General features: G+C 50.8%; 45 protein-coding genes, 3 tRNA genes and 1 pseudogene (2 of these 49 cut by a window edge). 19 read left to right on the top strand and 30 right to left on the bottom strand.

What is annotated here, in order from left to right:
* On the bottom strand, positions 1 to 212 hold the 5' end (the start) of the coding sequence (locus BZG25_RS07990) for a DUF2989 domain-containing protein (protein WP_077638797.1). 655 nt of this gene lie to the left of the window's left edge; 212 of the gene's 867 nt are visible here — the first part of the coding sequence; the start codon lies at positions 210 to 212; its stop codon lies beyond the left edge, outside the window.
* Between the two features lie 153 nt (positions 213 to 365).
* On the opposite strand from BZG25_RS07990, the gene BZG25_RS07995 reads away from it, so the two are divergent.
* A complete protein-coding gene (locus BZG25_RS07995; RefSeq protein WP_046075290.1) occupies positions 366 to 662 on the top strand; it encodes a YeaC family protein in 297 nt (98 codons plus the stop codon).
* Positions 663 to 723: 61 nt separating this feature from the next.
* Here BZG25_RS07995 and BZG25_RS08000 read toward each other — a convergent pair whose 3' ends face one another.
* The 3 genes from BZG25_RS08000 to sppA all read right to left on the bottom strand — a co-directional run bounded on the left by BZG25_RS08000 (position 724) and on the right by sppA (position 4,543).
* A complete protein-coding gene (locus tag BZG25_RS08000) occupies positions 724 to 1,386 on the bottom strand; it encodes a glutathione S-transferase family protein (protein ID WP_077578062.1) in 663 nt (220 codons plus the stop codon).
* Between the two features lie 122 nt (positions 1,387 to 1,508).
* A complete protein-coding gene (gene ansA / locus BZG25_RS08005) occupies positions 1,509 to 2,522 on the bottom strand; it encodes an asparaginase (protein WP_046075464.1) in 1,014 nt (337 codons plus the stop codon).
* Between the two features lie 131 nt (positions 2,523 to 2,653).
* Positions 2,654 to 4,543, bottom strand: a complete 1,890-nt coding sequence (sppA, locus tag BZG25_RS08010) for a signal peptide peptidase SppA (RefSeq protein WP_077638798.1) — start codon at positions 4,541 to 4,543, stop codon at positions 2,654 to 2,656.
* A 215-nt stretch (positions 4,544 to 4,758) separates the two neighbouring features.
* Between sppA and BZG25_RS08015 the strand changes: the two genes are divergently transcribed.
* From BZG25_RS08015 to BZG25_RS08025, 3 genes are all read left to right on the top strand, one after another.
* Entirely contained in the window at positions 4,759 to 6,771 is a 2,013-nt protein-coding gene (locus BZG25_RS08015; protein WP_077638799.1) for an NADPH-dependent 2,4-dienoyl-CoA reductase, read from the top strand.
* Positions 6,772 to 6,866: 95 nt separating this feature from the next.
* On the top strand, positions 6,867 to 7,415 hold the full coding sequence (locus BZG25_RS08020; protein ID WP_046075294.1) for an NAD(P)H nitroreductase: 549 nt from the start codon (positions 6,867 to 6,869) through the stop codon (positions 7,413 to 7,415).
* 114 nt (positions 7,416 to 7,529) lie between these two features.
* The gene (locus BZG25_RS08025; protein ID WP_077638800.1) at positions 7,530 to 9,533 is read left to right on the top strand and encodes a DNA topoisomerase III; all 2,004 of its coding nucleotides are present in this window, start codon (positions 7,530 to 7,532) and stop codon (positions 9,531 to 9,533) included.
* Between the two features lie 80 nt (positions 9,534 to 9,613).
* Here the strand turns inward: BZG25_RS08025 and BZG25_RS08030 are convergent, their stop codons facing one another.
* Positions 9,614 to 10,372 (bottom strand): sulfite exporter TauE/SafE family protein, encoded by a 759-nt coding sequence (locus BZG25_RS08030; protein ID WP_077638801.1) that lies wholly within the window; start codon positions 10,370 to 10,372, stop codon positions 9,614 to 9,616.
* Between the two features lie 221 nt (positions 10,373 to 10,593).
* On the opposite strand from BZG25_RS08030, the gene BZG25_RS08035 reads away from it, so the two are divergent.
* Complete coding sequence (locus BZG25_RS08035; RefSeq protein ID WP_077638802.1) at positions 10,594 to 13,539, top strand: EAL domain-containing protein; 2,946 nt, start codon at positions 10,594 to 10,596, stop codon at positions 13,537 to 13,539.
* A 157-nt stretch (positions 13,540 to 13,696) separates the two neighbouring features.
* Positions 13,697 to 15,766, top strand: a complete 2,070-nt coding sequence (locus BZG25_RS08040) for an alpha-amylase (protein WP_077638803.1) — start codon at positions 13,697 to 13,699, stop codon at positions 15,764 to 15,766.
* Between the two features lie 78 nt (positions 15,767 to 15,844).
* On the opposite strand, the gene BZG25_RS08045 is transcribed toward BZG25_RS08040, so the two are convergent.
* From BZG25_RS08045 to BZG25_RS08055, 3 genes are all read right to left on the bottom strand, one after another.
* A tRNA-Pro gene (locus BZG25_RS08045) sits at positions 15,845 to 15,921 on the bottom strand.
* A 135-nt stretch (positions 15,922 to 16,056) separates the two neighbouring features.
* The gene (locus BZG25_RS08050) at positions 16,057 to 17,934 is read right to left on the bottom strand and encodes a DUF3413 domain-containing protein (protein WP_077638804.1); all 1,878 of its coding nucleotides are present in this window, start codon (positions 17,932 to 17,934) and stop codon (positions 16,057 to 16,059) included.
* Positions 17,935 to 17,976: 42 nt separating this feature from the next.
* Complete coding sequence (locus tag BZG25_RS08055) at positions 17,977 to 18,195, bottom strand: YejL family protein (RefSeq protein ID WP_046075299.1); 219 nt, start codon at positions 18,193 to 18,195, stop codon at positions 17,977 to 17,979.
* Between the two features lie 77 nt (positions 18,196 to 18,272).
* On the opposite strand from BZG25_RS08055, the gene yejK reads away from it, so the two are divergent.
* On the top strand, positions 18,273 to 19,292 hold the full coding sequence (gene yejK / locus BZG25_RS08060; RefSeq protein WP_077638805.1) for a nucleoid-associated protein YejK: 1,020 nt from the start codon (positions 18,273 to 18,275) through the stop codon (positions 19,290 to 19,292).
* A gap of 127 nt (positions 19,293 to 19,419) precedes the next feature.
* Here yejK and nhaC read toward each other — a convergent pair whose 3' ends face one another.
* Positions 19,420 to 20,859 carry a Na+/H+ antiporter NhaC gene (gene nhaC / locus BZG25_RS08065; RefSeq protein ID WP_077638806.1) on the bottom strand — a complete coding sequence of 480 codons (1,440 nt, stop codon included), beginning with the start codon at positions 20,857 to 20,859 and terminating at the stop codon, positions 19,420 to 19,422.
* 535 nt (positions 20,860 to 21,394) lie between these two features.
* Here nhaC and asd point away from each other — a divergent pair.
* Positions 21,395 to 22,516, top strand: coding sequence for an aspartate-semialdehyde dehydrogenase (gene asd, locus BZG25_RS08070; RefSeq protein WP_102505349.1), 1,122 nt, complete (start codon positions 21,395 to 21,397; stop codon positions 22,514 to 22,516).
* A gap of 150 nt (positions 22,517 to 22,666) precedes the next feature.
* On the opposite strand, the gene sodB is transcribed toward asd, so the two are convergent.
* Positions 22,667 to 23,251, bottom strand: a complete 585-nt coding sequence (sodB, locus tag BZG25_RS08075; RefSeq protein WP_046075303.1) for a superoxide dismutase [Fe] — start codon at positions 23,249 to 23,251, stop codon at positions 22,667 to 22,669.
* Positions 23,252 to 23,534: 283 nt separating this feature from the next.
* Here sodB and grxD point away from each other — a divergent pair, with 283 nt between their 5' ends.
* Positions 23,535 to 23,873 (top strand): Grx4 family monothiol glutaredoxin, encoded by a 339-nt coding sequence (gene grxD, locus BZG25_RS08080; protein ID WP_046075304.1) that lies wholly within the window; start codon positions 23,535 to 23,537, stop codon positions 23,871 to 23,873.
* 105 nt (positions 23,874 to 23,978) lie between these two features.
* Here grxD and BZG25_RS08085 read toward each other — a convergent pair whose 3' ends face one another.
* The 3 genes from BZG25_RS08085 to rnt form a co-directional block, all read right to left on the bottom strand.
* Positions 23,979 to 25,301, bottom strand: coding sequence for a Na+/H+ antiporter family protein (locus tag BZG25_RS08085; RefSeq protein ID WP_046075305.1), 1,323 nt, complete (start codon positions 25,299 to 25,301; stop codon positions 23,979 to 23,981).
* 360 nt (positions 25,302 to 25,661) lie between these two features.
* Entirely contained in the window at positions 25,662 to 26,993 is a 1,332-nt protein-coding gene (locus tag BZG25_RS08090; protein WP_046075306.1) for an outer membrane protein transport protein, read from the bottom strand.
* Between the two features lie 500 nt (positions 26,994 to 27,493).
* A complete protein-coding gene (rnt, locus tag BZG25_RS08095; protein WP_046075307.1) occupies positions 27,494 to 28,162 on the bottom strand; it encodes a ribonuclease T in 669 nt (222 codons plus the stop codon).
* A 233-nt stretch (positions 28,163 to 28,395) separates the two neighbouring features.
* Between rnt and motY the strand changes: the two genes are divergently transcribed.
* The gene (motY, locus tag BZG25_RS08100) at positions 28,396 to 29,277 is read left to right on the top strand and encodes a flagellar protein MotY (protein ID WP_046075466.1); all 882 of its coding nucleotides are present in this window, start codon (positions 28,396 to 28,398) and stop codon (positions 29,275 to 29,277) included.
* A 112-nt stretch (positions 29,278 to 29,389) separates the two neighbouring features.
* Here motY and gloA read toward each other — a convergent pair whose 3' ends face one another.
* The 10 genes from gloA to BZG25_RS08150 form a co-directional block, all read right to left on the bottom strand.
* Complete coding sequence (gene gloA / locus BZG25_RS08105) at positions 29,390 to 29,806, bottom strand: lactoylglutathione lyase (protein ID WP_046075308.1); 417 nt, start codon at positions 29,804 to 29,806, stop codon at positions 29,390 to 29,392.
* 44 nt (positions 29,807 to 29,850) lie between these two features.
* The gene (gene nth / locus BZG25_RS08110) at positions 29,851 to 30,492 is read right to left on the bottom strand and encodes an endonuclease III (RefSeq protein WP_077638807.1); all 642 of its coding nucleotides are present in this window, start codon (positions 30,490 to 30,492) and stop codon (positions 29,851 to 29,853) included.
* A 17-nt stretch (positions 30,493 to 30,509) separates the two neighbouring features.
* A complete protein-coding gene (locus BZG25_RS08115) occupies positions 30,510 to 31,208 on the bottom strand; it encodes an electron transport complex subunit E (RefSeq protein ID WP_046075310.1) in 699 nt (232 codons plus the stop codon).
* Entirely contained in the window at positions 31,205 to 31,843 is a 639-nt protein-coding gene (rsxG, locus tag BZG25_RS08120) for an electron transport complex subunit RsxG (RefSeq protein ID WP_077638808.1), read from the bottom strand. The genes BZG25_RS08115 and rsxG overlap by 4 nt, the downstream gene beginning before the upstream one ends.
* Positions 31,840 to 32,919, bottom strand: coding sequence for an electron transport complex subunit RsxD (gene rsxD, locus BZG25_RS08125; protein WP_077638809.1), 1,080 nt, complete (start codon positions 32,917 to 32,919; stop codon positions 31,840 to 31,842). The genes rsxG and rsxD overlap by 4 nt, the downstream gene beginning before the upstream one ends.
* 5 nt (positions 32,920 to 32,924) lie before the next feature.
* Positions 32,925 to 35,375, bottom strand: coding sequence for an electron transport complex subunit RsxC (rsxC, locus tag BZG25_RS08130; RefSeq protein ID WP_077638810.1), 2,451 nt, complete (start codon positions 35,373 to 35,375; stop codon positions 32,925 to 32,927).
* The gene (gene rsxB / locus BZG25_RS08135) at positions 35,375 to 35,950 is read right to left on the bottom strand and encodes an electron transport complex subunit RsxB (RefSeq protein WP_046075314.1); all 576 of its coding nucleotides are present in this window, start codon (positions 35,948 to 35,950) and stop codon (positions 35,375 to 35,377) included. The genes rsxC and rsxB overlap by 1 nt, the downstream gene beginning before the upstream one ends.
* Positions 35,947 to 36,531 (bottom strand): electron transport complex subunit RsxA, encoded by a 585-nt coding sequence (gene rsxA, locus BZG25_RS08140; RefSeq protein WP_046075315.1) that lies wholly within the window; start codon positions 36,529 to 36,531, stop codon positions 35,947 to 35,949. The genes rsxB and rsxA overlap by 4 nt, the downstream gene beginning before the upstream one ends.
* 233 nt (positions 36,532 to 36,764) lie before the next feature.
* Positions 36,765 to 36,840: transfer RNA gene (locus tag BZG25_RS08145), tRNA-Asn, on the bottom strand.
* 141 nt (positions 36,841 to 36,981) lie between these two features.
* A tRNA-Asn gene (locus tag BZG25_RS08150) sits at positions 36,982 to 37,057 on the bottom strand.
* An 809-nt stretch (positions 37,058 to 37,866) separates the two neighbouring features.
* Here BZG25_RS08150 and uvrB point away from each other — a divergent pair.
* From uvrB to BZG25_RS08165, 3 genes are all read left to right on the top strand, one after another.
* Positions 37,867 to 39,894, top strand: coding sequence for an excinuclease ABC subunit UvrB (gene uvrB, locus BZG25_RS08155; protein ID WP_046075316.1), 2,028 nt, complete (start codon positions 37,867 to 37,869; stop codon positions 39,892 to 39,894).
* A 306-nt stretch (positions 39,895 to 40,200) separates the two neighbouring features.
* The gene (gene luxO, locus BZG25_RS08160) at positions 40,201 to 41,649 is read left to right on the top strand and encodes a quorum-sensing sigma-54 dependent transcriptional regulator LuxO (protein ID WP_241828675.1); all 1,449 of its coding nucleotides are present in this window, start codon (positions 40,201 to 40,203) and stop codon (positions 41,647 to 41,649) included.
* Between the two features lie 13 nt (positions 41,650 to 41,662).
* Positions 41,663 to 42,022, top strand: a complete 360-nt coding sequence (locus BZG25_RS08165; RefSeq protein WP_046075318.1) for an Hpt domain-containing protein — start codon at positions 41,663 to 41,665, stop codon at positions 42,020 to 42,022.
* Here BZG25_RS08165 and yvcK read toward each other — a convergent pair.
* Positions 41,954 to 42,886, bottom strand: coding sequence for a uridine diphosphate-N-acetylglucosamine-binding protein YvcK (gene yvcK, locus BZG25_RS08170; protein ID WP_046075319.1), 933 nt, complete (start codon positions 42,884 to 42,886; stop codon positions 41,954 to 41,956). The two genes, BZG25_RS08165 and yvcK, sit on opposite strands and share 69 nt — an antisense overlap.
* 204 nt (positions 42,887 to 43,090) lie before the next feature.
* Positions 43,091 to 43,663, bottom strand: coding sequence for an LON peptidase substrate-binding domain-containing protein (locus BZG25_RS08175; protein ID WP_077578076.1), 573 nt, complete (start codon positions 43,661 to 43,663; stop codon positions 43,091 to 43,093).
* An 816-nt stretch (positions 43,664 to 44,479) separates the two neighbouring features.
* Between BZG25_RS08175 and BZG25_RS15965 the strand changes: the two genes are divergently transcribed.
* The 5 genes from BZG25_RS15965 to BZG25_RS08195 all read left to right on the top strand — a co-directional run bounded on the left by BZG25_RS15965 (position 44,480) and on the right by BZG25_RS08195 (position 51,228).
* Positions 44,480 to 44,644 carry a hypothetical protein gene (locus tag BZG25_RS15965; RefSeq protein WP_156146677.1) on the top strand — a complete coding sequence of 55 codons (165 nt, stop codon included), beginning with the start codon at positions 44,480 to 44,482 and terminating at the stop codon, positions 44,642 to 44,644.
* Positions 44,645 to 45,333: 689 nt separating this feature from the next.
* Positions 45,334 to 47,010 (top strand): ABC transporter substrate-binding protein, encoded by a 1,677-nt coding sequence (locus BZG25_RS08180; protein ID WP_077638812.1) that lies wholly within the window; start codon positions 45,334 to 45,336, stop codon positions 47,008 to 47,010.
* Positions 47,011 to 47,127: 117 nt separating this feature from the next.
* Entirely contained in the window at positions 47,128 to 48,048 is a 921-nt protein-coding gene (oppB, locus tag BZG25_RS08185; protein ID WP_046075322.1) for an oligopeptide ABC transporter permease OppB, read from the top strand.
* A gap of 10 nt (positions 48,049 to 48,058) precedes the next feature.
* Positions 48,059 to 48,970, top strand: coding sequence for an oligopeptide ABC transporter permease OppC (oppC, locus tag BZG25_RS08190; protein ID WP_046075323.1), 912 nt, complete (start codon positions 48,059 to 48,061; stop codon positions 48,968 to 48,970).
* A gap of 146 nt (positions 48,971 to 49,116) precedes the next feature.
* Positions 49,117 to 51,228, top strand: coding sequence for a methyl-accepting chemotaxis protein (locus BZG25_RS08195; protein ID WP_077638813.1), 2,112 nt, complete (start codon positions 49,117 to 49,119; stop codon positions 51,226 to 51,228).
* Positions 51,229 to 51,244: 16 nt separating this feature from the next.
* Here BZG25_RS08195 and BZG25_RS08200 read toward each other — a convergent pair whose 3' ends face one another.
* From BZG25_RS08200 to BZG25_RS08220, 5 genes and pseudogenes are all read right to left on the bottom strand, one after another.
* Complete coding sequence (locus tag BZG25_RS08200) at positions 51,245 to 52,393, bottom strand: cupin domain-containing protein (protein ID WP_077638814.1); 1,149 nt, start codon at positions 52,391 to 52,393, stop codon at positions 51,245 to 51,247.
* Positions 52,394 to 52,504: 111 nt separating this feature from the next.
* Positions 52,505 to 53,872 carry an adenylosuccinate lyase gene (purB, locus tag BZG25_RS08205; RefSeq protein WP_077638815.1) on the bottom strand — a complete coding sequence of 456 codons (1,368 nt, stop codon included), beginning with the start codon at positions 53,870 to 53,872 and terminating at the stop codon, positions 52,505 to 52,507.
* Positions 53,873 to 53,897: 25 nt separating this feature from the next.
* Positions 53,898 to 54,542 carry a high frequency lysogenization protein HflD gene (gene hflD / locus BZG25_RS08210; protein ID WP_046075327.1) on the bottom strand — a complete coding sequence of 215 codons (645 nt, stop codon included), beginning with the start codon at positions 54,540 to 54,542 and terminating at the stop codon, positions 53,898 to 53,900.
* Between the two features lie 13 nt (positions 54,543 to 54,555).
* A complete protein-coding gene (gene mnmA, locus BZG25_RS08215) occupies positions 54,556 to 55,665 on the bottom strand; it encodes a tRNA 2-thiouridine(34) synthase MnmA (RefSeq protein ID WP_069361249.1) in 1,110 nt (369 codons plus the stop codon).
* A gap of 352 nt (positions 55,666 to 56,017) precedes the next feature.
* Positions 56,018 to 56,656, bottom strand: a pseudogene (locus BZG25_RS08220) (pseudouridine synthase); the annotation flags it as partial.
* A gap of 139 nt (positions 56,657 to 56,795) precedes the next feature.
* On the opposite strand from BZG25_RS08220, the gene icd reads away from it, so the two are divergent.
* A protein-coding gene (icd, locus tag BZG25_RS08225) for an NADP-dependent isocitrate dehydrogenase (protein WP_077638817.1) crosses the window boundary here: on the top strand, positions 56,796 to 57,671 show its 5' portion. It continues 375 nt past the right edge of the window; the window shows 876 of its 1,251 coding nt (coding positions 1–876); it begins with the start codon at positions 56,796 to 56,798; its stop codon lies off the right edge, out of view.

The following is a 57,671-nucleotide window of genomic DNA, read 5'->3' on the forward strand; positions in this document are numbered from 1 at the left end:
GTGGGGTTTTGATAGACAGATAAGCGATCGAAAATCAAATCAGAGCGCTCAAATCGGCATTGCCCATCACCGGTGTTCAGTCCTGCACATAGCTCTGGGTGGGTTTCGCAGACTTGATTCGTGGTCGGTTCACCTTCACAGCCGGCGAGTAGCAGTAAACTCGCAATCAGACCCAATGGGTAAAAACAACGCGTGAGTAATCGTAAATCCATGGTTTATCGTATCCTGAGTCAGTTGCGATGAGTATACGTGATCTTTGAGTGTAGTTGATGGTCTAAAGCGTGATAAAGCGCACTGAACCAAGCATGCCGTCCACCCACCAAGTTCAGGCATAATAGTCTAATGAGGATCGCCAAGAGGTAATCATGGATATTGAACAAGTGTTAAAGGCAATGACGCCTGAAGTATATGATCGGTTGTGCTATGCCGTGGAGACGGGCAAATGGCCAGACGGTACCAGCTTAAACCAAGCGCAACGTGACCAAGCCTTGCAAGCCGTTATGTTGTATCAATCACGTCACAACAGCCAGCCCCAACACATGACCGTCGCGAAAGGGGGCAATGTGACGTGGAAATCGAAAGCGGAACTGAAGCGTGAATTCGCTCGTCCAGACGAAGCTCGGATTGAGGTTACGACTCAGGACAGTCACACAAAGCACTAGCGATCAGCGATCACGGCGATGGCCGCATCTATCATTGAATCGGCCATTAGCATGCTGATACCTAGATTGTCGCTAGGCTAATCGGGCTGGCGAAAAACGGCGTTAATTGATGATTTTCTTCCTGCGCATAGGCATCGAACAAAGGGTGTTGGTCGAGGGCTGAGAGGTAATCACTCAGTGCGGCGAATCGGTCGTCCAGCACCAATCCTGCCATTTTTGCGCAACGAAACAGACTCCACACACTGATACTCGCCATCGTCACTGTCTGGGTGGGCATTGCCTTTACCTGCTCACCTAAATATTGGCAGCATGCGGGTAATGTTTGCAGGGCTTGGTTCACCGCTTGGTGATCCACCGTTTTGTCTAAAATATGCCCGCGTACTACCCGCTGATAAAACAAGGTATCTGTGATTAAGGGATCAAGCTGATAGCGACAAAACCATTCAATCCAGCGAATCTCGGCGCGATGGGTGGGGTTACCGGGATAAAGCAGCGGATCAGGATAGGCATCATCTAGGTAGGCCGTAATCACTGTGTCTTGGTAAATGGTATGTGATGCTTCGGCGAGCGCGACCACCGTTTGCATCGGTGGGTGATGAATGACGCGTTCATGCGCCTCAAAGGGCGAGGTGGGCGCGAGTTGATAGGTGAGATGTTTCAATCTCAATGCGAGTGCGATCTTCCTTGTATGCGGCGACAATGAGTCACCATGTAATACCCTCATTTTGCGCTCCTTTGAGTGGCAACCAATATAAAATGATTGGCTCTGTCTATACGTTAGCAAATAAAAACGCCGGCAACCTTGCCGGCGTCACACACTGAGTGATTTGCTTGGATAGTAACGCATCAGTAATAGCTGAGTTCACCGCGGAGATCTTTTTGTACCAAGGTACGCAGGGTCTCAAACGGCAAGGACTGACTAAGCAGGAAATGAAGCTTAGCCAACGCCGCTTCTGGCGTCATGTCGTAGCCGCTCAATACGCCAGCGTCAGCCAATGCACAGCCTGTGGCATAACCGCCCATATTCACGCGTCCCGCCAAACACTGGGTCAAGTTAAGCACCAAGACGCCACGATCGGTGGCTTGTTTGAGCAAGTCCAGTAGTTCGGGCTGCTGGGGCGCATTGCCCACCCCAAAGGTTAACAAAATCATGGCATTGACCGGCTGCTTGAGTGCGTTTTTCACCACATCGGGAGAGATGCCGGGGTACATCATGATCACCGCAACCGGTTGATCATTGATGGTATGCACTTTAAAAGGGCCGACGGATGGCTGGTTAAGCTTATCTGCTTTTACCTCGATATGAATGCCGGCTTCAAGCAGCGCGGGTAGGTTGGGCGAGGTAAAGGCATTAAAGCCATCGGCATGGGACTTGGTACTGCGATTGCCACGTAATAACTGGTTATTGAAAAACAAGGTCACTTCATTGACCGGATAATTGGCCGCAATATGAAGTGCATTTAATAGATTGGCTTGCCCATCTGAGCGTAACTCTGCGATCGGAATTTGCGAGCCAGTCACGATCACTGGCTTTTCTAGGTTTTCAAGCATGAACGACAGGGCTGACGCGGTGTAAGCCATGGTGTCGGTACCATGTAAGATCACAAAGCCATCGTACTGATGATAATTCTCGCCAATATCGTCCGCAATCCGTTGCCAATCCGTTGGCGTCATATCCGATGAATCAATGAGTGGTTCGTACTCATGAATAGTAAAAAGCGGCATTTCTGGACGATGGAATTCGGGCATTTTCTCCAATTGTTGTTGAAGAAAACCTGACACAGGGACATACCCATGATCGGATTTTTGCATACCGATCGTGCCACCTGTGTAAGCGATATAAATGTGTTTACGTTCCATCATGTCAAATCTGCATTAAATGAGCGTGGGCACAGTATACATGTAACGATTACATCGATAACACCGAGCGGCACACAGAATAGAAGAAAAACAGGAAAAAGCCCTGACTGTATGGTCAGGGCTAGTCGATTTTATTGGTACTGACAGTTCAAGCAGAATAAGTAACGCCCTTGCGGGTCGTTAAATTTTTCCAACAAGGTCAATGACTGCCACTGTGGTGACGACGCCAGTTGTTGCGCTATCGATGGCATGTTCGCCTGGACCGTCTTACCAAGCGCACTCGCACTTTGTCCGAGCATGTCATTAATAAACTGCTCGAAGGGTGTGAGTGGCTGCTGCATCCAATCGAGCTGGTAGCTCTCAATGCCAGCGAGTTCGGCAGCGGTTGATACCGCATCGTCAAAGTCACCTAACTTATCCACTAGGCCGAGATTCAATGCGTCTTGTCCCGTCCAGACGCGGCCTTGCGCGACCTGATCGGCTTGTTCCATCGACATGTTACGGTGGTTACTGACAACGGAGAGGAAGCGGTGATAGCCGTGCTCGATGCCGAGTTGCATGATTTCTCCTACCTCATCAGGGAGCGCGCGAGTCAGCCCCACTCCGGCAAACGGGGTGGTGCCCACACCATCCGACTGGATACCCAAATCATCTAGCGTGTTCTCAAAGGTGGTGAATAGGCTAAAAATACCAATTGAACCAGTGATCGTCGTCGGTTGGGCAATGATTTGGTCGGCACTGGCCGATAACCAATATCCACCGGAAGCGGCGACGCTTGACATGGAAACCACCACGGGTTTGCCTGCCTCACGCAATGCATCCACCTCATTACGAATGACTTCAGAGGCGAAAGCGCTGCCTCCCGGACTATCAACACGTAGCACCACGGCTTTAACACTGTTGTCTAGGCGCGCATCGCGAAGCAAGGCTGCGGTGGTATCCCCCCCCACCGTACCCGGGCGTTGTTGCCCGTCCATGATGGGGCCGCTGGCGACGACGACGGCAATGTTATTGTTGCCTGGCAAGCTAAACCCATTTTGTATCTTCGGCAGGTAATCGTAATAACCTGTGTATTCAAAGCTGTCTTTGCCATCGCTCCCGAACGTCTCGGCGAGATAGCGACGGATTTGCTGGCGTGTCATTAACTTATCAACGATTCCCACGTCTTTAGATAACGCGGCGAAGTCACCTTCGAAACGGCGTAATCGCGTGAGGAGTTGCTCAGCGCTGGGAGACAGCATATCGGCTTTGATACCGCGGTTCTCCGCGACATCGCGCACATACGCATCCCACAGCTGAGATAGCCAGGCTTGATTCGCCTCGCGGGCGGGATCAGACATGTTGTTGCGCGTGTAAGGCTCAACAAACGATTTATACGTCCCTACACGGAACACATGGGTAGAGACATCCAATTTATCGAGTAAGTCCTTCCAGTAAAGGTTGTAGCTGCCATAGCCTTGCAGCATCACCATGCCATCAGGTGACATCAACACTTCATCGGCATAGCTGGCCAAATAGTACTGGCTTTGGCTATAGGTGCCGCCGATGGCAATCACGGGTTTGCCACTCTCTTTAAACGTATTGAGGGCTTTGGCGATATACCTCAGCTTGGTCAAGCTGGTGGACGGCATGTCGCCTAGGCTGAGTACAATCCCATTGATATGCTCGTCGGTGGCGGCATGGCGTATGGTGTCGACAATGTCAAACAACACATTTTCACTTTCAACCGGCTGGCCGAGCGCGTTGCGCGACAGCGTATCAATTGGGCTAAGCCGTTGACGCTGTTCAACAATCGGGCCATCAATATTCAGCAAAAGCGCGCGTGGCTCGGGATCAGACTGTGCCACCTTCACGGACTCTGCCTCTTTTTTGGGCGTTAGGGGTGTTTCTGAGGTGAGCGCAAAGTAGATGGCAACAATCACGCCTATGAAAAGGACGTTTAACAAAAGCTGCCGCGCGAAACTGAGCGCACGCCACAGCCATTTAAAAAGGGATGCAATAAAGCGGAACAGTTTTTTCATACTTGAGTCCATCGGTGCATGTCGCTGATATCCTAGCTGATCAGAGCCAAGAGCGATAGGTGCTAGCGATTGTCGATATACGCTAATACTGGGTGAAAGTCCTACCTAGATCATAAATCGCGACACCATGTTGCTAACTTGTAAACGAATGTTTGAAATCACGTATCTATCAGCGCTATAGTCTGGTCAGACCACAAACAATAAGTGAGCAAGCAATGGAACAGCACCCTTATCCCCACATGCTAGCCCCACTCGACCTTGGGTTTACCACCCTAAAAAATCGGGTCCTAATGGGCTCTATGCATACTGGGCTTGAAGAAGCAAACGATGGTTTTAAAAAGCTAGCGGCCTTCTACGCCGAGCGTGCGAAAGGCGATGTAGGGTTGATTGTCACAGGTGGCTTCTCGCCCAATTTTCGCGGTCGCTTGACCCCATTTAGCGCGCAATTTAGCTCCGGACGTGCGGCACGTGCACACCGTGCCATCACTGAAGCGGTCCATGCCAATGGGGGTAAAATTGCGCTTCAGCTTCTGCATGCGGGGCGTTATGCCTTTCATCCTTTCGCGCAAAGTGCGTCAGCCATTCGCGCGCCTATCAGTAAATTCACCCCGTTTGAAATGAGTGAGCGGGCGATTTGGCGCACGATTAAAGCCTTTGGTCGCAGTGCCGCGCTCGCCCGAGAAGCGGGCTATGATGGCGTCGAGATCATGGGATCGGAAGGATATCTCATTAACCAATTTTTCTGTCACCGCGCTAATCGTCGGTATGACCAGTGGGGCGGGGCGGTTGAAAATCGAATGCGCTTTGCCGTTGAAGTGATGCGTGCGGTCCGTCAGGCTGCTGGCGACGACTTTATCGTGATATTCCGCCTATCGATGCTGGACTTGGTCGAGCAAGGCAATACCTTCGAGGATGTGGTTGCCTTAGCCAAAGGCCTTGAACAAGCGGGCGTGACCATTATCAACACGGGGATCGGTTGGCATGAAGCGCGCGTGCCCACCATTGCCACCCAGGTACCACGTGGTGCGTTTAGCTGGGTGACCGAAAAACTTAAAGGTGAAGTGTCGGTGCCCTTGGTCACTTGTAACCGCATTAATACACCGGAGGTCGCCGAATCGATTTTGGCGAGCGGGCAGGCGGACATGGTATCGATGGCTCGGCCATTTTTGGCTGATGCGGAGTTTGTTGCCAAAGCTAAGGCGGGACAGCCGGATGACATCAATACGTGTATTGCTTGTAACCAAGCCTGTTTAGATCACGTGTTCAAAGGAAAACGGGCAAGCTGCCTGGTGAACCCGAAAGCCTGTTACGAGACGGAACTGGTGGCGACGCCTGTTCGGCAAGTGAAACGTGTGGCGGTGATTGGGGGTGGCATGGCAGGGATTAGCTGTGCCACCGAAGCGGCTGAGCGGGGTCATGACGTGACCCTATTCGAAAAGTCGGATCGTCTAGGCGGGCAATTTAATTTGGCGATGGCCATTCCAGGAAAAGAAGAGTTTAAAGAAACCATTCGCTATTACCTTCGAAGGCTAGAAAAAGCGGGGGTGACGGTGACACTCAATCAGTCTGTGGATGTGGACGCCTTACGCGAATTCGACGACATTGTTGTCGCAACAGGCGTCAAACCGCGCCGCCCCGCGATTGAAGGTATCGACCATCCAAAAGTGATTGATTACCAAACGTTTATTCGCGAGAAGCCAGCCCTTGGCAGCCATGTTGCCATCATTGGTGCGGGAGGCATTGGGGTCGATGTTGCCACCATGATCACCGAGCCCAGCGATCAAAGCTTGGATGATTGGCTTAAAGAGTGGGGCATTGATAAAACCATAAGCCACGAAGGCGGCTTGTATCCTGGCCATGATACCCATAGCGATAAGCAGGTGTGGGTGCTACAGCGCCGCGAGGGACGTGTTGGCAAAGGGCCGGGTAAAACCACTGGTTGGATCCACCGTAAAACCTTGCAAAAACGGGGTGTGAATCTTGTAGGAGGGGTGACCTATCACAAAATTGATGATGAGGGGCTGCACGTCAGTATCAAAGATGAGGCGCACTTGATTCCTGCCACTGAGATCATATTGTGTGCAGGGCAAGAGTCCGTTAACCAGCTCGCTGAGCAGTTGGATGAGGCGAAGGTGTCTTACCATTTGATTGGCGGCGCAGAGCATGCGGGCGAATTGGACGCGAAACGCGCGATTCGCCAAGGGATTGAAACGGCGTTGGCACTCTAAATCCATACTCTTTGCACGATTTTATCCGTTCAAGGCTGTGTTAATCTATTGTAACCGAGTTATACATGGCCGTTTAACGGCAAAAAGGATGAATCATGGACGCACTTGAAATGCTCTTACAGCGCCGCTCGATACCGCGTCTTGCCGCGCCTGCACCGAGCGGTGACGTGCTTGAAAACATCATTCAAGCAGGACTGCGCGCCCCTGACCACGGCGCGTTGACGCCATGGCAATTTGTGATCTGTGAAGGTGAGGGTCTCACCCGGCTTTCCACCATTCTTGCCGACGCCGCACAAACCAATGGCGCGGATGAGGCGGCGATTGAGAAAGCGCGTAACGCCCCGTTTCGAGCGCCTATGGTGGTCGCAGTGATTGCCCGTACGCGTCCGCACGATAAAGTTCCTACCATTGAGCAACATATCTCGGCGGGATGTGCCACGCAAGCGATGCAAATGGCCGCTGTCGCGCAGGGCTTTCAAGGGTTTTGGCGCACTGGCGCCTTTGCTTATCATCCTGCTGTGCGCGACGCGCTGTCGGTAGAAGGTGACGATCAGATTGTGGGCTTTTTATACTTAGGGACGCCTGATTGCGCCCCAGCCAATGCCCCAAAGCGCGATGCTAGCAAGTATGTCACTTATCTCTGAGTGAATACCCATCGCGCTCACCTCGAAAAACCTGTGCATATGTACAGGTTTTTTATTGCGCCCTGATCGGCCTTTGCATACCATGCGCTCAGCGACGGTTAAAAAGGCTTTGTCATGGCACGATTGTTTATAGCGGAAAAACCCAGTCTCGGACGCGCAATTGCGGCTGGATTACCCAAACCGCACAAAAATCACAAAGGTTACATCGAGACCGCTCAAGGCGACGTGGTGACCTGGTGTATCGGCCATTTACTGGAGCAGGTTGAGCCGGATGCGTATGACAGCCGCTATAAAAAGTGGGAGCTGGCTGATCTGCCTATTGTGCCTGAAAAATGGCAGCTCCGTCCTCGTCAAGCCGCCGCGGCGCAACTGGCTATTGTTAAAAAGCTGATCAAGCAGTTTGACCAACTGGTGCACGCGGGCGATCCCGATCGAGAAGGGCAGTTGTTGGTTGATGAAGTGATTGACTACGCCAAGGTCAGTGCCAACAAAAAAGCTAACATTAAGCGCCTTTTAATCAGTGACTTAAACCTTTCTGCGGTGAAGAAAGCCCTCGCGCAACTGCAAGACAACAAAGCCTACATGCCACTGTCCGTATCTGCCTTAGCGCGCTCACGAGCCGACTGGTTGTATGGGATGAATTTGTCTCGTGCGTATACCTTGTTAGGGAAACAGGCCGGCTACCAAGGCGTGTTATCAGTCGGACGTGTGCAAACGCCAGTGTTAGGGCTGGTGGTGCGCCGTGATCAGGCGATAGACAGCTTTGTGCCACACCCATTTTTTCAACTGGATGCGATCATTGCTCATCCAGAGGGAGAGATACGGGCACGTTGGCAGCCCAGTGAGGCATGTGCAAAGTGGCAAGATGAACAGGGACGCGTCCTGTCTCGTCCCTTGGCAGAAAATGTCGCACAACGCATCGCAGGACAAACCGCGACCGTCACTGAAGCGGAGCGTCAACAACGCAAACAGGCCGCGCCGTTGCCGTACAATTTGTCGGCATTACAAATTGACGCTTCAAAGCGGTTTGGTTTTAGTGCGCAAAAAGCACTGGATGTGTGCCAACAGCTTTACGAACGCCACAAACTGATCACTTATCCGCGCTCAGACTGTCGTTATTTGCCCAAAGGCCACTTCGCCGAGGCAAATAAGATACTCGGTGCCATTAAGCAAGGCTGTGAGGCGCTTAGCCAGGCATGTGATGAGGCTGATGCTCAGCGTAAAGGTAAGGCATGGAACGACAGTAAAGTAGGCGCTCATCATGCGATTATCCCCACGGCGAAAGTCGCGCCGACAAGCTTGTCAGCCGATGAAGCAAAGATTTATCAGCTCATCGCACGCCAATACGTGATGCAGTTTTACCCTGCTGCCGAATACGCGGAAGGCAAGCTCATATTTGATATCGCAGGCGGCTGTTTTATCGCCAAAGGGAAGGTGCTGACGTTAGCAGGCTGGCGTGCTTTGTTGCCGACTCGACAAACGGCTGACAGTGACGCCGCCCCCTTGCCGCTGATGAATAAAGGCGATCAAGAACGCTGTGAACGCGGTGAGATTAAAGATTGCATGACAGAGCCGCCTGCGGCGTTTACGGAATCGACCCTGCTGCAAGCGATGACAGGCATTGGTCGTTATGTACAAAACAAAGCCCTGAAAGAGATATTGCGTGAGACTGACGGCTTAGGCACCGAAGCAACCCGTGCGGGTATCATTGAGTTATTGGTGAAACGTGGGTTATTAACGCGGCAAGGAAAAACGTTACACGCCAGCGCCAGTGGTAAAGGGCTTATCGCCGCACTGCCAGAAAGTGCCACATATCCGGATATGACGGCGGATTGGGAGCGGCAACTGCAAGATATGGCGGATCGTCAGTGTGGATATCATCCTTTTATGCAAGGATTAACGGCACAAGTGACAGGCTTAATTGAAACCGTGAAAACATCGCCACCGCCGGCCTCGTTAAGCGACTTGCCTGCCGCCCCCTCTAAATCTTTCACGCGTAAAGGGCGGCGTACGTCCGGCTACCGAAAGCGAACAACGAAAGCAAAGCCGGCTGCTAATCAAAAGTCAACGGCGACATCAACGCGTGCCACAAAACGCACACGCAAAGCCACGAGATAGACTCATGCAGCGGTATATTGCGTAGCCGGTGAGCAAGTGTCGCGCCTGGTCATGCGGCCACCTGACACACAGGCCGGGCGTTAGAACGCATAGGCGGCGATGCAGCCGATCAAGGTCATCACAAATAAGAAGATTTTTAGCACCTTGGGGTTGGCGGAAATGGCAAAGCGTACCGCAACCCGTGCCCCTAGCATGGCGCCCAATGCCAATATTAATCCGGGAACCCAGCGTACCAGGTCATCGGCAATAAAAACCACTAAGGATAACGTCGTAAAAGCGAGCGTACAGGCCAGCTTGAGCGCATTGCCACGCACTAAGTCGTAGTGCAGTGTGCCGCACAGCGCTGCCAGTAGTACAAATCCTACCCCGGCTTGCACGAAGCCGCCATAGAAGCCAGCCAGTAAGAGACCCAACCAAGCCATGGGCGTATCTTTCACGCGTTTTGTCGGTGTTCCCTCTGGGAGGCCAAAGGTCGCGGGTTTAATCAGCATCACCAGCGTCATGGTCAGTAAGGTACCAAGCAACAAGGGTTTCACCCAGCTGGTCGGGAGCCAAGCGGCGGCTAATGCACCGCAAAGGCCACCGAGTAAATTGGGGATCAAAACGGGGATAATGTCTTGTGTCTCTAGCTTATTATGTTGACGAAAGCCTGACATGCCAGATACACACTGTAACCAAACCGCTACACGATTGGTGGCGTTAGCGACATCAGCCGGCATGCCCATCACCATCAACGCGGGTAAGGTTAAGTTCGAGCCGCCGCCCGCCAGCGTATTAATAATCCCTGCGATCAGTCCTAAGCTGACCAATAGTACGCCGTACTCGATGGTGATTGCCATGCACACTCCTTGTTTGCCATCGGCGTTGGTGTGGTTACGTTAAGTGAGAGGCGTAACCGCTTGATAGAAAAGCCCCATCAAGCATACTGTTTATGCGCAATGTTGTGAAACCTAATAGTAATACTGGCGAAACTATTCACGCCCTTTATAATCACGTGCTACATCTGAAATTTGGTTATTTTTCGCTCCGCTAGCCGCGCGAAATAAGGTTATATCACGTCATGCAGCAAGCTGTTCCCTCAGCGCTTGATAAAGTTGCACGCCGCTCCGCGCGAGTGGGGTTTGTTTATAATGTGCTTATTTCCATTTTGGTCTTTGCTTTCTCAGTGGCCTCAGTGGAGTTTTGGCTCTACCAACAAGCGCATGACCAAGAAGTGAAAGAGGTGCAACGGGCGCTGCTGGCTTATCGCTCGCGTATTGAGCTGAAAGTGACACAGAATTTGGATTTAAGTCACGGACTTGCTACTTACATCAGCCTTAACCCTGATTTGGACCAAAAGGATTTTTCCCGATTTGCGGGCCAGCTCAAAGACAAAACCCCCTATATTCTTAATTTTGGCGCGGCGCGAAACTGGGTGATCAGCCACGTCTACCCTAACACGTTAGAGTCCTCCTTATTGGGCACTCATTATCATGATATTCCCGAGCAATTAGAGAGTGTTCGCGCGGCTTATGGGTCGAGACAGCCTGTCATTTCGGGCCCTGTTGAGCTCATACAAGGTGGGACGGCGTTGATTGCCAGGCAGTCAATAGTCAACCAAAACACCGGTCTGCCTTGGGGGGTGTTATCCACGGTATTAGATATCGATGGTTTGTTCTCCGCCAGTTTTAAGCAAGGAGAAAACTATCCTGTCCGCGCGGTATTACAGGAAAAACGCGAATCTGACCAGGTATTTACCACGGTTTATGGTGACACGTCGGTACTAAGCCAGTCGCCTGAGACGGTCACGGTCAATTTGCCTTCGGGGGATTGGCGTTTACTGGGGGTGCCGCAATCGGGATGGAAAGGGCTGCATCCTCACCCCACGGTATGGGTTGTCGGTACGATTATTTTGCTTTTTTGGCTGGGTGGCCTGTATGGCCGCTACAACGCGGGGCGTAGTTTTGCCCAATCAATAGGGCGTGTGGTGGATGATAGTTACCGCTTCAGAAGCATTTTTAAACGTCACGACGCGGTGATGATGCTCCTCGATGCGAAAACGGGCGACATTCTTGATGCCAATGACAGCGCGCAGCAGTTTTATGGCTATGACCATGCTGCTCTGACGTCGATGCGGATCAGTGATATCAATACTCAAACCGATAGTACCCTTAAAGAAAGCCTTTCTCAGGCGCAACAGCGTGCGAAAAATTGTTTTATCTTTTCGCATCGGCTTAAAAGTGGTGAGGTGCGGCAAGTGGAAGTCCATTCTTCACCGATCACCATTGGCCATGCCAAGCTGCTTTTTTCTGTCATTCATGATGTGTCAGAACGTCTTGAAGTAGAGAGAAAGCTCATGCTGAATGCAAAAATATTTGAGCAGTCCAGTGAAGGAGTGCTGATTACCGATGCGGCGGGAAGGATTGTCACGGTAAATGGCGGATTTAGCGCGATTACTGGGTATAAAGAGGAAGAAGTGCTGGGTGCCACGCCAGCCATTTTGAACTCAGGGCGTCATGATCACGCGTTTTTCAGTGAGATGTGGCAACAAATCGCCGACGAAGGGCGTTGGAAAGGCGAAATATGGAACCGACGTAAAGATGGCGTGGTATATCCCCAATTGCTTTCTATTAGCGTGGTGAAAGACGATAGCGGGGAGGTCGTTAACTATATTGGTGTCTTCTCTGACATCACTAAACTTAAGGACTCGGAGAAAAAGTTGATTGATTTGGCCCATTATGACGCGCTGACTGGGTTACCGAATCGTCTGTTGCTAACATCCCGTGTTCGTCAAGCGATGAACATGCAGTCCGTTCAGCGCAATCAGATAGCCTTGATGTTTCTGGATCTCGACCAGTTTAAATTCGTTAATGACAGCCATGGCCATGCGGTCGGCGACGCACTATTGAAGTTGGTCAGTGAGCGCCTGCATGGTTTGCTTGATGAAGGTGACACCTTGGCACGTTTGGGGGGCGATGAGTTTGTCATTCTTCGTTTGATTCACACTGATGACACCGCGTGTATTCGCTTGTCTGAAAACGTGATCCATGCCATGAACCGTTTGTTTGTCCTCGATGGCGGCATTGATGCGCAAATCGGGGTAAGCATTGGTATTGCGCGATACCCAGACGATACGTCGAGTACGGAAGAGCTCCTCACATTCGCCGATTCGGCCATGTATCACGCCAAAAAATCGGGCCGCAACACCTATGCGTTCTATGATGATGCGTTGACCATTGATGCCAACCACAAGCTACGTTTGGCGGTGGAGTTACGCCAATGTGTGCAAAATGAAGAACTGGAGCTCTTTTACCAGCCGCAAGTGGATCTGGTGACGGGGCAGATTGTGGGTGTCGAGGCATTATTACGCTGGCATCATCCTGAGCGCGGCTTGCTGTCTCCCATTCATTTTATCGAGGTCGCTGAAGAGCGTTCAATCATTCATGATATCACGCGATGGGTGGTGGAAACCGGCTGTCGCCAACTAAAGGCTTGGCATGATGCGGGGGCGCCGATCTCCATGGCCGTGAATATTTCACCGCGTAACCTCGCGGATGTTACTTTCACCCAGGTGGTGGCCGAAGCCATCGCACGCACCGGCGCCGATCCACGCTTTTTAGAGCTGGAAATCACGGAAAACACCTTGATCGAAAACCAAGCCAATGCGCTGCGTGTTCTCGAACAATTGCGTGAGAAAGGTGTCGGGATAGCGATCGATGATTTTGGGACGGGCTACTCGTCCATGGCGTATCTAAAACGTTATCCGATCTCGAAACTAAAAATTGACCGTCACTTTATCAAAGATATTCAAAGCCAGTCTCCCGACGAAGAAGAAGTCGCGATTGTGTCAGCGATGATAGCGATGGCGGATAGTCTCGGGATCGGCGTGGTGGCAGAAGGAATAGAAACGCTACATCAACAAGCCATATTGCATGAGCTAGGCTGCACCTTTGGGCAAGGGTATTTATATCGTCGTCCAGCCCCTGCTGCCGATATTGGCGAGCTTTTGGGGGTGGATAATGATTAATATCTCACTATGCGGTTGCCGATTACGCGCGCAAGGGATAACTGGCTTGGCTCATCCTTTGATGGTCATTGCTCACAGTTTTAGGGCGCAGAAGCAGGAATGATGTCAATCGCTTGCGGTTTTTTTACCCTAAAAGAAAATCGCAAGGAGCACGATCATGACCCCTGTTTTTACTTGGCAGCGGCTCGCTATCGCGATAGCCGCTTCGCTGTCAATGACAGCCGCAGCCTCTCCCCATATCACAGTGACGACCTCAACCACACAAGCCGATAAGCCACTCAACGCAGACGCACCGGCGGTCTTTGCATTGGGAAAAAACACTTACCAAATCACGGTGGACGGTGTGGATGGCGAGTGCCAAGCGAATACACCCTCGAGCGCCAAGTTTAATACGCCGATACCGCTGGGGTGCGGCACGGCCAGCACTTTTGACCTCACTATTCGTTTTGCCGGTGACTATGGCTTTTATTATCAAGCGGATACGCGCACATTGCGGGTAAAACGTGAGCCGAAAAAGACGGCCTCCACCTTTAAACGGCCTTTGCCGGATGTGCAATGCCAGCAGTATCAAGGCGGACCTGTCACTTTGCAGCTTGGCGATAGCTTTGCTGAAGGCACTCAGCTAAAAGAAGCACTCAGTGGCCAAGTGGTGCGTGTAAAGGATCACAGTGTCACGCTGACGCCGGCAGCGAACAGCGGTGGCTTGGTGCTGCTGGCCCCCGTTGACGCGCCTTCTTCTGCGTTTAGTTATCGGAATGCCAATATCTATTTTGTGATGGTAGATAGGTTTAACAATGGCGATCCGAGCAACGATCACAGTTATGGTCGTCATCAAGATGATGCACAGAACATCGGCACTTTTCATGGTGGGGATTTGCAAGGCGTGATTGATAAACTGGATTATATCCAGTCGCTCGGCACAGATGTGATCTGGCTATCCCCGATTGTCGAGCAAGTGCATGGCTTTGTCGGCGGTGGTAGCCAAGGCAGTTTTCCTTTTTATGCCTACCACGGTTATTGGTCACGTGATTTTACTCAAGTGGACAACAACTTTGGTGATGATGCCGTGCTCAAAACCCTCGTGGATGAAGCGCATCAGCGCGGCCTAAAAGTGTTCCTAGACGCTGTGGTCAACCATCCCGGTTATGCCACGCTCGCGGACTTACAGCAAGATGGGATTAACGTCGTCAATGACGCTGAGTTGCCAGAGAAATGGCAAGATTGGCAGCCCGATAAGGGGCAAAGTTGGCATGACTTTCATGAGGCCATTGACTACAAGAGCACCCACTGGCACCAATGGTGGGGCAAAGACTGGGTGCGTGCGGGGTTACCGGGTTATGATCAGCCCGGTAGCAGTGATAAAACCCTGACATTGGCCGGGCTACCAGATTTTAAAACGGAATCCGATCAGCCAGTGACGCCACCGCAATGGCTGCTAAACAATCCAGGTACCCGCGTTGAAGCGCGCGATAACTATACCGTGAGTGATTACTTACTTGAATGGCAAACCCAATGGGTAGAGCGTTTCGGTATTGATGGTTTTCGGGTGGATACGGTCAAGCATGTCGATGGCGAGGTTTGGCGAGCATTGAAATCGCAAGCTTCGGCGGCGCTAGAGACTTGGCGGCGTCAGCATGACAAAACGGGAGAGCCGTTCTGGATGATGGGAGAAGTATGGGGCCACCGTGCTTATCGCAGCCCTTACTTTGACCAAGGCTTTGATGCGTTGATTAATTTCGATTTGCAAAAGCAGATGGATAAGGGAGCGTACTGTTTGAGTGAAATGCAAGACACTTATCAAGCGTATGCAGACACCATGGCAAAAGAGGCGGATTTCATACCGGTAAGCTATATGTCTTCCCATGATACTGAGCTCTTTTTCAGTCGCTTTAAAGACGCCAGCATGCAGCGTGGTGCCGCCAACGCACTGTTGCTAGCGCCCGGTGCGGTACAAGTGTTCTATGGTGATGAAGTCGGGCGTGACTTGGGCCCTTACGGGGACGATTTCCATCAAGGCACTCGTTCAGACATGATATGGCAGCGCAACGCGATGCAAGCTGACTTGCTGAACCATTGGCGTAAAGTGGGCCAGTTTAGGCAAGATCATCCGGCTATTGGTGCAGGCAAGCATCAAGCCATCCCCCAAGCGGGTGCCTATGTGTTCTCTCGTCAACTAGGCGAAGATACCGTGGTTGCGGCATTTATCGGGCGACAGGCCGATAAATAGCCTGCACAGTATACATACGTGTACAGAAAAGCCGTGTACGAAAAAGCCCACCGTTCGATGAACGGTGGGCTTAAATATTGGTCGGTCTGACTGGATTTGAACCAGCGACCCCTGACACCCCATGACAGTGCGCTACCAGGCTGCGCTACAGACCGACTAAGCGCTATATTACGAATCGGCCTAGTGGGTGTCAATTGCCAAGGGGGATTGTTTTTCGGTTTTTCAACCGTTTGGCTATTAAAGCGTCAACATAGCATGGCGAAGTGACGTTTTCCTCTGCGCCTTGCTAATCACGACGACGGCTCTTCGGGATAATAAAAGCGTTTCAGTTCATGCATCACTTGCATCAGCAGTGACAACTGCGGTTTCCCCTCTGGCAGCGGGGTGTAGTGCTTATCAAACACCTTATAATTGCCAAACTTATCCACCACAGTGGTTTTTTGCGGTTGTACCACCACGATATCTCGGCTATCGCCGGCAAGCACCCACTTGCGTGGACGGTTTTTAAGCTCGAACAGGTTGGTTCCACTGCTATACGTCTCCGCCGGAGAGCTGACCGATAGCATTGACTCCATCAATGTAGGGGCCACGTCTAGGTGGCTGCTGTAATGCGCAATTTGCTCCGCATCTTGGTTGGGCCAATGCATAATCATAGGGACTTGTAACTGATATCGGCTGTAGTTTGAGTTTGAGCCCCAGCTGTTGAGTCCGGTTTCGTTAAACTCCATTCCGTGATTGGCGGTGATCATCACCACGGTGTTGTCTAGCTGCCCTGACTGGTCTAGGTGCTCAAGCAAGCGGCCAAGCTGCTCGTCAACGTAATGTGCGGCGTTATTATAACTGTTTTTTAGTACCAAGCTTGTCTGGGTATCGACGCCTGCCATGGCACTGTCAAGCGCCGGCTGAAAAGGTTGTGGGTAATCCCCACCTTGCTCGTATTCATTCACCGTTGCCAATTCCAGGTAACCAAACCATGGCTTGTCGGTTTCGCGGTGCACCAGCCAGTTGCGCATCGAGGCAACCGCGTTGGCGTCCGCCTGCCAAGCGGGTTGATCCGATTGGCTGTCGCGTTCAAGCGCTTGGCTGAAAATGCTTTGATAATAAATGGGGTTGGCAAAATGATCGCCACTAAACAATCCCCATTGATAGTCTCGCTGTTTGAGTGTTTCTATCAGTACGGGGCGCAGTCCCTCGGTACGGGCACTTTGCGCATAACTGCCAGGCAAGCCGTAGAAAAAGCCAAACAACCCCGCCATGTCATCATTACTGCTGCTAAAGTGATTTTTAAACCACAGGTTTTGATTGGCAAACTGCTGGAGGTGAGGCATGGTTACCGGGTTTACCATGTCCGCACGCAGCCCCTCTACCATCACCATCAGTAAGTTTTTCTGATACTTGTTGGCATCCGGGGCGAACGCAAGTGGTTTGAGAGGGTAGCGGATTACTTCGCTGGTTTCCTGCCCACGTTGTTCGCGCAAACGTTGATACTCTTGCCTGTCGAGCAAGCCGTACTTTTCCATAAAGGTTTTCGCGGTCATCGGATAGGAGACCGGGAAGGTAGAGCGCTGTGCGGTGACCGGGCTGTATATGAAGGCATCCGCCCAAATATGGATAAGGTGGCTAGAGATAAAGCAAAGCGCAAAGACGGCAGCCACGGGGATACCGATACGTTTACGCGTCAGTTTACGCAGTTTGCGCCACACCCATTCAGCAATAATCAGCTCTAAGATAAAAATAGCAGGCACGGCAATAAACAAGTACTGCCAATGCGCATTCATATCGGTTTTTTCGCCACTTAACAGCAGCTCCCACACCAATGGGTTAAGGTGAAGGTGCAGGGTTTGGTAAGCGTAAATATCAAGCAGCAGCACCATCATCCCAATGGTGGCAACCAGTACGGCAAACAGCCGCATCAACCGCTGGGAGGGGATAAGAAAACTGGCCGGGAAAATAATCAGAATATAAAGCGCAAACACCAGAAAGCCAAAGTGCCCAACCCAGTTGAACACCAAGTAGCTTTGCCCTAATAGCGTTTCAGGCCATCCTGATTGGCTGATGTAGCGCGTGCCCAGCAACATAGCGGCAATGATGTTAAAAAAGCTAAACCAATGCCCCCAACTGATTAGCTGGGATACTTTGTCACGATACGATGTTCCGCTATCAACCATACAAATTTATTCTTCTCTTATTAGCGACTGCTGCTTTTTGCATTATTGCTTATCGATGGATGCCATTAATGCCTGGGCAAACTTGTCGGCAAATGCCTGGCGTTGGGCGGCAGGAATATTGTGATTAAGGATGTTAGTGGCGACATTCCCGATCACCATCAGCGATAAATCCGTAGAGGCATCGTGTTGTTCTAACACGTTGACAACATCGCTGATAATACGTTCCACTTGCTCGTCGTCATATTTTGAAGTTACAGGCATAAGTTCGTCTTTTCTTCTTAAAACCAAAGCAGCGTATAATAACTCACACTTTAGTCTTACTGAAAATCTTTTCAATCATGACCCTCACGCTTTCTAACGTAATATTGCATCAAATCGTTAAGCAAGATGATGATTCGCTTAACGTTCACCTTCGAGACGGCCCGTTGCCGCTCACCGAGCAGACGGAAAACCTGATGGGAGACATTCATCGGGTTTATCATGCAAAAGCAGGCAAAGGGTTTGCTTTGTTTGACACCGAGAGTGACTTCCAGCAGTGGTTAAAGGCCTATCGCGCCGATACGCTCGACTTTCAAGCGTTGTCCGAAAAAGCGGTGGAGCGCTTGCGCGCCGAATTAGCGAAATACCCTTTTGCCGACAACGGTACCCTGGTGATGGCGCACTATCGAGCGCTCGCGACGGACTATCTGTTTATCGGCGTGCTCGAGTCGAAGCACAGTTTACGTGTCACTGATGAACTGGAGGTGAATGCCACCGAGTATCTCGATGTGAGCAAGATGGATATCGCTGCGCGCATTGACTTATCGACGTGGGAGACAGATGCCGAATCAAATCGCTATCTTTCCTTTATCAAAGGCCGCGTGGGGCGCAAAGTCGCTGATTTCTTCCTCGACTTTCTGCAAGCGGAAGTGGGAATGGATAGTAAGCAGCAAAATCAGGTGCTGATGCAAGCGGTAGAAGACTACTGCGACGATGCCCGCCTCGACAAGGAAGAAAAGCATAATACCCGTAAGCAAGTGTTTGATTATTGCAATGATCAGCTCAAAGCCGGTGATGAAGTGGTGGTGAAAGAGCTGGCCGGTGAACTGCCAGCGACGCCTGACGGCACTGACTTTTATCAGTACGCTAACCAGCAAGGGTATGAACTTGAAGCGCAGTTCCCGGCTGATAGAACCACGATGCGAAAGCTCACCAAGTTTGTCGGGGCCGGCGGTGGTTTGTCGGTCAACTTTGACGCCATGCTGTTAGGAGAGCGTGTGTTTTATGATCCAGAGACAGATACGCTGACCATTAAAGGCACGCCGCCGAACTTGCGTGACCAGCTTCAGCGTCGTTTATCGAGCCGAGATGATGACTAGCGTCTAGAGCATTGACCATGGCTGGGTCAGTGTGATCTATATGATAAAAAGCGGGACACCTGATGGTGTCCCGCTTTTTCTTTACCTCGCTTAGCGACGCATTGACCACAATATGTGATCTGCGTTTTTATGCGCGCTCGGGCGCGGCGTCTAGGGTCGCTGCGTCGTCAGTGTGCGCGTTCTGTGCTGGCTCGACTTTGTCGACAAACCAACCCATGTAGCTAGTCACGATAGTTACAGCGATACAAACAAAGCTTAGCCACATAAACGGCGCATACGACAAGGTCGCGACACCCAAGATGCTTGCCATGTAGATACCATTGTCACTCCAAGGCACCATCCCAGATGTCAGTGTGCCACCGAACTCGGCGTTACGGGATAAGTTCTTGCGCTGATAACCCAAGCGGTCGTAGTTTTTCGCACAGATTTTGGGGGTTAAGATCAGTGATACATACATCGCTGAGCCAAAAATGTTCCCCATAAAGGCCGTACCAATGGTTGAGGTGGCCAAGCTTCCAGCACTATTGACGCGGCGCTCAAAGAGATTAGCGATGGTATGGAGTACGCCCACTTTTTCCAACAAGCCACCGAAACCGAGACCAAACACAATCACGGCCACAGAACCAAGCATGGATGACATACCGCCGCGATTGAGAATGGCATCAATGAAATCCACCCCTGACGCGACAGAGAAGGGGGCCCAGGCGGTATTAATCGCCGCAACAGGGGCCATGTCTTGCAGCATGACTGCCCACACCACGCCCAGTAACGAGCCAAAGCTGATCACCGGGAAGGATGGAAGGCGCATGGCGAGCAGGGCAAGGACAATGAGGACAGGAATAAATGACATCGGGGTGATGACAAACTGAGCTTGCATCGCTTGTTTCACCATTTCTACCTGGCTCATATCCACATTGCCGGCATAGTGCCAGCCAACAAGGGTAAACAGAATGCCGGTAATGATGTAGCTGATAAGCGCAATCGGAAGCATGCCTTTAATATGCTCGACAATTTCCACCCCTGACATCGATGATGCCAGGATCACCGAATCAGACAACGGAGACATTTTGTCGCCGAAATAACACCCTGACAGCACCGCACCCGCAGTCATTGGCGCTGGAATGCCTAGGCCTTGACCAATGCCCATCATTGCAATCCCCGCGGTACCGGCTGCGCCCCAAGAGGTTCCTGTCGCCAAAGCGGTTAATGAGCAAATCAACATGGTCGCTAAAAGGAAGATAGAAGGGTGGATAGCTTTCAGACCATAATAAATGATGGTGGGGACAATGCCGCCTGCAATCCAGGTACCCACGAGAGCGCCCACGGACAGGAGGATTAACACCGCCCCAAGACCGTTGGAAATACCTTTGGTTGCTGCCGATTCAAGGTCTTTGTATTGGTGGCCTAATTTGAGCCCCAAGCCCATGATCACAAACCAGCCAATAAATAATGCCAGTTGGATGGGTAAATCGAGTTTTGCGGTAAACGAAAACGCGAGCGCCAAAAATGCACCAAGCGCCAGAATGACCTGAACGATGGATGGTAATCGAATTTGATGTGTTGTCATAACTGAACCTTCTTCACGTCGCACTCGGTGACAACCGATAGGGCGAACGTATCAATATCATTATCGGAAGGTGGATCGTCTGTGATTGCGCGACTACTCCCTGCGCGATTTAGCGATGCAACTAGCAACAACCAAACTCACATCACTGTCCGTGTGTCAGTATCCTTTGTTCCATTTGTGAGGCGTCATACTCTAGCTAACAGAACAATGAGATGGGAAACATTTTTGTCGCTTATGTGAGTCGAACGCGAGCGAGGTTAATTGCCATTGTTATATGTTTTTTCCTTGTGTTTTTAAGGTTAATTATCTGTTTTATATTAATGATTTTTATGTGTCTGGAGGCGGTGTTTGTCGGCGTATGTACGTTAAATCAAGGTGGGTACCAGTGATGGAACGGTTAAAAAATGGTGGATAATTGAGCAGAAAAAGGGGCTAACCTGACGACTGTGAAAAGACGTGTTAGTATCAAAAACGTTTTTTCACTGACTGTCGAACTTTAAACGACGGTCACACAACATGGAGTGTGAAAATTATGATGCGAGTAGGTTTAGTTGGCTGGCGTGGCATGGTGGGATCTGTGCTGATGCAGCGTATGGTGGAAGAAAAAGATTTCGACCATATCGAACCTGTGTTTTTTAGTACGTCTCAGGTTGGGATTGACGCTCCGAACTACGGTAAGGATGCGGGCACTCTAAAAGACGCTTACGACATTGAGATGCTAAAAACCCTCGATGCTATTATCACCTGCCAAGGCGGAGATTATACCAACGATGTTTACGCAAAGCTGCGTGAATCAGGTTGGAAAGGCTATTGGATTGATGCGGCGTCATCACTACGAATGGCAGATGATAGTATCATCACCTTGGATCCGATTAACTTCAAACAAATCCAAGCGGGAATTCATAAAGGCACGCGCACCTTTGTTGGTGGTAACTGCACCGTGAGTTTGATGCTGATGGGCTTGGGTGGCCTATACCAAAATGGCCTGGTCGAGTGGATGACCGCCCAGACTTATCAAGCTGCGTCAGGCTCAGGTGCCAAGCACATGCGCGAGCTGATCAGCCAAATGGGCGTGATTAATGATGCTGTCAACACTGATTTGGCCAGCCCTGCCACTTCTATCTTGGACATTGACCGCAAAGTTGCGCAAACCATGCGCTCGAGTGACTTCCCAAGTGACAACTTTGGCGTGCCGCTTGCCGGTTCACTGATCCCTTGGATTGACGTGAAGCGCGAAAATGGTCAGAGCAAGGAAGAGTGGAAAGCCTCGGTTGAAACCAATAAAATCTTGGGGTTAGACAATAACCCAATCCCTATCGACGGTACGTGCGTCCGTGTGGGAGCGATGCGCTGTCATAGCCAGGCATTGACCATTAAGCTGAAAAAAGCAGTGCCAATGGATGAAATTGAAGACATGATTGCATCTCATAACGACTGGGTCAGTGTTGTCCCTAATGAGCGCGATGTGACCATGACGGATCTGAGCCCGGCGAAGGTGACAGGCACCATGTCTGTGCCTGTGGGTCGTTTGCGTAAACTGGCCATGGGGGACGATTTCCTTAATGCCTTTACCGTGGGTGACCAGCTGCTGTGGGGCGCGGCAGAGCCTCTACGTCGTACGTTGCGTATTATCTTGTCGGAAAAAGAGCAAGGCTAATGGCCGTGTAATAGCCATATTAAGCCGTCAACGGAGTTGGCGGCTTTTTTGTGTCCGATGTTCTGTATCGCTTAGTCCTAGCGTATCAAGCGTGCATAAAAAAGGAGGCGATAGACGCCCCCTTAACTTCATACTTTTTCGTAAGCTGACTTAGCCTGCGAAATTTTTCGCCACAAAGTCCCAGTTGACCAACTTCCAGAAAGCAGCCAGATAGTCTGGACGCACGTTGCGATAGTCGATGTAGTAAGCGTGCTCCCACACGTCCACGGTCAGTAGTGGCGTTTCACCGTCGTGAGTCAGTGGGGTTTCAGCGTTTGATGTGTTGACGATCGCCACTGAACCATCTGCTTTTTTCACCAGCCACGTCCAGCCTGAGCCGAAGTTAGTGACCGCGGCGTTGGTGAACTGAGTTTTAAACTCGTCAAAAGAGCCAAAGGCTTTAGTGATTGCCTCTGCAACGTCACCAGTAGGCTCGCCGCCACCGTTAGGGCTTAGGCAGTGCCAGTAGAAGGTGTGGTTCCACACTTGCGCAGCATTGTTAAATACACCGCCTGAAGAGGTTTTGATGATCTCTTCCAGTGATTTACCTTCAAAGTCAGTCCCTTCAATCAGACCATTAAGCTTCACCACATAGGTGTTGTGGTGCTTGTCATAGTGATAGTCCAGCGTCTCTTTTGAGATATGTGGCTCTAGCGCATCTTTTGCGAAAGGGAGTTCAGGTAGTTGGAATGACATTGCTTATATCTCCGTTTTTATCGTGAGAGTGCTTCCTGTAGTCCATCACCGGCCGCTCAAGCGTGTCGTTTGTCATCAATGATCACATCAACAACTCACCACCTAAGCATCGGGTGTGGCTACTATTTTCGTTTTGCTGAGTGTAGTTTAGCAAGTTTTTACTTTATTAAAAGGATCGCAGTAAAATTTTTATGCCTAATCCCACAAAAGATTTAGGCATTTTTTTCCGGCTTGTTAACCAGTAGAATCAAGGCAAGATTCACAGACAGTGTTCGAGGAAGCAATGGAAACAACGGACAAAATCAAGCAGCAAATCGAAGAAAATGCGATTCTGCTTTACATGAAAGGGTCGCCAAAACTGCCAAGCTGTGGTTTTTCTTCACAAGCCTCTCAAGCGCTTATGTCGTGTGGCGAGAAGTTTGCTTATGTGGATGTCTTACAAAACCCAGATATCCGCGCAGAGCTGCCTGTATACGCGCAGTGGCCGACCTTCCCACAACTTTGGATTGAAGGTGAATTGGTCGGCGGTTGTGACATCATTCTGGAAATGTTCCAAAAAGGTGAGCTACAGCCATTGGTCAAAGAAGCGGCTGAGCGCCGTGATGCGAGTGACAACGAATAACGCGGTTATTGATGTGACAAACATTGAAAAGCCACGTCCAAGACGTGGCTTTTTTGTATTCATCTATGTCTGACATTGTGCGTGACGTTTGTTTAGCGTATCCGCTTAGAGCACCATGGCCGCGAGCCAGCCAAACGCAATTAATGGCAAGTTGTAGTGAATAAAGGTGGGCACCACAGTATCCCAAATATGCTCGTGCTGACCGTCGGCATTCAGCCCCGATGTGGGACCCAAGGTGGAGTCAGATGCCGGTGAGCCCGCGTCGCCCAATGCGGCTGCCGTGCCTACCAGGGCAATTGTCGCCATCGGTGAAAAACCAAATGCCAGTGAGAGGGGGACATAAATAGTGGCAATAATGGGAATGGTTGAGAATGACGAGCCGATCCCCATGGTGACCAAAAGCCCCACCACTAACATCAAAAAGGCTGCAAGCGGCTTGTTCTCACCAATTGACCCCGATAGGGACGCGACCAAGGATTCGACGCCCCCCGTGGCTTTCATGACGGCAGCAAAGCCCGCGGCGGTGATCATAATAAAGCCAATCATCGCCATCATGTGCACCCCTTTGGTAAACACATCCTGGGTGTCTTTCCAGCGGATCACGCCACCAAAGGTAAACACCATAAAACCAGCCAACGAGCCCACAATCATTGAGCCTGCCATTAGTTGCACGCTTAATGCGGCGACAATGGCAATCGCGGCGACCCACAAGTTGCGCGATTGAATGCCTTGGTTTTCCGGCTCAGCGCTCAAGACGTCTTTTTCACTGTATTGGCGCGGCTGACGGTAGCTAATAAAGGTGGCGATCAACAGGCCAACCACCATACCCGCTGCAGGCAATAACATGGCTGTAGGAACCTGGCTCGCGACCACATCTAAGCCATTGTCATTGAGGTTTTTGAGCAAAATGTTGTTCAAAAAGATGCCGCCAAAGCCGACCGGTAACACCATATACGGCATGATTAAGCCAAAGGTGAGTACACAGGCGACCAGACGACGGTCGAGCTTTAAGCGTTGGAACACATGCAATAGTGGGGGGATAACAATAGGGATAAAGGCAATGTGGACCGGAATCGCATTTTGCGACGAAATTGCTAACAGGCCTAAAAGGACTAAAACAACATATTTAAAGGTGGCGGTGTTGGCATCGGTTGGACGCGCGTTTAACTTGCGGATCACCGAGTGCGCAAGCACATCCGTGATCCCAGAACGGCTGATAGCGACGGCAAAGGTGCCGAGCATCGCATAGCTCAGGGCAATGGTGGCACCGCCACCCAGTCCGCCCTCAAAGGCACTAATGGTGTCGGAAATACTAAGGCCACCGACCAAGCCGCCAAGGACGGCGCTGAACGTGAGCGCGACAACGACATTTACACGCATAAGCGCCAATGCCAGCATGACGCAGACTGAAATGACTACCGGGTTCATTAAACATTCCTGTTATGGGTGTGATGACTGCAGCTTCACTGCAGTAATTATCTATGGTTTTGTAATTAAGCTACCCAGTTTGCGCAAAATTTTGTCCGTGTCGAGGGGTAATCGGTTTTTTTTGGTTACTTTCTTTCATGCTTGTCAGTGTTGCTGAAAGTCGCGACCAGTAAAGTAGGCAAAAAGGGCGCGGCGGCGCCCCCAGGGATGGGTTCACGGCATGTCTGTGTGCGGGGCTTGGTCGCGTTATTCCATCATAGCGGCCAGCCATCGCTTCTAATGTCATTCAGGTCGGAACATAGATCGAAAAAAGCCGGCCTTAATAGGCCGGCTCTTTGGGTTTAGGTTAAGCAGTCGGGATTAGAACAAGTAGTTCAGCTGCAAACCATAGATGTACGCATCGCCACCGGCTGAGAACGCAAACCCGTCTTCAGTGCCGTCAACTTGGTCGCCATCTAGGTAAGCGAAACCCGCGTCAACAGAGAGGTTCTCATTCGCAGTGTAGGTCGTACCCAGGCTCCACCAGTGACGGTCAGAGTCAGGGATGCTGAGTGTGCGATCTTCGGCATCCACTGGACTTTCATCGTATGCATAACCGGCACGGAATGCCCAGTGATCGTCCATGGTATAGGTGGCACCCAGTGCATAACGCCAGCTGTTATCCCAGTTTTCGTCTTTTTGTAGACACTGATTATCAACGCTATTGATTTGGTCGTTACATTGTTCACTGGTAGCTTTCAACTCTTGGAAGCTGTCCCAGCCTACATACATAGCACTGTAATGCACTGCAATTTGCTGGTTAAGTTGGTGGAAGCCAGAAAACTCTATAACTTCTGGTAGATTCAGATCTAGTTCGCCACCCACTTTATCGATTTGGCCCACTGTTCCGGTACCCAGAGTTGAGACACCCTCATAGTCACCTTCAAGAGTGATATCTGTTTGAGAGCGATAGGAAAGCCCAAGACGGTTATTCTCATCGATTTCCCACAGCGTGCCGATGTTCCAACCAAAGCCCCAGCCATCCCCTTTAAGGTGCGAAATCCGACTTGTTTTAGTAAAAGACGTACCGTACGCGCTAAGCGCAGAGTTAAGGGTCGATGCTGAAGCCCCAGCAAATCGATTTAATTCTGCGTCTGCATAAATGGCACTAACGCCCGCGCCAATACTCCACTGATCATTGATTTCATAAGCAATATTGGGGTTGAAGTTCATGGTGACAAGTGCAGTATCACCGGCTCCGGGTCCAGCAGCGAAGTCTTTAGAATACTCCGTTGATAGTCCAAAGTTGGAAAAGGCAGAAAAACCAACTACAAGACGATCATCTAGGGGTTGAATCAAATGAAAGTTAGGGACGTACTCAGTCGGAGCCAGATCGTTTTCGTCTGTAGCAAACCCTCCTGCTTCCAGGGTTGCTTTGCTAGTACTACCATTACTGGCACTTTCAACATCCGCGTGGACATCAGGATCAATAATGGTTAAGCCGCCCGAGAAAGCGGTGGTGTTAAAGCGGGTTAGGGCAGCGGCGTTACGTGCGCCCACTGCGGCATTATCTGCGATAGCGGCTTCACCGGCAAAAGCACGCCCCAAACCGGATACCGAGGTTTCTGATACTTGGAAGCCGGCACTGTGTGCTTGCACGGCTAACAAAGATAAACTGGTTGCCACTAGCGATTTCTTAAATAGTGATGACATAACGCGCCTCACTCCTTTGTTAATTAGCTTCTTGTTCTTTGGGGCCGCCGCTTCAGTGCCCATCTTACGTGGGCGTGAGAAGTGGTCGGATGTTCTACAGGTTCAATAGTGGCACCAATTTCACGTTTGTTAAAGGTTGGTTTCAAAACGGGTAACACAATATTTCACCTGGTTGGGCTGACAATGTTTCTATCAGTTGTTTTAAGTAAATACTCTATTTGAGTTATACCTATGCTCAGCCCCTATTTAACGTGATTTTCACACTCGTTTTTTGTCGCTCACTCCTTATGTGCCTGTTTAATAGTGGTTAGTCTGATAACGAAATAAAGACCAAAATAAGATCACAAAAATGTGACCGCAAACAAATTGTTAACAACTATAAGCTGAACTTTTTGTGGTTTGTGAACACGTTTGGCGTCAAGCATGCAGGGTCGGTAGCAACGCAAAGGTTGCGTTGTTGCCGACCTGACTGTGCGTATACGGTCTTTACACCAGCGTGATTAGGTAGAGGGGGACGCTGTGCTCTCCGAGGTGGAAGGCAGGGGCCAACCGCCCAAGCGTTTCCAACGATTGACGATTTCACAGAATAGCTCAGCGGTACGCTCGGTATCATAGAGCGCACTGTGCGCCTCTTTATTATCGAACGGGATTTGCGCCGTTTGGCAAGCTTTCGCCAACACTGTTTGCCCGAGCGCCAGTCCGCTCAGGGCGGCGGTATCAAAGGTGGCGAAAGGATGGAACGGGTTACGCTTTAACTGCGCCCGCTCGGCGGCGGCCATCACAAAGCTGTGATCGAAATTAGCGTTGTGGGCAACCATAATGGTGCGTTGGCATTCCGCTGCTTTTTGCTCTTTACGGATAAGCTTAAAGATTTCCCGCAAGGCCTCGCCTTCATCAACCGCGCCGCGTAGTGGGCTATAAGGGTCACGGATGCCGGTGAACTCTAGGGCGGCGGGTTCAAGGTTGGCACCTTCAAAGGGAGTGACATGAAAGTGCAGTTTTTTGTCTGGCGATAGCCAGCCTTGCTCATCCATTTTTAAGGTGACAGCACAAATCTCTAGCAGTGCATCGGTTTGGGCATTGAAGCCGGCTGTCTCAACGTCGACAACGACAGGGAAATAACCACGGAATCGGGCTTTGAGACTGTTTGGATCACTTGCTTGGCTCATGCTGATGTCACTTTACGAATAATAAGAAAAGGGTGATTATCGCAAATAGTGGCGTTAAGCTAAAGTCGGCGTGTAACGTGTCGATAACTTTATAACCAATTGTTTTTGTCTAAGCCATGTTTTGGTCACTGCAGCAGCGGTGACTCGCGCAACCTTTCAAGCAGTAAACTGTGCGTGAAGACAGAATCACGCGACGTACGGAGTCTGTAATGGCGTTTTGTCCTGTTGATTTAATGAAATGGCACTTTATCCCAGTGGTGGTGTCATGTGTTGCTCTTCTTTTGCCCAATCAGGCGTCTGCTAACAAGCAATACGTGGCATCGTTGGGGGAGTCAAACTGGACCGTGACAATTGATACGCCCATTGAGTGCCGTCTAGAGCATGATGTGCCAGGGTACGGGCAAGCATCGTTCACATCACGAGCCAGTAAGGACATGAATCTCGATTTCTCACTCGATATGCAGCGGCCGATGGGTGAGACCGCGCAGGTGTCACTGCTTTCCATGCCCGCTGACTGGATGCCCGGAGAGCCGGCACGCTATATGGACCAACTCCAGTTCTTCAAACAATTTGATGGCTATGTGGGCGGTCAAACGGCTTGGGCGATGCTGAGCGAGCTAGAGGCGGGACGATTCCCCACGTTTAGCTTTAAAGACTGGCAGCGTCAGCAGCGACAGGTGGATGTGGCGTTATCGGCGGTGGCATTTGGCGCGCCATATAATGAATTTAGCCGGTGTCTGAATAAGTTATTGCCGTATGCGTTTGAGGACATTTCCTTTACCGTCTTGCGTTATCAAGAAAACAGCGATGAGTTGACCAAAGCAAGCCGCCAACGATTGACGCAGATAGCCGAGTTTGTTCGTTACAGCGATGATATCGATTTGGTGCTAGTGGCGACCTACTCTGATGCGCGTGGCACCCGTGAAGCCAATCAGCAAATGTCCGAGCGACGAGCGAAGAAATTGCGCGACTACTTTACCTCGCTGGGCTTACCTGAAGATCGGATTACCGTTGAGGCTTATGGCGAACGCCGTCCGATTGCTGACAACGACGACCCAATTGGGCGCAGTAAAAACCGCCGCGTGGTGATTTCGTTAGGAAGAACCTTGTTATAGGCGACAGCCACCAAGGTTATCACAGACAGTGTATGCCTCCGATACAACATAGACAGCACGAAAAAGCCCGGCATCGAATGCCGGGCTTATTTTTGTGACGTGTCTTGCTGTGTTAGCCGTTCAGACCCGCAGAAGCACTTTTGTTTTGGATAAGCTCCAATTTGTAGCCATCAGGGTCAGTCACGAAGGCGATTTCAGTACTACCGCCTTTGACAGGGCCTGGCTCGCGGGTGATATTGCCGCCCGCTTGACGAATTTGATCGCAGGTCGCGTAAACATCATCCACACCGATCGCGATATGGCCAAAGGCGTTACCGTGATCGTACTCGCTTTCGCCCCAGTTGTAGGTCAGCTCAATCACGGCGCCTTCTGATTCATCGCTATAGCCGACAAACGCCAAGCTATATTTGTACTGCTCGTTTTCATTGGTGCGTAACAAACGCATTCCCATTACTTCGGTATAAAACTTGATAGCACGGTCTAGATCACCGACGCGGATCATGGTGTGTAGAATTCTGCCGTTTGACATGACGTTGCTCCTTTTTGGCTTGCCAGTGCTCGCCGTTGACGGCGTTAGCTATCTGGATAAACTTTTTCTTTGTACTCACATAAATCTTCAATGATACAACTGCCACAGCGAGGTTTTCGTGCGAGGCAGGTGTAGCGTCCATGCAGAATTAGCCAGTGGTGCACATCGACCTTAAATTCTTTCGGCACCACCTTGATCAGTTTTTCTTCCACGTCATTGACGTTTTTACCCATCGCGAACTTGGTACGATTGGACACGCGAAAAATATGGGTATCCACGGCGATGGTGGGCCAACCAAACGCGGTGTTGAGTACCACATTGGCGGTTTTGCGTCCCACGCCGGGCAAGGCTTCTAGCGCCTCTCTACTTTCTGGTACCTCGCCATGGTGTTGCTCAATCAAGGCGCGGCAGGTTTTAATCACGTTTTCCGCTTTGGAATTGAATAAGCCAATATTTTTGATATATGACTTCACCCCATCCACGCCCAATGCCAGTAGCCCTTCGGGCGTATTGGCCACCGGATACAGCTTATCGGTGGCTTTATTGACACTCACATCGGTCGCTTGCGCAGACAGTAACACCGCGATCAGTAACTCGAAAGGGGTTGACCAATTGAGCTCGGTTTGCGGAGTCGGGTTGTTATCGCGCAGGCGCTCCAGAATTTGTCGTCGTTTTTCTTTATTCATTTACCCTATCCTGTGGATCATTGATTACCCGTCACCCGTGCGCGCTCAATCACCGGCTTGTCGTCTTTTTCTGTTTTACTGGCAAGGTGTGTATCAATGATGTTCTTCAACGCGATGAGAAAGCCGACCGCGAGAAACGCGCCCGGTGGTAATATGGCTAACAGAAACTTGGTGTCGAATTGAAAAATCTCAATCCTAAGTGCGGCAGCCCAGTCGCCGAGCAAGAGGTCGGCACCATCAAACAAGGTGCCATTGCCGATAATTTCGCGAATAGCCCCTAATACCACCAAGGCTACTGTCATACCGGTGCCCATCCAAAAACCATCACTCACCGACAAGCCGACAGGGTTTTTAGAGGCAAAGGCTTCGGCGCGGCCGATGATGATACAGTTGGTGACAATCAATGGGATAAAAATACCGAGCGATTGATAAAGGCCGTAAGCATACGCATTCATGACCAGTTGCACGCAGGTCACCAGTGAAGCAATCACCATCACGAAAATAGGAATGCGCACTTCTTTGGGTACCCAGTCCCTAATCAGTGACACAATCAAATTGGAGCCTACGAGTACGGCCAAGGTCGCGATCCCAAGGCCAAGTGCATTGGTGACGGTAGCGGATACCGCCAACAGTGGGCACAAACCTAGTAGCTGCACAAACGCTGGGTTATTACTCCATAAGCCATTTTTCATTAGCTCTTTGTGGGCGCTGTTCATGACGCTCCTCCGCAATTAACCGGTTGGTTGATCAGCGCGTCTTGGTGTTGGCTCACAAACCAAGCCGCTTTTTTGACGGCGCCGACAACCGCGCGCGGGGTAATGGTGGCGCCAGTAAACTGATCAAACTGCCCGCCGTCTTTTTTGACCGCCCAACGCGCATCGTCTTCGCTGGTGACGGTTTTGCCGCTAAAGCTACGGATCCAATCTGACACCCGCAAGCTCACCTTATCTCCCAGTCCTGGGGTTTCGTTATGCTCGAGAACCCGCACACCCAGCACCTGATGGTTGGTCGCATCCATGCCAATTAATACCTTAATGGCACCATTGTAGCCATTAGGGGCCATAGCTTGAATAGCAACGGCACTGACCTCACCGCCTAGGGTGGCAACATAAAAAGGCTGGGCGTCATCGGTGCCCAGTGCATCCTTATTTTCGATAAGGCGGCAGCTTTGATGCAGCGGATTATCGTGCCTGTCTTCAGGGATCACCTGATTGAGCGCCTTTGATAATTGGATTTGCTGCTGCTCTTTAATGGTATCTTCAGTTAGCGCGTGAGTGACCGCCACCAGTGCTGTCGACAAGAGGGCAGCAACAGCGAGAATGCCCCCATGTTTTTTTATGGTATCAATCATGACTTTGACTTCTTCTCCGCACGGTTTGTGGCATGCCCATACGTTCTTGGCTTGGTGTAATAATCAATCAATGGGACGCACAAGTTGGCAATGATTACTGCGAACGCGACGCCATCTGGGTAGCCGCCCCAAGTACGTATTAAATACACCAACACCCCTATCAGGCCACCAAACCATAAGCGGCCACGGTCGGTGGTGGAGGCCGACACCGGATCGGTGGCGATAAAAAACGCCCCGAGCATGGTCGCGCCAGACAACAAATGAATCAGGGGCGACGCGAGTTGATCCGGTGCGACCAAGTGGCCGAGTAATGAACAAGCAAGCAAGGCGACGAGTACCGCGACAGGAATATGCCAATTGATAATGCCACGTTGGATAAGCACCAAACCACCGAGTAGGTAAAGCGTGTTTACCCAAGCCCAACCTTTACCGCCTAGCGCTGAGAAAATGGGCTGTTGCAAGGCTTCACTGACAGTTTGACCGCCTGCTAGCGCGGTTTTAATGGTATCCAGAGGCGTCGCCATGGTGGCGCCATCCACGGTCATACGCAATTGGTTGACGCTAAAACCATCTAAGGTATAGCCGCCAAAAATCGCCGCGAGGGTATCGGTAATGGTCAAACTATGGGTGGCGAGACTCTCTGGCGGTAACCAGGTGGTCATTTGCACCGGAAAAGCGATGAGGAGTACCACGTAGCCAACCATGGCTGGATTGAAGAGGTTCTGTCCTAATCCGCCGTATATATGCTTGGCAACAATAATAGAAAACGCGGTACCAATGACGATCACCCACCAAGGCGCCATCGGTGGGATCGCGACGGCCAATAAAAACGCTGTGAGTAGGGCGCTATTATCGCGAAGGTAAGCCATCACGGGGCGACGACGTAATCGCATGACCAGTGCTTCGGTTGACCATGCCGTGATGACCGCCAAGGTTAATTGAACCAGCACGCCCCAGCCGAAGAAATACCACTGTGCGGCCAAACCGGGCAGGGCACAGAGAAGCACCGTCAGCATAATATGGCTGGTGGAACGTTTGTTGTGGGCGTGTGGTGAACTTGCAATGAAAAACGCCACGTGGGTTATTCCTTATCTTCTTGTGATTGTTGTGCGGCTTTACGCGCCTTAGCACGCGCGACGGCGGCGGCGACAGCGGCTTTTTTGTCGTTAGCTTCGTCGGTTGCAGGCGCGGTGTCTGCAGCGTCGGATGACGTATCGGCAGCCGTCTCAGGTTGTACCTTGGTGTCGCCTTGCTGGGCCGCTTTACGTGCTTTGGCACGGGCAACCGCGGCGGCGACTGCGGCTTTTTTGTCGCCAGCGCCATCCTTTTGTGCCGTCGTGTTTTCTGCGGCGGATGATTGCTCGGCCGCGGGTGTTGGCTCTGCCTTGGTGTCGCCTTGCTGGGCGGCTTTTCGTGCTTTGGCACGGGCAACGGCGGCGGCGACAGCCGCTTTTTTATCGCCAGCGTCATCCGTTTGTGCCGTCGTGTTTTCTGCGGCGGATGATTGCTTGGCCGCCGGTGTTGGCTCTGCCTTGGAATCGCTTTTCTGAGCGGCTTTACGTGCTTTGGCACGGGCAACGGCTGCGGCGACAGCGGCTTTTTTGTCGCCAGCATCATCCGTTTGTGCCGTCGTGTTTTCTGCGGCGGATGATTGCTTGGCCGCCGGTGTTGGCTCTACCTTGGCATCGCTTTGCTGAGCCGCTTTGCGTGCTTTGGCACGGGCAACCGCGGCGGCGACTGCGTCTTTCTTGCCGTCTTGACTCTCGGTGCTGTCGGATGTTGCCTGTGAATCAGCAGCTGCTGAAGCTTTTTGCGCCTCTTTGGCCGCCTTACGCTCTCGCGCTTGACGCTTACGATCTTCGCGCAATTTCATCATTTCACTGTTGTCTGGCTCATCACTGCCGGTTTTTGCCGCTTCGGCTTGTTTCGCTTTGGCCCGTGCGATCGCCGCCGCAACAGCAGGTTTGACATCACTCGATGCCGATTGCGCGGCTTTTTTCGCCTTCACGCGCTCTACCGCAGCGTTAAGCGCATCACCCGAGCCAGTGTTTTGTTGCGCCGCTTGCTTGCGACGCTCGGCCGCTTTGCGATGTTTTTCTTCTCGTTCTTGTTTTTCACGTTCCATTCGCGCTTTTTTGGCTTCAAAACGCTGACGTGCGCGCTCCGCGGCTTCTTTTTCCGCTTCAATTTCACGAATTTCTGCTTTGGCCTGGCGGTAGTATTGCACCAGTGGGATCTCACTCGGACACACATAGGCACAGGCGCCGCATTCAATACAATCGAAGAGATCATAGTCTTGGCACTTGTCGTAGTCCTGATCTTTGGCATACCACTGCAATTGTTGGGGCAACAGGTGAGCGGGACAAACATCGGCACAGGCACTGCAACGAATGCAGGCCATCTCTTGCTTGGCAGGCGCAATTTCCTTGCGCGTTGGCACCAGTACACAGTTAGTGGTTTTAGTCACAGGCACTTGTGTGTGTGGGACGGTAAAGCCCATCATCGGGCCACCAATAATCACCCGAGGCAGTTTTTTCTCAGCCTTGTAACCATGATGCGCCAACAATTCGCCAATTGGCGTGCCAAGTAGTGCCCACCGGTTTTGCTGGGTTTTGAGTGTTTTCCCAGTCAAAGTGACCACACGCTTGATCAGCGGCTCGCCATCTAGCACGGCGCGTTTGATCGCATAAGTGGTCCCGATGTTTTGCATAAGCACACCAATACTGGCGGGAAAGGCTTTGGCTGGGACTTCTTTGCCGGTAATGATTTGAATCAGCTGCTTTTCACCGCCAGATGGATACTTGGTAGGTACTACCTGGATGAGTATGTCCTCATCGGCGGCTTTCACCGCTGCTTTAAGCGCAGCGATAGCCTCTGGCTTATTATCTTCAATGCCAATCACGGACAGCTTAGGCTTAACAATGTGATTAAGAATTTGTACCCCTGCGACGATTTCATCGGCGCAATCTTGCATCAGCCGATCGTCGGCGGTGATATAAGGCTCACATTCTGCGGCGTTGATGATAAGTACTTCAGTACGCGCCAAGCCACTTTGCAGTTTTCTTGCGGTTGGAAAGCCAGCGCCTCCCATTCCAGCAATGCCCATAGAGCGGATATGATCGATCAATTGCTCTGGCGGCTGGGTTTGATAAGCCGGGAGGGCTGGTTTAGGTCCCCACTCATCTTTTCCATCGGGCTGAATCACCACGCAACGGTCGGACAAGCCTGAAGGATGCGCGATGGTTCTATCTTCGATGGCAATCACGGTGCCCGATGTCGGCGCATGTACCGGCACACATTGTTGAATATCCGTCTCAGTGAGGGCTTGTCCCGCGAATACCCGATCGCCCTGGCTCACGCATAATTTTCCCTTGCTGCCAATATGTTGCTTTAGCGGGATAACCAGCTCGGTAGGGAGTATCTTTTCTAAAATGGCGCCGTGATTCGACTGAGTTTTATGCTCAGGCGGGTGAATGCCGCCATGGAAATCCCAGATCTGGCCATGTTTTATTTGTTCTATAAGGCTGTCCATCAGGCGCGTGCTCTCTGACTCTCAGTGACATCTACAACGGGAATTTGTTCAAGCTTCCATTTCCAGGTTTCAGGGGTGTCCTGAACGGGGATCATTTCAATACAGTCGGTCGGACAGGGGGCAACACATAAATCACACCCAGTACAATCTTGCTCGATCACGGTATGCATCGCTTTGGTACTGCCTACAATCGCATCGACCGGACAGGCCTGAATGCACTTGGTGCAGCCGATGCAATCTTCTTCATGAATGAAGGCAACGGTTTTGATACTTTTTTCTTCATCGTGGGCGAGTTCGGTCGCTTCGACGCCCATCAAATCAGCCAAATTTTCAATCGTTTGCTGGCCACCTGGCGGACACTTGTTAATCTCGTCACCATTGGCAATGGCTTCGGCATAGGGGCGACAGCCAGGGTAACCGCATTGGCCACATTGCGTTTGCGGCAGAATGGCATCAATTTGATCGACAATAGGATCCGCCTCCACCTTAAAGCGAATCGAGGCGAAACCTAGGATTGCACCGAATATGGCGGCGAGCGCGGCAAGCACAACCACCGCTATCACTATTCCACTCATGATAAAGTCACCAGTCCTGTAAAGCCCATAAAGGCGAGCGACATTAATCCTGCGGTAATCATTGCCACTGACGCGCCTTTGAAAGGCGCGGGTACGTCAGCGGCTGCAATGCGCTCGCGCATTGCAGCGAATAAAACGAGAACCAGCGAGAAACCACAGGCCGCCCCAAAACCGTAAATAATCGATTCGATAAAGCTGTGCTGTTGTTTCACATTGAGCAAGGCCACCCCGAGTACCGCACAGTTTGAGGTAATCAAAGGTAGGAATACGCCCAATAGTCGGTGCAGTGTTGGACTGGTCTTATGCACCACCATTTCCGTGAACTGCACCACCACGGCAATCACTAAGATAAAGCTCAGTGTGCGCAGGTATCCGAGATCAAGTGGGATAAGAATATAGGTTTCAACCAGATACGAGCTCACTGATGCCAAGGTCAACACGAAGGTTGTGGCAAGCCCCATCCCAATTGCTGTTTCCAGTTTTTTTGATACGCCCATGAATGGACACAAGCCCAAAAACTCCACCAGTACGAAGTTATTGACCAATACTGTGCCCACCAGTAGCAACAAATACTCAGCCATGCTGTTTAATCATTTAATGTTTTTGTGATCTGCCTATTATCGACCTTTGAGGCGGCTATAACAACCGCCATCAAGCAGGGTTTTTGCTTGGTTCGCTGTAAGCTGTTAGTGACGCTTTACGCGCGCACCTTAATCTAGGGGTAGTGGCAGCGTAGCGTGTTCGATCACGGTAAGAGTGTGTGATGAGATCACGGAGAAAGTAGGATAGGTCAAGGAGAACAGAGACATAAATTTGGCTCCCCCAACTGGACTCGAACCAGTGACATACGGATTAACAGTCCGCCGTTCTACCAACTGAACTATGGGGGAATCGTGTCGCTATTGTGTTCTGTGAGGTCTCAAGATAGTGGCTCCCCCTGCGGGATTCGACGGGGACGCCTAGTCCTGCGACATATTCTGCGCAGCAGAAAGGGTGCTCACTTTTGCAATGTCTATCTTATCTCAAGATAGTGGCTCCCCCTGCGGGATTCGAACCTGCGACATACGGATTAACAGTCCGCCGTTCTACCAACTGAACTAAGGGGGAATTGCCTTGAGAACGGGGCGAATGTTAGCGAGCACCTCGAAAGGTGTCAACTGATGAAAAGCAATAAAATCTGTCTTTTCAATCGACTGCTGAAAAGCTAGCCAGCGACGCTGATAAAAGCATCATAGTGGCGAGTGATTGAGCATAGAGGCTATTTTTTTCTTGACTTTTTACACGGCCGGTAATGAAAGGGCTCTCAGCGGTTACCCACAGATTCTGTGGATAACCATGTGTGTGGATCTTGATCAACTGACTATGTGACTGATTTTATACAAGCTTGACGCAGCTATCGTCGGCATGGGAATGACTATAAGGTATTGATTTTTAATGTTTGTGCTTTTTTTAATGCGATCAGTTTGAAAAAAAAACGATCGTGGATTATGCACAGGTCGCTATTTGTTCAACCCTTGAGTATCGGGGATAAAAAAGTGATAAGAGAGGATATTCAATAGAAATACGCGCGAAAACGCATGATTTAGAGGTTTATCTTTATTGCACTCTATGCTCTTTGCACTTGATTTGCTTCGTGCTCGATGCGTTTAGTGCTTTGTTCTAGCTTAGAGCACGTCTTCGCTCAGAGCCGTCTTTGCTTAGACAAGCTGGCTGCAATGGCTGCATGCCAAAAGAGGAACGATAGGTTACCTAGACACCTTCATGAGATCAAGCGTCCAAGACGAAAAAGATCGCAATTGGCAGTTTGTCAGTAGTTAACCGCAATCGTTGACTCCGCAGGGCGAGTCAGGACAATAGACTTTTCGCGTTAGCGCCCCAAGCTGGACATCGTGGTCAGCCCCAAACAGGATAGGTTCATGAGTAAAACATTTACGCTGCATTCTGCTTTTAAACCATCAGGTGATCAGCCTGAGGCCATCCACCGTCTGTGTGAAGGGTTAGAGGCCGGTCTTGCCCACCAAACGCTGCTGGGGGTAACAGGGTCGGGAAAAACGTTCACCATGGCCAATGTCATTGCTGAGCTCAATCGCCCTACTATGATATTGGCTCCCAATAAAACATTGGCGGCGCAGCTTTATGGGGAGATGCGCGAGTTTTTCCCTGACAATGCGGTGGAGTACTTCGTTTCTTACTACGATTATTATCAACCAGAGGCATATGTGCCTTCGACAGACACCTTCATAGAAAAAGATGCGTCGATTAATGATCACGTTGAGCAGATGCGTTTGTCGGCGACAAAAGCGTTGATGGAACGCCGTGATGTGGTGATTGTGGCGTCGGTCTCTGCTATTTACGGCTTGGGTGACCCTGATTCGTATTTAAAAATGATGCTTCACATTCGCCGCGGTGACTTTTTAGACCAGCGTACCATTTTACAACGCCTCGCTGAGTTGCAGTACACCCGCAATGATATGGCCTTTGAGCGCGGAACTTTTCGCGTTCGCGGTGAAGTCATCGATATCTTTCCGGCTGAATCGGACAAAGATGCCATACGGGTGGAGCTGTTTGACGACGAGGTGGAAACCATCAGCGTGTTTGATCCTTTAACGGGGCAGGTGAGTGTCAAAGACATGCCTCGTTGCACCATCTACCCTAAGACGCACTATGTCACCCCACGAGAGCGTATTCTCGAAGCAGTGGAGCAGATAAAAACGGAGCTATCGGCACGTAAAAAAACACTGCTTGAGCATAATAAACTGCTGGAAGAGCAGCGCATCACACAGAGAACGCAGTTTGATATTGAGATGATGAATGAGCTGGGCTATTGCTCGGGTATCGAAAACTACTCGCGTTATTTGAGTGGTCGTGCAGAAGGCGAACCACCACCGACCTTGTTTGATTATTTACCCGCCGATGGACTGTTGATCATCGACGAGTCGCACGTCACCGTGTCGCAAATTGGTGCCATGTACAAAGGCGATCGCTCGCGTAAAGAGACCTTGGTGGACTATGGGTTTCGGCTGCCTTCAGCGTTGGATAACCGACCGCTAAAATTTGATGAGTTTGAGGCACTCGCGCCACAAACCGTGTACGTTTCCGCCACGCCGGGTAACTATGAAGCTGAGAAATCGGGCGCGGATATCATTGATCAAGTGGTGCGTCCGACGGGGCTTATCGATCCTGAAATAGAAGTGCGTCCGGTCGCCACTCAAGTGGATGACTTGCTCTCTGAGGTGCGTGCTCGTCGTGAGCGAGACGAGCGCGTGCTGGTGACGACCTTGACCAAGCGTATGGCAGAAGACTTAACCGAATACATGCAAGAGCATGATGTGCGAGTGCGTTACCTTCATTCTGATATTGATACGGTGGAGCGCATGGAAATTATTCGGGATCTCCGTCTTGGTGAGTTTGATGTCTTGGTCGGGATTAACTTGCTTCGTGAAGGGTTAGATATGCCTGAGGTGTCTTTGGTCGCGATTTTGGATGCGGATAAAGAAGGCTTTTTGCGCTCTGAACGTTCATTAATTCAAACCATTGGCCGTGCAGCACGTAACCTTCACGGTAAAGCGATTTTATATGGCGATTCGATCACCAAGTCGATGAAACGCGCCATTGATGAAACGGAGCGACGCCGGGCGAAGCAAATTGCACATAATGAGGCGCATGGTATCACGCCACAGAAACTCAATAAGAAAGTGATGGACGTGATGGAGATAGGCACGGGTAAACGGGGTAAAAGCGCGAAACCAGCAGTCAAATCGTTGCGTGCCGTTGCCGAGCCTGATGCGGACTATGCGTTGAAGTCACCACAACAAATTGATGCTGAAATCAAAAAACTGGAAAGTCAGATGTTTGAGGCAGCGCAGAACCTTGAGTTTGAAACCGCGGCACAATTGCGAGATCAGTTACAAGCGCTGCGCGAGCAGTTTATTGTAAACAGCTAATGGGATGAAAAAGCACCGCGCGAAGTAAAAAAAAGCCAACCTAAATGACAGGTTGGCTACAGTGTTTCAGTGAGTGAAAACTCACAAACAACGTCAGTTGGCTAGGTGACCCCTGAGGGTCACTGGAATAGATGCATTTGGCGTGCCAAAAATAAAAGATAGCCATTACATCGACAAAACGTGTGGTTTTAACGGACTCGCCCAGCTACAATGAGGGCACAATTGCATAATGCAACGCATTTCGCATACGCTCGTGCAACTGAGTGAGTTATCGCTACACGCCGCGATGCGATTCTTGGAGGATACATGCCAGCACTATCACCCAGTAAACGAATATTGATGGTGGAAGATACGGCGTCGGTTGCGGCGTTATATAAATCCTACCTTAACCCCTTAGATGTGGATGTCACCATTGTAGGGACGGGTCAGGATGCGATGGCTTTTTTCGAGCGAGAAGGCGATCAGTTAGCACTGATGATCTTAGATCTACGCCTGCCGGATATGTCGGGCATTGATGTGCTTGCCAAAGTGCGAGCAGTCGCGCCCGACTTACCCGTGATTATTATGACCGCTCATGGTTCGATTGATGCCGCTGTCGATGCCATGCGTCATGGTGCCAATGACTTTTTGATCAAGCCTTGTGAAGCCGATCAGTTGCGTGTCACGGTCAATAAGTCGCTCAAACCCAAGCCGAGTCATCCGGGGAAAGCGACCAAGCAGGAAAGTGAATACCACGGGTTTATTGGTCGCAGTCTGCCGATGCAGGCGGTGTACCGTGTGATCGAATCGGCTGCGCCCAGTAAAGCCACGGTGTTTATTACCGGTGAAAGCGGGACCGGTAAAGAGGTATGCGCGGAAGCGATTCATGCTGCCAGTACGCGAAGTAACAAGCCAATTATTGCACTGAATTGCGCGGCTATCCCGAAAGATTTGATTGAAAGTGAGTTATTTGGTCATGTGAAAGGAGCCTTTACTGGCGCTGCGTCTGAGCGTGAAGGGGCCGCAGAAATGGCCAATGGTGGCACCTTGTTCTTGGATGAAATTTGCGAAATGGATATGGATTTGCAATCCAAACTGCTACGTTTCATTCAAACGGGGAGTTTTCAAAAAGTCGGCTCCTCGCAAGTGAAGTCGGTGGATGTCCGGTTTGTCTGTGCCACTAACCGCGATCCCTGGCTCCAAGTACAGCAGGGGAAATTCCGGGAAGATCTCTACTACCGCTTGCACGTTATTCCACTCGAGTTGCCGCCTTTAAGAGAGCGTGGAGACGATGTGATCGCCATTGCCAACGCCTTACTCGCGCTGTTTTCCGCTGAAGAAGGCAAAGATTTTTGTCGTTTTAGTGACGAAGTGACCACTCAGCTCCTTCGATACGACTGGCCAGGCAATGTTCGGCAGCTGCAAAACGTGATCCGTAACATAGTGGTGTTGCATAACGGCGAAGAAGTCAGCAAAGAGATGCTACCATCGCCAGTCGCTCGCGTTTCTGGTGCTGAAATTGCATCTACAGGAGATAACACGCGATCGGAAACGGCGAACAGCGCATCAGCAACTCACGAGCCCGTCAAGCCAGCATCGCCAGTGGTGATGAAAGCCGATATAGAACCATTATGGAAAACGGAAAAACGTGCTATTGAAGTCGCGATCGACGTGTGTAATGGCAATATCCCGCAAGCGGCGGGGTTACTTGAAGTTAGCCCTTCAACCTTGTACCGAAAACTACAAGCTTGGCAAAAATCTGCGGCGCATGAATGATAGGAATGGATGTATGGCCACCACAGTAAATACTGAAACATTACGTCGACTGAAATCAGAAGTAGGCGAGGATACGGTGACGGTTTTGCTCACTGTATTTAGCGACGAGCTATCCCAATACCATTCTCAATTGTCTGGTTCGCCATCGATCGAGCAAGTTCGCGAGATCAGCCATGCGATCAAAAGCAGTGCTGCCAGTTTTGGTGCGGATGATCTGGCCGAGATGGCGCGTGAGTGTGAATCACGCGTCAAGCAAGGGCAACAGGAGTGGATGACACATCATTTAGATGAGCTGACCGAGATGTTACGAGGAACGGCCTCTACCTACCGAGAAATGGCCGTCGAGCAAAACTTCATCAACAGCTTGACGTAGTTTATCCCTGTCATGACGCCAATGATGATTTGAGGAGGCCAAACTGGCCTCTTTTTGTTGGTAACGTGTGGCGAGCTGCGACGCGTTTTGTTCTCCGATCACAATGTCGATTTCTTTCCCACCCATCGCACGCTCGCACCAAGCAAGCATAGTGGCTAATGACATGTCACCCGCCGGCCCGATTTCCTTGCCAAGGTTTCTAATAAACGCCAGTTTGGCCTGTGTATGTTTCAACGCACGGCTGAGTTCGGGGACGAGCAGCGGCGGCATTACACTGGTTAAAAAACTGCCAGGGCCGAGCAAAATCAAGTCAGCCTGCTCGATAGCCTCAATGGCTTCGCGGGTCGCGGGGACGGTTGGGGACAAAAAGAGACGCGTCGGGGGAGCGCTTAGCTCATCAATATGTGTTTCCCCCGACACCGTCTCACCCTCTGGCGTTAACGCGGCAAGCTCAGCAGGGTGCTCGGACATCGGCAGTAAATTAGGGCGGATATCTAGCAGATCGCGAATAAGTTGGATGGCTTCAAGCGGACGGACTGAGAGGTTATCCAGTGCCGTAAGGATCAGGTTGCCCAAATTATGCCCGTTCAGCTCACCTTTCCCTTTAAAGCGATATTCAAACAGCATGGAGCCGACCGAGGGCTCGGTGATTAATTGGTTGAGGCAGTTACGAATGTCGCCCCAGGCTATCCCACCTTGGCATGCACGGATACGGCCAGTGGATCCCCCATTATCGGTTGTGGTGACGATGCCTGTTACCTGCTCGCCATATATTCCCAATGCCGATAAGACGCGCCCCAGACCATGCCCGCCACCGATCGCGACGATACGTTGTGAATGCTGATCTGAAACCTGTTGGATCATTGCGTCGTTTCCTGAGAAAAATCAATGTGCCTAGTTTACCTGAAGCTTGAGCGACTAGGTATTTACCAGAGCAGTAAAGTGTGAGCAAGTCAGGAAAGTGGGACAAAAGGGTGAAGGCAAAAAAAGAGGTAACGCGTCGCGTTACCTCGCCCAATCAAGCAGATGAATAAAAAGGGCAAATAGCAAGGCAGCAATAAAAACGGTTTAATGGGGATCTTGCATCATGCTCAACAGATAATCCCGTGTGGCGACACAGGAACTGTTCGCCATCAACTGTTGTTTTTCCCCGGTGGGGAGCGGCAGCAGCTCTAACCAGCGCTGGCATAACCACGCCAAATTGGAGAACTCGGTCTCTCGGTGCATTTGTTGTAGTTCAGGGTAGCGCTCAAACATCGACTGTAAGCGCTCCACGAGAGGCTCGCTTTGTTTGTCGACGTGGCAATCAGGCCACCGAGGTAATGCGTTGACCGAGGCAAACAAGATGTGGTTGTGCTGCTGGTTAAACGCATGAATCGCAAAGCGTGCGGTTCCCCGTGCCGTGATCACTAAGCAGCCATCTTCTTGGCTTCGGGTATAGTCCTCAATTTCAATAAAGGTGCCAATATCCACGTGAGAGCGCTGGGCTTGTGTTTCCGCCATACACACTCCGATAGGGAGTCCATGCTTTAACGCGAATACGAGTGTGTCTAACGAGTCGCCTGCTGGGATCCGAAGAGGTATCCGGCCCCCGGGCAAGATGTGACGATCATTAAACAAAATTGGTGTGGATTGTCCCATGTGACACCCCCTGACAAGCAATGGCGTTGGTCTAGTAATCTAGATATTGCAAAAGGGGTGCCTACTTTTTGAAACGCCCGTATACCAGCGGTTCGGCATCGTGATGTCGCGATTGCGTAGCGCTTGAGGGTGAGAACTCGCAATTTGCAACGCAAATCCGCTCGCGATAACGCATTGTGCAAACGCTAACTTGCTCGCTTTGCGGTCGCCCGTGAGTAGGATTACGCCCTGATTCGTCGTCAGTATCGCGATATAAAGACAAAAAAATAGCCTCCATTTGAAGGCTATTAAAGAGGTGTTTTTAACATCAACACCGCGTTAGCGGTTAACCTGTGGTTTTTTTCCTTTATTTGGGTTGTAACCATGGCGAACGCGTGCGCATAAAGGGCGCGAGGTTGAGCTTTGTGGTCTCATAGTCTTGCTTTTTACTCTCTTGTCGGAAGAAAAATTAGGCTGATGATCGGGAACAGCTCATCAACAACACAATGATGGGGGATAGAGCGCCGAATAACAACATCGTTTGTTTAAAAAAGCGTCAATATTGGTATTTCGTCTAAACAGCCGCTTATTATCAGCAAATGTTATTAAACTAAGCCAAGAGCGGGCCGATATCCGCTATGGCTCTGGGTTGAGACGTCGAGATGTTGTGGGGGCGAAGATGTTTGGCGTGCCTTTTCGGCAATATTTTGCTTTATTGACGATGAGGGTGTAGCTTAAAAATTGCACAAGCGGTTTGTACTGGCGTAACAGCCGAGTGGACTCGGTCGTTGTTCCGCGAGTGACTGTGCCAAATACTGATGAGTTCAGGAGGACACAATGAAACACAAGCGCTATAGCAACAAGAAAATCAAAGAAATGCTTAACGAGGTCATGCCAGAAATGGAAAAAGCACGTGAGGACAACCGTGTTCTGCGCGATCAGGCCAGTGATCGTTCATCGGATAGTGGCCCCGTTTTTAGTCCCGACGATGCCAAAAAATAGTGGCTTATAGAACAAAGCCAGCCTGCGAAGCTGGCTTTGTTGCGACATTATCACCGCTCAAGCCTACCGGAGCAGCCGTTTCTACGTTCTCCCTCCGTTCGACATCCGTGCTTGATCCTCGCATCTATTCGCGGTGAGCGTTTCCGTTGATAGGCACCATTACCGCTTATTCAATTCAGATTTTGTGACCGTGATAGCTGTCTGACATCACGTGCATGTGTTTCTGTTGAGTTTTTTTGACAAATAACGTTTAGTATCGGCTTTACAATTAAGTAACATTTGACGCATGTTGGCAGTCAAAGTCACTGAGATTGCGAAGATAGAGAGAGGCTTGTGTGTTTTTTCGACCGCAAGCTAGTTCAGCATTAGTGCCAATGCCCCCAGATTCAGTATAAATAGCAATTTGTTCCGTATTTTGTTTCTTGTGGTGAATAAAGCGCTAACGCGGCCTCGTCTTACCAGCTTGAAATTCCTTTATGCGACTTTTAAGTAGTGAAAGATGAGTTTTTAATCTCATTCTATGGCAAAATACTTCAGATTTATGGCAAAACACAGCGTTGCTTGGTAATGTTTTGCCTCTAATCGCGCAGCGAGGCGTAGTACATCTTTTTAGATTGTGCAAAACGGATTCCCCCGCCACGTGGCGTCGATTGTCATGGATGCAATAGCGATTGTTATGGAGTTACACGATGAAGCTAAACACGATCACCCGAACCCTCTTTATGGGCGCTGGCCTTTCTCTGGCTCTAGCAGGATGCAGCGAACCAGAGCAAAAACAGACCTCTCAATCCAACCCTGAAACCAAACAACAAGCCGAGTCCGCGGCAGGCGAGCCGCAACTGGCGGCAGAGCAAGAGCTCGTGCGTGGTAACGGTGCCGAAGTGGCGTCGTTGGATCCGCATAAAACTCAAGGCGTGCCTGAGTCGCACGTTATTCGTGACCTGCTAGAAGGCTTGGTCAACCAAGATGCAGACGGCAATGTTATCCCTGGCGTCGCTTTGCGCTGGGAAAACGAAGACAACAAGGTGTTTACCTTTTATCTCCGTGAAGACGCCAAATGGTCTAACGGTGATCCTGTTACTGCGCAAGATTTTGAGTACAGCTTTAAGCGCGTGGCTGATCCGATGACGGCGTCACCTTACTCTTGGTACCTTGGCTACACCCACATGGAGAATGCCAAAGCCATTATTAAAGGTGACAAAGATAAAGACACATTGGGCGTTGAAGCGCTAGACGATCACACCCTTCAGGTAACGTTAGATACCGCGGTGCCTTATCTTGTGAAGATGATGGGTCACACCACCATGAAGCCGGTACACAAAGAAACGGTGGAAAAACATGGTGACCAATGGACCAAACCTGAGAACTTCGTGGGTAATGGCGCCTATGTCGTGGATAACTGGGTGATTAATGAGCGCATTGAGTTAACCCGTAACGACCAATATTGGGACAATGAAAATACCACGCTCGATAAAGTGACCTATTTGCCGATTGAAAACCAAGTCGCAGAAATGAACCGCTACTTGGCCGGCGAAATTGACATGACGTATGAGATCCCGAACGAGCATTTCCGTCGCCTGAAAAACGAGCACCCAGAAGATTTGTCTATCGTGGGTAACCTGTGTAGCTACTACTACATCTTTAATACCAAGCGTGAACCCTTTAATGATGTTCGTGTGCGTAAAGCCTTGTCTTACGCGATTGACCGTAACGTGATTACCGATGCGCTACTGGGTCAAGGGCAAAAGCCTGCGTATTTCTTGACGCCTGAAATTACCGCTGGATTTGATCCTGAGCTGCCAGCGTACGCCAAGATGACACAAGAAGAGCGTGATGCAGAGGCCAAGCGTCTGCTCAAAGAAGCTGGGTTCGGTGAAGACAACCCGCTCGACTTCTCACTGCTTTATAACACCAGCGAAAACCACAAAAAGCTGGCCGTCGCAATCGGTCAAATGTGGAAAGACAAGCTGGGTGTGGATGTTGCACTTAATAACCAAGAGTGGAAAACCTACCTGAGCACCAAAGATGAAGGTAATTTTGATGTCGCGCGCGCCGGTTGGTGTGGTGACTACAATGAAGCGTCTACCTTCCTCAGCTTGATGCGCAGCTCCAACTCATCAGGTGGTGTGCATTATGATAGCCAAGCTTATGATGCGATCATGGAAAACGCCATGACCACCACAGACGACGACAAGCGCACACAACTGTACTTGGATGCGGAAGCCCAGATGGCAAAAGACATGCCGATTGCGCCGATTTACCAGTATGTAAAAGCGCGTCTGCTTAGTCCACAAGTCGGTGGCTTCCCTGCCAATAACGCCGAAGAGAAGATCTACTCAAAAGATCTTTATATCAAGGCTGAGTAACGCCTGATTCACAGCTGATAAGGGAGCCGCACCACGCGGTTCCCTTGGCTGGTTGTCGCTATGTAGGTATAGCCTAGGTAGCGGACGCTGTGAGGCTCAAAACGAAACGGTACAGTTATGTTGAAATTTATCGCCAAGCGCCTTTTGGAAGCTATTCCAACGTTGTTGGTCTTAATTACTATCTCTTTTTTCTTGATGCGGTTTGCGCCAGGCAACCCTTTTTCAAGCGAACGTCCATTGCCCCCTGCCGTAATGGAAAACATTAATGCCAAATACGGCCTGGATAAGCCTGTGTTTGAGCAATACACCACCTATTTGGGCAATATCCTACAAGGGGATTTTGGTCCATCGTTTAAATACATTGATTTTACGGTGAATGAGCTGATTGCTGACGCATTTCCTGTATCGGCACAAATCGGTGCGTTGGCGTTTATCTTTACGCTGATTTTTGGGGTCACCATTGGCACCATTGCTGCGCTCAAACAAAACACCTGGATTGACTACACCATCATGTCCACGGCGATGTTAGGGGTGGTGATGCCATCCTTTGTGCTCGCGCCCGTGCTGATTTATATCTTCGCCATTAATCTTGGTTGGTTCCCCGCCGGTGGCTGGCAAGGTGGGGGATGGCAATTCATGGTGTTGCCAATGATCGGTATGTCCTTGCTGTATGTGGCCACATTTGCGCGTGTGACCCGCGGTAGCATGATCGAAACCCTAAACAGTAACTTTATTCGCACCGCGCGTGCCAAAGGGCTCAGTTACCCTAAGATTATTGTTAAACATGCGCTCAAGCCTGCAATGCTACCGGTTGTGTCCTACATGGGACCCGCGTTTGTGGGCATTATTACTGGGTCGGTGGTGATCGAAACCATTTTCGGCTTGCCTGGTATCGGTAAGCTGTTTGTGAACGCCGCGTTTAACCGTGATTATTCATTAGTGCTTGGCTGTACCATTTTGATCGGTACGCTGACCATTCTTTTCAACGCGATCGTCGATATCCTGCTGGCGTATATCGATCCTAAGATTCGTTACTAGGGGTGACATGATGCTGACGAAAAAAGAAAACATTGACGCCCTCGAAAACTTTGCTGAAGAAGTCGATGTCAAGGGGCGTAGCCTTTGGCAGGATGCGGCGATTCGTTTTAAACGTAACCGTGCCGCGATGGCGAGCTTGGTGATTCTGGTATTGATTGGTTTGAGCGTGATCCTTGGGCCGTATATCAGTGCCTACGCGTATGACGCGACCGATTGGTATGCCATTCATGCGGCGCCTTCATTGGGCGTAGACGGACATTGGTTTGGTACCGATGCGTTAGGCCGAGATCTCTTTACTCGCACCATGATGGGCGGGCGTATATCGATCATGGTAGGCGTCATGGGCGCCTTTGTCGCCGTCTTGATTGGTACCTTATATGGTGCCACATCAGGCTTTATTGGCGGCCGCACCGATGCGGTGATGATGCGTTTGGTGGAAATCCTCCAATCGATTCCGTTCATGTTCTTCGTGATTGTACTGGTCACCTTCTTTGGCCGTAATATCGTGCTGATCTTCGTGGCCATTGGCTGTATTGCTTGGCTAGACATGGCACGTATTGTGCGCGGTCAAACACTCAGCTTACGGAGTAAAGAGTTTGTCGAAGCCGCGCACGTTTCAGGGGTGAGCACGCGCCATATCATTACGCGCCATATCGTGCCAAACGTACTTGGGATTGTTGCGGTTTACTCGACCTTACTAGTGCCGAACATGATCTTGTTTGAGTCTTTCTTGAGTTTCTTGGGCTTAGGTGTGCAAGAGCCAATGACCAGTTGGGGCGCCTTACTACAAGAAGGCTCGCAAACGATGGAAATTGCGATTTGGCAGCTGCTGTTCCCTGCCGCCTTTATGGTCATGACATTGTTCTGTTTTAACTATGTCGGCGATGGGCTTCGTGATGCCTTGGATCCAAAAGACAGATAAGCGACGTTTTTTGTCATCGTAAAAAACGCAATAATATGAAAAGCGCAGGTTTATTTCCTGCGCTTTTTTGTTACTGTTAAATGCGTGTTTCAAGGATGAGAATCGATAGCAGTGGTGGCTGTCGATAGAGTGACAAAGGAGCTGTCATGCGATCCCTCTCAATTCAATGGAAGGTCACCCTCGTGGCCAGTTTGTGCGTTGCTGTGACCGCGGTGACGTTATTAACCTTCTCAACCTACGTCAATAACCAGTTTCAGCAAACGGTCGGTCAGGCGAGTACCCAAACGCTGCGTAGTGCTGCTCAACGTCTTGCGACCAGTCAGGCTCAAGTTCAAGCGACCCATGTACAACGTTCTTTAGATGAGGCGGTGTACCGCGCGCAAATGCTGGCGCAAAGTGTGGTGTACCTACAGTATAACGCTGAGCAAAACTTTACCGACAGTGGTGAACTTCGCGGCTCAATCAATGAGCTGGTGCGACGCTCAGTGGAGAACTTCGATACGGTTCAAGCCGCGTTCGTGGTATTTAAACCCAATGCACTTGACCAAGAAGATAACTTTTATCAGCTCGATACAGAACGGGGCGCGAATGCCGCAGGGCGTTTTGCCAGCCGCTGGCAAAAGCGGGATGGCGAGCTGCAAGGTACCGTGCTGAGCGAGAAGCAAATTAACAACGGCAATAAAAATGGCAATGGGCAAGCGGCGAATCATTGGTATCAGTGCCCATTGAACCAAGGCGCAGCTTGTGTATCTGCGCCCAAACAAGCGGGCAGTAGCCTGAGTGTCACCATTTCCTCACCGCTGATGCGCGACGGACAAGTGCTGGGGGTACTAGGCATTGATATTGCGCTTGGCGGGTTACAGTCAGTGATCTCAGAGGCGGATAAAGCCCTATTTGGCGGCGCTGGCAATGTCAGTGTATTGAGCCAAGGTGGCCGTTTAGTGGCGTCTGATAACGCCCAAGTGAGCGGCGGCACTGTCGACGATTTACCCACCAGCCCTGATGCGATGAGCTCCTGGCTGACGCAGGGACAGCCACAGACTGTATGGCAAAAAAGCCAGTTGATGACCTACGTGCCGATTGCCTTGCCAGGCACCACGTGGGGAGCCCTTATCACCTTGCCGGAAGATGTCTTGCTATCTGAGGCAAACCAATTAAGCCAACAAATTACCGCGCAACGCAGTCAAGCCGCGTGGACAGAACGTAGCTTAGGGGTTGTGGCAACCCTGCTTGCCTTGGTGATCGCCGGATTAGCGGCGCGCCAAATCGTTAAACCCCTGAAGCTACTGGCGGAACGATTGGCAGAGATTGCCGACGGCGATGGCGATCTCACGCAGCGTATCCAGCTTAAAAATCGTGATGAAATTGGGGTACTGGCGGGGCGCTTTAACCGCTTCCTCGATAAGCTTCAGCCTATTATGGCGAATGTGATTAATAGCGTTGAAGAAGCGGAACATACAGCCAAAGAAGCCGCACGCGTGGCCGTGCAAACCCGAGATGGTAGCCGTGAACAAGTATCAAGCTTGGATGCAGTGGCGACAGCATCAGAAGAGATGACGCAAACGGCCTCACAGGTTGCCAGTCATACCGAATCGGCGCTAACTGCGGCCACCGCGGTGAATACAGCGACGGAGAAGGGTGAAAAAATTGTGACTGGTTCGTCGCAAGCGATGACGCGTTTGGTGGAGACGCTGAATGGCGCGACCCACGATGCGCAAGCCTTACAAAAGAGTAGTCAGGATATCACCGAGATCTTGACGGTGATTGACACCATGTCAGAGCAAACCAACTTACTTGCTTTAAATGCGGCGATTGAAGCGGCGCGTGCGGGTGAGCAAGGGCGCGGGTTTGCGGTGGTCGCTGACGAAGTCCGTGAACTGTCACAGCGTACTAACCAGTCAATCACCCAGATCCGTACCGTGATTGATTCGTTGCAGTTAGGGGCAGAGTCAGTGGTAGCGGCGATTCATGAAGGGAATCAGCTAGCGGATGACACCGCTGAAAAGGTGCAAGAGACGGTGGCGAGCTTGGACCAGATTCGTACTGCGATGCAAGACATGATGGGGCTTAACAGTGAAATTAGCGCGGCGGCGGAGCAACAAAGCGCGGTATCAGGCGATGTGACGCAAAACGTGACCCATATTCGTGAACGCAGCGATGAACTCTTGTCGCATGCCGAATCGGCGGCGAGTATTGCCAGCCAATTGGAGGCGCTGGCTGGCCGTCAGCGTGCGCTAACGGCCCAGTTTAAAGTCTAATCTTGGTGATGCGCGGTTACTCTGGCGCTTCCTCGAGAGGATACCAGTAGCCGCGATTGACCCACAGCGTCAGCATCGGCCAAAACAGGCTATGGTCGGCGGCATCGCCGAGGATTTCCCAATCAATAAAGCGTTGATTGCATAACGCTGGGGTGAGTGACTCACATCCTGCGGGTAAATCAAAGCTTTCACCCAGCATAAAAATCATTTCAGGCTGGTCGGGGTGATAAAACGCGCGCAACCCACTGAGTTTTTCCAGACAAAGCCCGTCTTGCATCGCGGCTTTGAGACTATCCGGTTGCCACTGAGGGTCGGGGCTGAGTAAGTCGAGCTCATGTCGGGCTTGAGAGAGAAACTCGCCAATCCAGCGCTTTTTACGGGTCTCGTCGTGCATGAGTGCGATCATCATTTCGTCCATCTGGGCGAGATGTTGTGGATCCAATGCCGCAGGCGCGTCTGGTTGGGCTGACATGGCAGGCCAATGGAAATGATTATCGCCAGCTTCGTCGACAATCACTTGGTCTGCATAACTGCTCAGTAGCTCGCGGGCTTTTGGTGAACGATAGCCAATTGAGTAGCTGAGCGAGGGCTCTAGGGTATCGCCTTCGTGTGGAAAGCCTGGTGGGATATAAAGAATATCGCCTGGCTCTAGCACCACATCGATAATGGCATCAAAGCCGGTGATCTGCTTGAGCCCGGTTTCTAAGTTGGCTTCTTGGTAATCACCTTTTGGCCCAACGCGCCAACGGCGGCGGCCTTGGCCTTGCACGATAAACACATCATACTGGTCAATGTGAGGCCCGACGCCGCCCTGAGGCTGGGAATAACAAACCATGACATCGTCAAATAGCCACTGTGGTAGCGAGGTAAATGCATCAGCCAGTTCACGTACGCCTGGGTGCCAATGGTTAGCGGCTTGTACCACCAGTTGCGCATGTGTCTCTGGGAAGTCGTCGAAGTGCTCGAAAGGACCGTTCGCGACTTGCCACTTGCCATTGGCTTGGGTCACCAGGCGTGAGTCAATATCCTCTTCCATCGCGAGTCCTGCGACCTCTTCAGGCTCAATGGGATCGTCAAAATCGGCTAATCCCTGACGGAGAACGGTGGGGCTTTGATGCCAATGTGTGGCCATGAATTCGGCGAGCGAGAACTGAAATTGATACATAACGACTTAGTTTACGAAATTTGCGGCAGTATAACGTGACGAGCAGGGTGGTGCGAGTGGGATAAAAAACGGCCCCCAATATGGAGGCCGCGAGCATTGGATGCGTTTTGCTTACAGTTTGTCAGTGAGCTTGACCGCATCGCCAATGTAGTTAGCCGGTGTCATTTGCTTCAAGCGTGCTTTCTCGTGCTCAGGCAAATCAAGACTATCAACAAAGGTACGCATTCCTTCGCCATCAACCCGTTTGCCACGTGTCAGCTCTTTGAGCTTCTCGTAGGGCTTTTCTATCCCATAACGACGCATCACGGTTTGAATAGGCTCGGCAAGGACTTCCCAGTTTTGATCCAGTTCCGCTTCGAGTGCGGCTTGGTTCACTTCCAGCTTGCTGATCCCTTTCAGAGTCGACGCATAAGCAATCATGGTGTAGCCCACACCCACACCGAGGTTACGTAATACGGTGGAGTCAGTCAGGTCACGCTGCCAGCGAGAAATCGGCAACTTTTGCCCAAGGTGAGAGAAAATGGCATTGGCTAGGCCGAGGTTACCTTCCGAGTTTTCAAAATCAATCGGGTTAACCTTGTGCGGCATGGTCGATGAGCCAATTTCACCCGCGATGGTTTTTTGCTTAAAGTGGCCCAGCGCAATGTAGCCCCAGATATCACGGTCAAAATCGATCAAAATGGTGTTAAAACGCGACACGGCATCAAAAAGCTCAGCAATATAGTCATGCGGCTCGATTTGAGTGGTGTACGGGTTCCAATCAATACCTAATGAGGTCACAAAGGCTTCGCTGTAGGCATGCCAATCGATCTCTGGATAGGCCGACAAGTGCGCGTTGTAGTTGCCCACTGCGCCGTTGATTTTACCCAGGATCTCACTGCTTTTAACCTGCTTGATTTGGCGCGCCATGCGGTACGCCACGTTTGCCATCTCTTTACCCATGGTCGATGGAGACGCAGGCTGACCGTGGGTGCGTGAAAGCATGGGTACGTCGCGGAATTGTTGAGACAGGTCTTTGACGGCGTCCGCCAGACGTTGCATTTCTGGCAAAATTACCGTATCGCGTGCTTCTTTTAGCATCAGTGCATGCGACAGGTTATTAATGTCTTCAGAAGTGCAGGCAAAGTGAATGAATTCACTGACCGCGTTGAGTTCTGCGTTATCGGCAATCTTTTCTTTTAGAAAATACTCAACGGCTTTGACATCATGATTGGTGGTGCGCTCAATCTCTTTGATACGTGCGGCATCTTGTTCATCAAACTCAGCAGCAATGCGGTCGAGTTGGGCATTGGCGTCATGACTAAAAACAGGCACCTCTGCGATGCTGTCTGTCGCTGCCAGTTTTTGTAGCCAACGGATTTCCACGATGGTGCGGTATTTAAGCAATCCAAATTCACTAAAAATCGATCGCAACGCAATCGTTTTCGTACCGTATCGGCCATCGACCGGTGAAACAGCAGTCAGCGCTGACAGTTCCATTTTTTGTCTCCTGAGTTCAATCTGATTAGCTTCGGGCTAGAATGAGTTTGGCCTGCTCAACCATTTGTTTGCGACCAAAGATAAGGTGCCGGCGCTTACCGCCTACTTGACGCCATAGGACAGCACTGCGGATACCGGAAAGCAAGATGGCACGCACACGGTGTTGCACGCCAGTTTGCTGTAAATGTTGTGGGTCACCAGACACTTGAATGCGCGGTCCGAGAGGACTGATCACGTCGAGATAAATGCTGGCGAGATTGCTGATCATTTGCTCATCAAGCAAATCAAAATGGCTTACTTGACGCTCAATCGTTTCAATGCGATCGCCCAGTTGTGCCATGGCATCACGGCGGCTGGACAGTTTACGCTCCAGCGCCAACAAATTAATCAGGTAGCGCATGGTTTCGCTACCGTTGCGGCTATTATCGAGTTGGCCAATGAGGGTTTCTAAACCAACATGAAGGCCTGACTCACCGCCACCGGTGACATTCCCCACTTCTCCACGAAAGACGTCTAGGGTAGAAGAGGGGTTAGTGATGATAATGCTACTCAGGCTCGTATTTAACGCGTCTTGGTCACAATATCCATTTCGAGATACGTCTTGCACCAGTTTTGCTGCCTGACAAATGCTGGCAAACGCCAGGGTGCGATCATAAATCGTCTCTGCCACTGATCACGGCTCCTTAAATACGTTGCTCGATAATGCCACCGCCTAGGCAGACATCGCCATCGTAAAAGACAGCAGATTGCCCCGGCGTTACCGCAATTTGCGGCTCGTCGAAGATAACTTTCACTGTATCATCATCAACGGGCGTGATAGTACACGATATATCGTGTTGACGGTATCGGGTTTTTACCGTGCAACGGCGGGTCTCAGTCACAATCTCGCGATCGACCCAGTGCAATTGCGCCGCGATGAGCCCTTCAGAATAGAGCCGAGGATGATCATGGCCTTGACCGACGAGCAGTACATTACGCGCGACGTCTTTATCGACCACATACCAAGGTGCTTCGCTACCGTTGCCGCCTTTAAGACCACCAATGCCTAGACCTTTACGTTGACCCAAAGTGTGGTACATCAACCCTTGGTGCTCACCAATCACGTCGCCCTCAGTGGTTTCGATAGGGCCGGGCTGCGCAGGTAAATACTGCGACAAAAAGTCAGTGAACTTACGCTCGCCGATAAAACAAATGCCGGTTGAATCTTTTTTCTTCGCCGTCACCAAACCTTGCTCTTCAGCAATTTGGCGTACCTGCGGTTTTTCTAAATCGCCCACCGGGAACAAGCTACGTGCCACCTGATCGTGGCTGAGCGTGTACAAGAAATAGCTTTGATCTTTATTGTTGTCCAAGCCGCGCAGCATTTGCGCTTTTTCGCCATTTTCAGGGAAGGTGCGACGGACATAATGTCCCATGGCAATATAATCGGCATCTAGCACTTCGTCGGCAAACTCGAGAAACGCCTTAAATTTGATTTCTTTGTTGCAAAGAATGTCAGGGTTGGGCGTGCGACCCGCTTTGTATTCGGTTAAAAAATGCTCGAAGACATTATCCCAGTACTCAGCGGCAAAGTTAATGGTGTGTAGCTCGATGCCAAGCTTGTCACACACATCTTGCGCATCGGCCAAGTCTTCTGCAGCAGAGCAGTACTCTTCGTTGTCATCCTCTTCCCAGTTTTTCATAAACAGGCCTTCTACCTGATAACCCTGTTGTTTCAACAAGTAGGCAGAAACGGAGGAATCAACACCGCCGGACATTCCGACAATCACTTTTTTGCTGCTGTTATCTGACATGGTGATCACAAATGCTGCTATCAATAAACGGATGCTAAGTTTAACAGAATCAAATCGCCGGATACAGATGTGATAGAGCTCACATGTTAGCCGTTATCCAAAGTGGGTAGATGGTCGCGTAGCCTGTGACCGACTCCCGCACGCATACACGCCGTATACCCATCCCTGGGGGCTCCGCCGTGCCATCCTTGGCGCGGAGGGTCTGTGTGCGAAAATCGGACGATGATATGTTCAGGTATTCCTAGCGCTTATCTCGTTTCTTCGACGGTGCGCGCTTGGACGAGCGATTGCGCCCACGTGGTGCTTTCCCTTTTGCGCCTTTGGGTTTAGGGGTGAATTGCTCAAAGCCTTTCGGGGGAGCGACTTCACGCCACTGGCCCGGTTGCAAATCATCCAGCTGCCATGGGCCGAGTTGGGCACGAATCAAGCGCAGCGTCGGGTGGCCGATATGCGCGGTCATGCGGCGTACTTGCCGGTTTCGCCCTTCTAGCAGCACCACCTTTAACCAGGTGGTGGGAATGTTAGCGCGATAGCGCACCGGAGGGTGGCGCTCCCATACGGCGGGCGGCGCCATTCTGGTGACTTCGGCGGGGAGCGTAAGGCCATCTTTCAGTTCGACACCGTCACAGAGCGCTTGAATCGCCTCATCGCTAGGCTCGCCTTCAACTTGTACCCAATAGGTTTTGGGCGACTTGGATGAAGGTTGGGTGAGTCTGGCTTGTAAAGCACCATTATTGGTGAGCACCAGCAAGCCTTCGCTATCTTTATCAAGTCGACCGGCCGGGTACACGTCTTTCACCGATACAATGTCGGCCAATGTGCTGTCACCTGGCTCCCCACTAAACTGAGTCAACATGTTATAAGGTTTGTTAACAAGTAATACTTTGGTGGTGAGCGCGGTCGCTCGGGGTGTCTTTCCACCTTTGGCCGATGGAGCTTGGGTGTTTGAAACAGCCTTTGACGCTGGCTGGGGGCGGGCTTTATATGGCATGAGGGCTGTCAAATAGATTAAACGGCAAATGAGACTTCCGTATTATACACGTAATAATCTGTTTGGCGTGTTGTATGAATTCGAGTATCCTCGACTCGCATCTTACACAAAGATAACAAATGGACGCTAGGAGATTAAAATGGAAAGTAAAGTAGTTGTACCGGCGGAAGGTCAGAAGATCACACTCGACGGCACAAAACTGGTAGTCCCTAACCACCCTGTGATCCCTTACATTGAAGGGGATGGCATCGGGATGGATGTTAGCCCTGCAATGATCAAAGTTGTTGATGCAGCTGTTGCTAAAGCCTATAACGGTGAGCGTAAGATTTCATGGATGGAAATCTACACCGGTGAGAAGTCCACCAAGGTATATGGTGACGATCAGTGGCTGCCAGCTGAAACCCTCGACTTTATCCGCGAATACAAAGTGGCAATCAAAGGGCCACTGACGACCCCAGTTGGCGGTGGTATTCGCTCATTGAACGTGGCGCTTCGTCAAGAGCTCGACCTTTATATCTGTGCGCGTCCTGTTCGTTACTTCACTGGCGTTCCTAGCCCACTGAAAAAGCCAGAAGACACGGATATGGTGATCTTCCGCGAAAACTCAGAAGACATCTATGCGGGTGTTGAGTTTAAAGCAGGCACCGCCGAAGCGGATAAAGTGATTAAGTTCCTGCGTGAAGAAATGGGTGCCAACAAAATCCGTTTCCCTGAGCAGTGTGGTGTAGGCATTAAGCCAATCTCAGAAGAAGGCACCAAGCGTCTGGTTCGCGCCGCTATCGAGTACACCATCGATAACGACCGTGACTCACTGACTATCGTCCACAAAGGTAACATCATGAAGTTTACCGAAGGGGCGTTTAAAGACTGGGCGTATGAAGTGGCCAAAGAAGAATTTGGTGCTGAGTTGCTGGACGGCGGTCCTTGGATGACGATGAAAAATCCAAAAACCGGCAAACAGATCACCATCAAAGACTCCATCGCAGATGCGTTCTTGCAGCAAATCCTGTTGCGT

Source organism: Salinivibrio sp. ML198, from assembly GCF_001996015.1.
GTDB classification, from domain to species: domain Bacteria; phylum Pseudomonadota; class Gammaproteobacteria; order Enterobacterales; family Vibrionaceae; genus Salinivibrio; species Salinivibrio siamensis.

Coding starts and splice junctions, on each gene's coding strand:
- nhaC (WP_077638806.1), bottom strand. CDS start 20,859: ATGACAACACATCAAATTCGATTACCATCCATCGTTCAGGTCATTCTG.
- sppA (WP_077638798.1), bottom strand. CDS start 4,543: ATGAAAAAACTGTTCCGCTTTATTGCATCCCTTTTTAAATGGCTGTGG.
- BZG25_RS15965 (WP_156146677.1), top strand. CDS start 44,480: ATGAAACACAAGCGCTATAGCAACAAGAAAATCAAAGAAATGCTTAAC.
- grxD (WP_046075304.1), top strand. CDS start 23,535: ATGGAAACAACGGACAAAATCAAGCAGCAAATCGAAGAAAATGCGATT.
- mnmA (WP_069361249.1), bottom strand. CDS start 55,665: ATGTCAGATAACAGCAGCAAAAAAGTGATTGTCGGAATGTCCGGCGGT.
- BZG25_RS08015 (WP_077638799.1), top strand. CDS start 4,759: ATGGAACAGCACCCTTATCCCCACATGCTAGCCCCACTCGACCTTGGG.
- rsxC (WP_077638810.1), bottom strand. CDS start 35,375: ATGGACAGCCTTATAGAACAAATAAAACATGGCCAGATCTGGGATTTC.
- BZG25_RS08085 (WP_046075305.1), bottom strand. CDS start 25,301: ATGAACCCGGTAGTCATTTCAGTCTGCGTCATGCTGGCATTGGCGCTT.
- uvrB (WP_046075316.1), top strand. CDS start 37,867: ATGAGTAAAACATTTACGCTGCATTCTGCTTTTAAACCATCAGGTGAT.
- asd (WP_102505349.1), top strand. CDS start 21,395: ATGCGAGTAGGTTTAGTTGGCTGGCGTGGCATGGTGGGATCTGTGCTG.
- BZG25_RS08175 (WP_077578076.1), bottom strand. CDS start 43,663: ATGGGACAATCCACACCAATTTTGTTTAATGATCGTCACATCTTGCCC.
- rsxA (WP_046075315.1), bottom strand. CDS start 36,531: ATGGCTGAGTATTTGTTGCTACTGGTGGGCACAGTATTGGTCAATAAC.
- luxO (WP_241828675.1), top strand. CDS start 40,201: ATGCCAGCACTATCACCCAGTAAACGAATATTGATGGTGGAAGATACG.
- BZG25_RS08025 (WP_077638800.1), top strand. CDS start 7,530: ATGGCACGATTGTTTATAGCGGAAAAACCCAGTCTCGGACGCGCAATT.
- motY (WP_046075466.1), top strand. CDS start 28,396: ATGAAATGGCACTTTATCCCAGTGGTGGTGTCATGTGTTGCTCTTCTT.
- BZG25_RS08000 (WP_077578062.1), bottom strand. CDS start 1,386: ATGAGGGTATTACATGGTGACTCATTGTCGCCGCATACAAGGAAGATC.
- BZG25_RS07995 (WP_046075290.1), top strand. CDS start 366: ATGGATATTGAACAAGTGTTAAAGGCAATGACGCCTGAAGTATATGAT.
- BZG25_RS08035 (WP_077638802.1), top strand. CDS start 10,594: ATGCAGCAAGCTGTTCCCTCAGCGCTTGATAAAGTTGCACGCCGCTCC.
- BZG25_RS08050 (WP_077638804.1), bottom strand. CDS start 17,934: ATGGTTGATAGCGGAACATCGTATCGTGACAAAGTATCCCAGCTAATC.
- BZG25_RS08180 (WP_077638812.1), top strand. CDS start 45,334: ATGAAGCTAAACACGATCACCCGAACCCTCTTTATGGGCGCTGGCCTT.
- purB (WP_077638815.1), bottom strand. CDS start 53,872: ATGGAACTGTCAGCGCTGACTGCTGTTTCACCGGTCGATGGCCGATAC.
- yejK (WP_077638805.1), top strand. CDS start 18,273: ATGACCCTCACGCTTTCTAACGTAATATTGCATCAAATCGTTAAGCAA.
- oppC (WP_046075323.1), top strand. CDS start 48,059: ATGCTGACGAAAAAAGAAAACATTGACGCCCTCGAAAACTTTGCTGAA.
- sodB (WP_046075303.1), bottom strand. CDS start 23,251: ATGTCATTCCAACTACCTGAACTCCCTTTCGCAAAAGATGCGCTAGAG.
- BZG25_RS08020 (WP_046075294.1), top strand. CDS start 6,867: ATGGACGCACTTGAAATGCTCTTACAGCGCCGCTCGATACCGCGTCTT.
- yvcK (WP_046075319.1), bottom strand. CDS start 42,886: ATGATCCAACAGGTTTCAGATCAGCATTCACAACGTATCGTCGCGATC.
- rsxB (WP_046075314.1), bottom strand. CDS start 35,950: ATGAGTGGAATAGTGATAGCGGTGGTTGTGCTTGCCGCGCTCGCCGCC.
- BZG25_RS08200 (WP_077638814.1), bottom strand. CDS start 52,393: ATGTATCAATTTCAGTTCTCGCTCGCCGAATTCATGGCCACACATTGG.
- rnt (WP_046075307.1), bottom strand. CDS start 28,162: ATGAGCCAAGCAAGTGATCCAAACAGTCTCAAAGCCCGATTCCGTGGT.
- BZG25_RS08055 (WP_046075299.1), bottom strand. CDS start 18,195: ATGCCTGTAACTTCAAAATATGACGACGAGCAAGTGGAACGTATTATC.
- nth (WP_077638807.1), bottom strand. CDS start 30,492: ATGAATAAAGAAAAACGACGACAAATTCTGGAGCGCCTGCGCGATAAC.
- rsxG (WP_077638808.1), bottom strand. CDS start 31,843: ATGATTGATACCATAAAAAAACATGGGGGCATTCTCGCTGTTGCTGCC.
- BZG25_RS08040 (WP_077638803.1), top strand. CDS start 13,697: ATGACCCCTGTTTTTACTTGGCAGCGGCTCGCTATCGCGATAGCCGCT.
- BZG25_RS08090 (WP_046075306.1), bottom strand. CDS start 26,993: ATGTCATCACTATTTAAGAAATCGCTAGTGGCAACCAGTTTATCTTTG.
- gloA (WP_046075308.1), bottom strand. CDS start 29,806: ATGTCAAACGGCAGAATTCTACACACCATGATCCGCGTCGGTGATCTA.
- BZG25_RS08115 (WP_046075310.1), bottom strand. CDS start 31,208: ATGAACAGCGCCCACAAAGAGCTAATGAAAAATGGCTTATGGAGTAAT.
- BZG25_RS08195 (WP_077638813.1), top strand. CDS start 49,117: ATGCGATCCCTCTCAATTCAATGGAAGGTCACCCTCGTGGCCAGTTTG.
- BZG25_RS08165 (WP_046075318.1), top strand. CDS start 41,663: ATGGCCACCACAGTAAATACTGAAACATTACGTCGACTGAAATCAGAA.
- ansA (WP_046075464.1), bottom strand. CDS start 2,522: ATGGAACGTAAACACATTTATATCGCTTACACAGGTGGCACGATCGGT.
- oppB (WP_046075322.1), top strand. CDS start 47,128: ATGTTGAAATTTATCGCCAAGCGCCTTTTGGAAGCTATTCCAACGTTG.
- BZG25_RS08030 (WP_077638801.1), bottom strand. CDS start 10,372: ATGGCAATCACCATCGAGTACGGCGTACTATTGGTCAGCTTAGGACTG.